This is a genomic window from Streptomyces sp. NPDC041940, assembly GCF_055589465.1.
Window position 1 is genome coordinate 1 of the sequence record NZ_JBVJBP010000021.1, and the last position, 57,671, is coordinate 57,671.

Annotated in this window: 46 protein-coding genes and 4 pseudogenes (1 of these 50 running past the window's edge); 35 read left to right on the forward strand and 15 right to left on the reverse strand. The window is 70.4% G+C overall.

Features of this window, described 5'->3' with window-relative positions:
- A partial coding sequence (locus ACZ6I3_RS29465) for an MFS transporter (RefSeq protein ID WP_469418700.1) occupies window positions 1-611 on the reverse strand: 611 nt, incomplete at its 3' end.
- A 185-nt stretch (window positions 612-796) separates the two neighbouring features.
- Between ACZ6I3_RS29465 and ACZ6I3_RS29470 the strand changes: the two genes are divergently transcribed.
- Both ACZ6I3_RS29470 and ACZ6I3_RS29475 read left to right on the forward strand, forming a co-directional pair.
- Entirely contained in the window at window positions 797-1,924 is a 1,128-nt protein-coding gene (locus ACZ6I3_RS29470; RefSeq protein ID WP_208882234.1) for a ferrochelatase, read from the forward strand.
- A gap of 8 nt (window positions 1,925-1,932) precedes the next feature.
- Window positions 1,933-2,748 carry an inositol monophosphatase family protein gene (locus tag ACZ6I3_RS29475; RefSeq protein WP_208882232.1) on the forward strand — a complete coding sequence of 272 codons (816 nt, stop codon included), beginning with the start codon at window positions 1,933-1,935 and terminating at the stop codon, window positions 2,746-2,748.
- A 361-nt stretch (window positions 2,749-3,109) separates the two neighbouring features.
- Here the strand turns inward: ACZ6I3_RS29475 and ACZ6I3_RS29480 are convergent, their stop codons facing one another.
- Window positions 3,110-3,283, reverse strand: a complete 174-nt coding sequence (locus ACZ6I3_RS29480) for a hypothetical protein (protein ID WP_199843157.1) — start codon at window positions 3,281-3,283, stop codon at window positions 3,110-3,112.
- A gap of 437 nt (window positions 3,284-3,720) precedes the next feature.
- Here ACZ6I3_RS29480 and ACZ6I3_RS29485 point away from each other — a divergent pair, with 437 nt between their 5' ends.
- From ACZ6I3_RS29485 to ACZ6I3_RS29500, 4 genes are all read left to right on the forward strand, one after another.
- On the forward strand, window positions 3,721-4,374 hold the full coding sequence (locus ACZ6I3_RS29485; RefSeq protein ID WP_016432179.1) for a response regulator transcription factor: 654 nt from the start codon (window positions 3,721-3,723) through the stop codon (window positions 4,372-4,374).
- Between the two features lie 6 nt (window positions 4,375-4,380).
- A complete protein-coding gene (locus tag ACZ6I3_RS29490) occupies window positions 4,381-5,613 on the forward strand; it encodes a sensor histidine kinase (protein ID WP_469418702.1) in 1,233 nt (410 codons plus the stop codon).
- Window positions 5,614-6,019: 406 nt separating this feature from the next.
- The gene (locus ACZ6I3_RS29495) at window positions 6,020-6,316 is read left to right on the forward strand and encodes a DUF4193 domain-containing protein (protein WP_003993510.1); all 297 of its coding nucleotides are present in this window, start codon (window positions 6,020-6,022) and stop codon (window positions 6,314-6,316) included.
- A 13-nt stretch (window positions 6,317-6,329) separates the two neighbouring features.
- The gene (locus tag ACZ6I3_RS29500) at window positions 6,330-7,298 is read left to right on the forward strand and encodes a hypothetical protein (protein ID WP_469418704.1); all 969 of its coding nucleotides are present in this window, start codon (window positions 6,330-6,332) and stop codon (window positions 7,296-7,298) included.
- Window positions 7,299-7,347: 49 nt separating this feature from the next.
- On the opposite strand, the gene ACZ6I3_RS29505 is transcribed toward ACZ6I3_RS29500, so the two are convergent.
- Window positions 7,348-7,806, reverse strand: a complete 459-nt coding sequence (locus tag ACZ6I3_RS29505; protein WP_469418706.1) for a DUF3093 domain-containing protein — start codon at window positions 7,804-7,806, stop codon at window positions 7,348-7,350.
- Window positions 7,807-7,864: 58 nt separating this feature from the next.
- On the opposite strand from ACZ6I3_RS29505, the gene ACZ6I3_RS29510 reads away from it, so the two are divergent.
- From ACZ6I3_RS29510 to ACZ6I3_RS29545, 8 genes are all read left to right on the forward strand, one after another.
- On the forward strand, window positions 7,865-8,449 hold the full coding sequence (locus ACZ6I3_RS29510; protein ID WP_469418708.1) for a PaaI family thioesterase: 585 nt from the start codon (window positions 7,865-7,867) through the stop codon (window positions 8,447-8,449).
- A 68-nt stretch (window positions 8,450-8,517) separates the two neighbouring features.
- A complete protein-coding gene (gene dut / locus ACZ6I3_RS29515) occupies window positions 8,518-9,087 on the forward strand; it encodes a dUTP diphosphatase (RefSeq protein WP_469418709.1) in 570 nt (189 codons plus the stop codon).
- A gap of 1 nt (window position 9,088) precedes the next feature.
- Window positions 9,089-9,838, forward strand: a complete 750-nt coding sequence (locus tag ACZ6I3_RS29520) for a DUF3710 domain-containing protein (RefSeq protein WP_469418710.1) — start codon at window positions 9,089-9,091, stop codon at window positions 9,836-9,838.
- Between the two features lie 179 nt (window positions 9,839-10,017).
- Entirely contained in the window at window positions 10,018-11,190 is a 1,173-nt protein-coding gene (locus ACZ6I3_RS29525) for an alginate lyase family protein (RefSeq protein WP_469418711.1), read from the forward strand.
- 130 nt (window positions 11,191-11,320) lie between these two features.
- Window positions 11,321-13,864 (forward strand): sensor histidine kinase, encoded by a 2,544-nt coding sequence (locus ACZ6I3_RS29530; protein WP_469418713.1) that lies wholly within the window; start codon window positions 11,321-11,323, stop codon window positions 13,862-13,864.
- Entirely contained in the window at window positions 13,861-14,544 is a 684-nt protein-coding gene (locus ACZ6I3_RS29535) for a response regulator (protein WP_469418714.1), read from the forward strand. The genes ACZ6I3_RS29530 and ACZ6I3_RS29535 overlap by 4 nt, the downstream gene beginning before the upstream one ends.
- A 53-nt stretch (window positions 14,545-14,597) precedes the next feature.
- Window positions 14,598-14,996 (forward strand): OB-fold nucleic acid binding domain-containing protein, encoded by a 399-nt coding sequence (locus ACZ6I3_RS29540; RefSeq protein ID WP_078602751.1) that lies wholly within the window; start codon window positions 14,598-14,600, stop codon window positions 14,994-14,996.
- 3 nt (window positions 14,997-14,999) lie between these two features.
- Window positions 15,000-15,731: a DUF3159 domain-containing protein gene (locus ACZ6I3_RS29545; RefSeq protein WP_469418716.1), complete on the forward strand. Its 732-nt coding sequence runs from the start codon at window positions 15,000-15,002 to the stop codon at window positions 15,729-15,731.
- Between the two features lie 127 nt (window positions 15,732-15,858).
- Here ACZ6I3_RS29545 and ACZ6I3_RS29550 read toward each other — a convergent pair whose 3' ends face one another.
- On the reverse strand, window positions 15,859-16,536 hold the full coding sequence (locus tag ACZ6I3_RS29550) for a potassium channel family protein (protein ID WP_215118080.1): 678 nt from the start codon (window positions 16,534-16,536) through the stop codon (window positions 15,859-15,861).
- Complete coding sequence (locus ACZ6I3_RS29555; RefSeq protein ID WP_215118079.1) at window positions 16,536-17,207, reverse strand: potassium channel family protein; 672 nt, start codon at window positions 17,205-17,207, stop codon at window positions 16,536-16,538. The genes ACZ6I3_RS29550 and ACZ6I3_RS29555 overlap by 1 nt, the downstream gene beginning before the upstream one ends.
- Before the next feature lie 282 nt (window positions 17,208-17,489).
- On the opposite strand from ACZ6I3_RS29555, the gene ACZ6I3_RS29560 reads away from it, so the two are divergent.
- The 4 genes and pseudogenes from ACZ6I3_RS29560 (at window position 17,490) to ACZ6I3_RS29575 (ending at window position 23,167) form a co-directional block, all read left to right on the forward strand.
- The gene (locus ACZ6I3_RS29560; RefSeq protein WP_469418718.1) at window positions 17,490-18,404 is read left to right on the forward strand and encodes a PfkB family carbohydrate kinase; all 915 of its coding nucleotides are present in this window, start codon (window positions 17,490-17,492) and stop codon (window positions 18,402-18,404) included.
- A gap of 265 nt (window positions 18,405-18,669) precedes the next feature.
- On the forward strand, window positions 18,670-20,721 hold the full coding sequence (locus tag ACZ6I3_RS29565) for an APC family permease (protein ID WP_469418720.1): 2,052 nt from the start codon (window positions 18,670-18,672) through the stop codon (window positions 20,719-20,721).
- Window positions 20,722-20,852: 131 nt separating this feature from the next.
- Window positions 20,853-22,181 carry a class I SAM-dependent RNA methyltransferase gene (locus tag ACZ6I3_RS29570; RefSeq protein ID WP_469418722.1) on the forward strand — a complete coding sequence of 443 codons (1,329 nt, stop codon included), beginning with the start codon at window positions 20,853-20,855 and terminating at the stop codon, window positions 22,179-22,181.
- A gap of 185 nt (window positions 22,182-22,366) precedes the next feature.
- Window positions 22,367-23,167, forward strand: a pseudogene (locus ACZ6I3_RS29575) (IS5 family transposase).
- Window positions 23,168-23,192: 25 nt separating this feature from the next.
- On the opposite strand, the gene ACZ6I3_RS29580 reads toward ACZ6I3_RS29575, so the two are convergent.
- The gene (locus ACZ6I3_RS29580) at window positions 23,193-24,314 is read right to left on the reverse strand and encodes a hypothetical protein (protein WP_469418896.1); all 1,122 of its coding nucleotides are present in this window, start codon (window positions 24,312-24,314) and stop codon (window positions 23,193-23,195) included.
- Between the two features lie 335 nt (window positions 24,315-24,649).
- Here ACZ6I3_RS29580 and ACZ6I3_RS29585 point away from each other — a divergent pair.
- A pseudogene (locus ACZ6I3_RS29585) lies at window positions 24,650-24,856 on the forward strand (DUF5655 domain-containing protein); the annotation flags it as partial.
- Here ACZ6I3_RS29585 and ACZ6I3_RS29590 read toward each other — a convergent pair.
- From ACZ6I3_RS29590 to ACZ6I3_RS29605, 4 genes and pseudogenes are all read right to left on the reverse strand, one after another.
- Window positions 24,851-25,759 carry a hypothetical protein gene (locus tag ACZ6I3_RS29590; RefSeq protein WP_469418723.1) on the reverse strand — a complete coding sequence of 303 codons (909 nt, stop codon included), beginning with the start codon at window positions 25,757-25,759 and terminating at the stop codon, window positions 24,851-24,853. The pseudogene ACZ6I3_RS29585 and the gene ACZ6I3_RS29590 overlap by 6 nt on opposite strands.
- Window positions 25,760-26,240: 481 nt before the next feature.
- On the reverse strand, window positions 26,241-26,501 hold the full coding sequence (locus ACZ6I3_RS29595) for a hypothetical protein (RefSeq protein ID WP_469418900.1): 261 nt from the start codon (window positions 26,499-26,501) through the stop codon (window positions 26,241-26,243).
- Between the two features lie 561 nt (window positions 26,502-27,062).
- Window positions 27,063-27,497: pseudogene (locus ACZ6I3_RS29600) on the reverse strand (ISL3 family transposase); the annotation flags it as partial.
- Window positions 27,404-27,814: pseudogene (locus tag ACZ6I3_RS29605) on the reverse strand (DNA helicase UvrD); the annotation flags it as partial. The pseudogenes ACZ6I3_RS29605 and ACZ6I3_RS29600, both read right to left, overlap by 94 nt.
- A gap of 292 nt (window positions 27,815-28,106) precedes the next feature.
- Here ACZ6I3_RS29605 and ACZ6I3_RS29610 point away from each other — a divergent pair.
- From ACZ6I3_RS29610 to ACZ6I3_RS29620, 3 genes are all read left to right on the forward strand, one after another.
- Window positions 28,107-30,308, forward strand: a complete 2,202-nt coding sequence (locus ACZ6I3_RS29610) for a hypothetical protein (protein ID WP_469418724.1) — start codon at window positions 28,107-28,109, stop codon at window positions 30,306-30,308.
- Between the two features lie 114 nt (window positions 30,309-30,422).
- Entirely contained in the window at window positions 30,423-36,500 is a 6,078-nt protein-coding gene (locus ACZ6I3_RS29615; RefSeq protein WP_469418726.1) for a hypothetical protein, read from the forward strand.
- A 477-nt stretch (window positions 36,501-36,977) separates the two neighbouring features.
- Complete coding sequence (locus ACZ6I3_RS29620; protein WP_469418727.1) at window positions 36,978-37,388, forward strand: DUF6924 domain-containing protein; 411 nt, start codon at window positions 36,978-36,980, stop codon at window positions 37,386-37,388.
- A 294-nt stretch (window positions 37,389-37,682) separates the two neighbouring features.
- Here ACZ6I3_RS29620 and ACZ6I3_RS29625 read toward each other — a convergent pair whose 3' ends face one another.
- The 5 genes from ACZ6I3_RS29625 to ACZ6I3_RS29645 form a co-directional block, all read right to left on the reverse strand.
- On the reverse strand, window positions 37,683-38,237 hold the full coding sequence (locus ACZ6I3_RS29625; RefSeq protein ID WP_469418728.1) for a hypothetical protein: 555 nt from the start codon (window positions 38,235-38,237) through the stop codon (window positions 37,683-37,685).
- Window positions 38,238-38,327: 90 nt separating this feature from the next.
- Window positions 38,328-39,413 carry an ABC transporter ATP-binding protein gene (locus ACZ6I3_RS29630; RefSeq protein WP_469418730.1) on the reverse strand — a complete coding sequence of 362 codons (1,086 nt, stop codon included), beginning with the start codon at window positions 39,411-39,413 and terminating at the stop codon, window positions 38,328-38,330.
- Window positions 39,410-40,273: a molybdate ABC transporter permease subunit gene (gene modB, locus ACZ6I3_RS29635; RefSeq protein WP_469418731.1), complete on the reverse strand. Its 864-nt coding sequence runs from the start codon at window positions 40,271-40,273 to the stop codon at window positions 39,410-39,412. The genes ACZ6I3_RS29630 and modB overlap by 4 nt, the downstream gene beginning before the upstream one ends.
- Window positions 40,270-41,109: a molybdate ABC transporter substrate-binding protein gene (gene modA / locus ACZ6I3_RS29640; protein WP_469418732.1), complete on the reverse strand. Its 840-nt coding sequence runs from the start codon at window positions 41,107-41,109 to the stop codon at window positions 40,270-40,272. The genes modB and modA overlap by 4 nt, the downstream gene beginning before the upstream one ends.
- A gap of 195 nt (window positions 41,110-41,304) precedes the next feature.
- On the reverse strand, window positions 41,305-41,700 hold the full coding sequence (locus tag ACZ6I3_RS29645; protein ID WP_468192257.1) for a TOBE domain-containing protein: 396 nt from the start codon (window positions 41,698-41,700) through the stop codon (window positions 41,305-41,307).
- A gap of 166 nt (window positions 41,701-41,866) precedes the next feature.
- On the opposite strand from ACZ6I3_RS29645, the gene ACZ6I3_RS29650 reads away from it, so the two are divergent.
- The 13 genes from ACZ6I3_RS29650 to ACZ6I3_RS29710 form a co-directional block, all read left to right on the forward strand.
- On the forward strand, window positions 41,867-42,040 hold the full coding sequence (locus ACZ6I3_RS29650) for a hypothetical protein (RefSeq protein WP_469418734.1): 174 nt from the start codon (window positions 41,867-41,869) through the stop codon (window positions 42,038-42,040).
- Window positions 42,041-42,230: 190 nt separating this feature from the next.
- The gene (locus ACZ6I3_RS29655; RefSeq protein WP_469418735.1) at window positions 42,231-44,729 is read left to right on the forward strand and encodes an ATP-binding protein; all 2,499 of its coding nucleotides are present in this window, start codon (window positions 42,231-42,233) and stop codon (window positions 44,727-44,729) included.
- Between the two features lie 273 nt (window positions 44,730-45,002).
- Complete coding sequence (locus ACZ6I3_RS29660; RefSeq protein WP_469418736.1) at window positions 45,003-46,844, forward strand: APC family permease; 1,842 nt, start codon at window positions 45,003-45,005, stop codon at window positions 46,842-46,844.
- Window positions 46,845-47,092: 248 nt separating this feature from the next.
- Window positions 47,093-47,182 (forward strand): K(+)-transporting ATPase subunit F, encoded by a 90-nt coding sequence (gene kdpF / locus ACZ6I3_RS29665; RefSeq protein WP_469418737.1) that lies wholly within the window; start codon window positions 47,093-47,095, stop codon window positions 47,180-47,182.
- Window positions 47,183-47,189: 7 nt separating this feature from the next.
- Window positions 47,190-48,869: a potassium-transporting ATPase subunit KdpA gene (kdpA, locus tag ACZ6I3_RS29670; RefSeq protein ID WP_469418739.1), complete on the forward strand. Its 1,680-nt coding sequence runs from the start codon at window positions 47,190-47,192 to the stop codon at window positions 48,867-48,869.
- Window positions 48,870-48,892: 23 nt separating this feature from the next.
- A complete protein-coding gene (gene kdpB, locus ACZ6I3_RS29675) occupies window positions 48,893-50,986 on the forward strand; it encodes a potassium-transporting ATPase subunit KdpB (RefSeq protein WP_469418741.1) in 2,094 nt (697 codons plus the stop codon).
- Window positions 50,987-50,991: 5 nt separating this feature from the next.
- Window positions 50,992-51,660 carry a potassium-transporting ATPase subunit C gene (locus tag ACZ6I3_RS29680; RefSeq protein WP_469418742.1) on the forward strand — a complete coding sequence of 223 codons (669 nt, stop codon included), beginning with the start codon at window positions 50,992-50,994 and terminating at the stop codon, window positions 51,658-51,660.
- Between the two features lie 133 nt (window positions 51,661-51,793).
- On the forward strand, window positions 51,794-52,477 hold the full coding sequence (locus ACZ6I3_RS29685; protein WP_469418744.1) for a response regulator: 684 nt from the start codon (window positions 51,794-51,796) through the stop codon (window positions 52,475-52,477).
- 2 nt (window positions 52,478-52,479) lie between these two features.
- Window positions 52,480-55,014: a DUF4118 domain-containing protein gene (locus ACZ6I3_RS29690; protein WP_469418745.1), complete on the forward strand. Its 2,535-nt coding sequence runs from the start codon at window positions 52,480-52,482 to the stop codon at window positions 55,012-55,014.
- Window positions 55,015-55,343: 329 nt separating this feature from the next.
- Window positions 55,344-55,679, forward strand: coding sequence for an SAV_915 family protein (locus tag ACZ6I3_RS29695; RefSeq protein ID WP_469418747.1), 336 nt, complete (start codon window positions 55,344-55,346; stop codon window positions 55,677-55,679).
- 15 nt (window positions 55,680-55,694) lie between these two features.
- A complete protein-coding gene (gene lysA / locus ACZ6I3_RS29700; protein ID WP_469418748.1) occupies window positions 55,695-57,029 on the forward strand; it encodes a diaminopimelate decarboxylase in 1,335 nt (444 codons plus the stop codon).
- Between the two features lie 119 nt (window positions 57,030-57,148).
- Window positions 57,149-57,484, forward strand: a complete 336-nt coding sequence (locus tag ACZ6I3_RS29705; protein WP_469418750.1) for an ArsR/SmtB family transcription factor — start codon at window positions 57,149-57,151, stop codon at window positions 57,482-57,484.
- A protein-coding gene (locus ACZ6I3_RS29710) for a cation efflux transmembrane domain-containing protein (RefSeq protein WP_469418752.1) crosses the window boundary here: on the forward strand, window positions 57,484-57,671 show its 5' end (the start). Its footprint extends 514 nt past the window's final position; the window shows 188 of its 702 coding nt (coding positions 1-188); the start codon lies at window positions 57,484-57,486; its stop codon lies off the right edge, out of view. The genes ACZ6I3_RS29705 and ACZ6I3_RS29710 overlap by 1 nt, the downstream gene beginning before the upstream one ends.

Below are 57,671 nucleotides of genomic sequence, written 5' to 3' on the forward strand. Positions count from 1 at the left end.
CCGTGCCGCTCGCGCGGGTGCGGCTCCGGCTCGGTGGCGCGCTGGGCGGTCAGCCAGAAGACACCGGCCGCGAGGAAGCAGGCGGCCAGCAGGGGACCCGCCTCGGGGAACCAGACCGTGGACAGGCCGATGGAGATGATCGGCCCGAAGATGAAGCAGACCTCGTCCACGACCGACTCGAACGAATAGGCGGTGTGCAGCTTCGGGGTGCCCCGGTACAGCGCCGCCCAGCGGGCCCGGATCATCGCGCCCAGGCTCGGCACGGAGCCGATCCCGGCCGAGCAGACGAACAGCACCCAGTCAGGCCACCGGAAGTGGGCGGCGAGCAGCAGTCCGGCCGCCGCGGTCAGGGCGACCAGGGTCGCCGGGCGCAGCACCCGGCGCTGTCCGTGCCGGTCCACCAGCCGGGAGATCTGCGGCCCCAGCACGGCGGCGGACAGCGCCATGGTCGCCGACAGGGCACCCGCGAGGCCGTAGCGGCCGGTGAGCTGGGAGACCATCGTGACCACGCCGATGCCCATCATGGACAACGGCATCCGGCCGAGGAATCCCGCGGCGGAGAACGCCTTGGTGCCGGGCTCGGCGAAGAGGGCTCTGTAAGGGCTGGGCACGTGGTTCTCCGGAGCGGCTCAGTAAGGCGCGAATGCGGCTGATACAGCTTACGAGTTAGGTGACCCTAATTGCACCCGGGTGACGCGGACGGAAAACGGGGGGACAAACCCGTCTCAATCAACTGGAACCAGACTCTTCGCCTCGCTGTTTCCCCGCTGTCAGTGCCGGGTGGCAGGATCGACTCATGCCAGACGCGCTCGATGCCACCCCGTACGACGCCCTGCTCCTGCTCTCCTTCGGCGGCCCCGAAGGCCCGGACGACGTGGTCCCGTTCCTGGAGAACGTCACGCGCGGGCGCGGCATCCCGAAGGAACGCCTCAAGGAAGTCGGGCAGCACTACTTCCTGTTCGGCGGGGTCAGCCCCATCAACGACCAGAACCGCGCCCTGCTGGAAGCCCTGCGCAAGGACTTCGCCGAGCACGGCCTGGACCTGCCGGTCTACTGGGGCAACCGCAACTGGGCGCCGTACCTGACGGACACCCTGCGCGAGATGGTGGCCGACGGCCGGCGCCGCATCCTCGTCCTCGCCACCAGCGCCTACGCCTCCTACTCGGGCTGCCGCCAGTACCGGGAGAACCTCGCGGACGCGCTGGCCGCCCTGGAGGCCGAGGGCCTGGAGCTGCCGAAGATCGACAAGCTGCGGCACTACTTCAACCACCCCGGCTTCGTCGAACCCATGATCGACGGTGTGCTGCGCTCCCTCGCGGACCTCCCCGAGGACGTCCGCGCGGGCGCCCACATCGCCTTCACCACCCACTCCATCCCCACCTCCGCCGCCGACAGCTCCGGCCCCGCCGAGGCCCACGGCGAGGGCGGCGCCTACGTCGAGCAGCACCTGGACGTCGCCCGGCTGATCGCCGACGCCGTCCGCGAGCGCACCGGCGTCGACCACCCCTGGCGACTCGTCTACCAGTCCCGCTCCGGCGCTCCGCACATCCCCTGGCTGGAGCCCGACATCTGCGACCACCTGGAGGAGCGGCACGCCGCCGGCGTCCCGGCCGTGGTCATGGCCCCCATCGGCTTCGTCTCCGACCACATGGAGGTCCTCTACGACCTCGACACCGAGGCGAAGGCCAAGGCCGAGGAGCTGGGCCTGCCGGTGCGCCGCTCGGCCACCGTGGGCGCCGACCCGCGGTTCGCGGCGGCCGTCCGCGAGCTGATCCTGGAGCGGGCCGCCGTGGAGCGCGGCCAGGAGGTCACCCCCTGCGCCCTCGGCGCGCTCGGCCCCAGCCACCACCTCTGCCCGGTCGGCTGCTGCCCGGCCCGTGCCCCCCGCCCCGCCGCCGCGGGCGCCGACAGCCCCTACGCCTGAGGAGACCCGTGACCGACGCCCTGCACCGGGACCTGCTCGAACTCGCCCAGGAGGCCGCCCGCCACGCCGGCGCGCTGCTGCGTGACGGCCGCCCCGCCGACCTGGCCGTGGCCAGGACGAAGTCCAGCCCGATCGACGTCGTCACCGAGATGGACATCGCGGCGGAGAAGCTGATCACCGATCTGATCTCCGGGCGGCGCCCCGACGACGGCTTCCTCGGCGAGGAGGGCGCCTCCGTCGAGGGCACGAGCGGGGTGCGCTGGGTGATCGACCCGCTCGACGGCACGGTCAACTACCTGTACGGCCTGCCGACCTGGGCGGTGTCCATCGCGGCCGAGCAGGACGGCGAGACCGTCGTCGGGGTCGTCGCCGCGCCCATGCGGGGCGAGACCTACCACGCCGTGCGCGGCGGCGGGGCGTGGGCCACCGGCGCGTGGGAGGGCGAGCGGGCGCTCGCCTGCCGTCCCGCGCCTCCGCTGGACCAGGCCCTGGTCTCCACCGGGTTCAACTACGTCACCGAGGTCCGCACCCACCAGGCCGAGGTGGCCGCCCGGCTCCTCCCGCTGCTGCGGGACATCCGGCGCAGCGGCTCGGCGGCGGTCGACCTGTGCGACGTGGCCTGCGGCCGGCTCGACGGGTACTACGAGCGGGGTCTGCACGCCTGGGACTTCGCGGCCGGGGACCTCATCGCCCGGGAGGCGGGCGCGCTGACGGGCGGGCGCCCCGGAGAGCGGCCGTCACGGGACCTGACCGTCGCGGGGACCCCGGGCGTGTTCGAACCCCTCCAGCGCCTGCTGGAGGACTTCGGAGCGTGGCACGACTGAGCCGGCGGTCCGCGGAAGGCCCGGCACCGCCGACCGCCGCCGAGCACCAGAGCGACGGAAAACCGCTGCCGCCGGGCTGAAAGGCGCCGACGGACGGGGTGGGCACCGGGAGGGGCAGGGTCACCGGCGTGCGGGGGGACGCCGCACGTGAAGGGACCTCGGCGTGCGAAGAGATCCCGGCGTGCGGGGAGACCCCGGCGTTGCGAAGGGGTCCCGGCGTGCGGGGAGACACCGGACGTGAAAGGGCCTCGGCGTGCGGAGGGACCCCGGCCGTGAAGGGATCCCGGCATGCGGGACCACGGCATGCGAAGGGACCCCGGCGCTGGATTCGCCGGGGTCCCTCGTCGCGCTTTCGGGCCGATCAGACGCGTGACGCGCCGACCTCCACACCGTGCTCGGCGGCGAGGCGGCGCAGGTCGTCGAGCTCGCCCTGCTCCACTTCGACGAGGAAGTCGTCGCCCTCGTCGCGAGCCCGGGACAGATCGGACTCGGTCGCCCTTATGCGCTGCAGAAGTCCTGCGGTGAATGCGTCCATGCTGCGCCCCCTCGTCCTGGGTCGTGGGTCGATGGCACGGGGGTGTGCCGTTCGGAAGGGACGATCACGTCTCCGTGGATGCCCAGCGCCGCTCTGCTGGGCGGCGGCGGTGCCGGACACCCACGCCCGCTCCGCGGAAAAGCGGATTGATGCGCACCGCATGGTGGTGCGGTGCCAGCAGAGTGTGATCGTGGGATGTAAAGCCGTCCTCCCCAAGCTCTCTTCCGTGGAAACCTAACCGGAGGAGAAAATCTCCTATTCCCCGCGCCCGCACCCGCGCTCACACCCGGGCCCGACCTCTCCCTCACCCGCCTTACCTCCGACTTATGGCCGAAAAGGGCAGGATGGAGGGCAACACACCAACAGACCGTCGAAGACCCCTGCCCGCACGCGCCCGTGAAGCGCTGTGCGGGTGGACATGAGGAAGGACCAGGGACGTGCGCGTACTCGTCGTCGAGGACGAGCAACTGCTCGCCGATGCGGTGGCCACCGGACTGCGCCGGGAGGCCATGGCCGTCGACGTCGTGTACGACGGCGCGGCCGCCCTCGAACGCATCGGTGTCAACGACTACGACGTGGTCGTCCTCGACCGCGACCTCCCGCTCGTGCACGGCGACGACGTCTGCCGCAAGATCGTCGAGCTGGGCATGCCCACACGCGTGCTGATGCTCACGGCCTCCGGCGACGTCAGCGACCGCGTGGAGGGCCTGGAGATCGGCGCCGACGACTATCTGCCCAAGCCCTTCGCGTTCAGCGAGCTCATCGCCCGCGTGCGGGCCCTCGGCCGGCGCACCAGCGTGCCCCTGCCGCCCGTCCTTGAGCGCTCCGGCATCAAGCTCGACCCCAACCGCCGCGAGGTCTTCCGCGACGGCAAGGAGGTCCAGCTCGCACCCAAGGAGTTCGCCGTCCTGGAGGTGCTGATGCGCAGCGAGGGCGCGGTCGTCTCCGCGGAGCAGCTGCTGGAGAAGGCCTGGGACGAGAACACCGACCCGTTCACCAACGTCGTGCGCGTGACCGTCATGACCCTGCGCCGCAAGCTCGGCGAGCCGCCCGTCATCGTCACCGTCCCCGGCTCCGGCTACCGGATCTGATACCCCGTGGCAGCGACTCCCGCGCCTCCGCAGGCGCCCCCGAAGCCCACCTGGGACCCCAGGAGGCCCGCGCCGCCCTTCCCGTGGCTGCGCCCGACCATCCGCATAAGGCTCACGCTGCTCTACGGCGGCATGTTCCTGATCGCCGGCATCCTGCTGCTGTCGATCATCTACCTGCTGGCCGCGCAGGCGCTGAACGTGGGCAGCGAGCTGCCGTTCAAGATCGTCGAGGGCAAGGTCACCAGCGACATCTGCAACCTGCCCAGCCAGGCCTCGCCCAGCGAGTTCAACCACGCCATGAACCAGTGCGTCAACGATCAGCGGCAGGCCGCCCTGGACAACCTGCTCAGCCGCTCGCTCCTGGCGCTGCTGGGCCTGGCGGTCATCGCCTTCGCGTTCGGCTACGCCATGGCCGGCCGGGTCCTGTCGCCGCTGGGCCGGATCACCCGTACCGCCCGCGCGGTGGCGGGCTCCGACCTGTCCCGCCGGATCGAGCTGGACGGCCCGGACGACGAGCTGAAGGAGCTCGCCGACACCTTCGACGACATGCTGGAGCGCCTTCAGCGTGCCTTCACCGCCCAGCAGCGCTTCGTCGGCAACGCCTCGCACGAGCTGAGGACGCCGCTGGCGATCAACCGCACGCTCCTGGAGGTGCATCTGTCCGACCCGGGCGCACCGATGGAGCTCCAGCAGCTCGGCAAGACGCTGCTGGCCACCAACGAGCGCAGCGAGCAGCTCGTCGAGGGGCTGCTGCTGCTCGCCCGCAGCGACAACCAGATCGTGGAGCGGGGCCCGGTGGACCTCGCCGAGGTCGCCTCGCAGGCCATCGACCAGGTGCACGGCGAGGCCGAGGACAAGGGCGTACGGATCCGTGGCGAACAGAAGCCGGCGGTCGTCCAGGGCAATGGCGTGCTGCTGGAGCGGATCGCGCTCAACCTGGTGCAGAACGCCGTGCGCTACAACGTCGCCGAGGACGGCTGGGTCGAGGTCACCACCGAGGTCCAGCACGGCCAGGCGCTCCTGGTCGTGTCGAACACGGGCCCGGTCGTGCCGGCGTACGAGATCGACAATCTCTTCGAGCCGTTCCGGCGGCTGCGCACGGAGCGCACGGGCAGCGACAAGGGCGTCGGGCTCGGTCTGTCCATCGTCCGGTCCGTGGCCCGGGCACACGGCGGCCACATCTACGCCCAGCCACGGGAGGGAGGTGGGCTCGTGATGCGAGTCACGCTGCCCATCTGAGATCATGTCGCCGATCAACTCGGCGGTGCACGGGGATGTTCGCTTTGCGCGGAATTTCTGAGGCCTCACCTCGCGCACCCCGTGTGTGATCGATCACAGGGGCGCCTTTCCGGCCATCTACTCTCCGTGATCATGAGCCCTGTCGGAAAGCCGGGAAAATCCCGGTTTTCGGGGGTCTTGATCACGGGAAGTACAGGGTGAGACGCCTTTGAGGTGCGGCATTCGGACCGTGTACGGTCCCCATCGCCATCCAAGCCGATCACTCGTCAGGAGTCCGGTTGGGTGTCGATTGAGTAACAGACCTTGATGTGAGGCAAAATCTCCGCCTCAGGTCGGGCACAAGTCCGGCCTCTCACGCGTTACGTGCGCTGGAGACACCGCAGACACCCAGAGGGGGAGAGCGACCATGGCAACCGATTACGACACTCCACGCAAGACCGATGACGACGTCGACTCGGACAGTCTCGAAGAACTGAAGGCCCGGCGGAACGACAAGTCGGCGTCCGCAGTGGACGTCGACGAATTCGAGGCCGCAGAAGGCCTCGAGCTGCCCGGAGCCGATCTCTCGAACGAGGAGCTGGCCGTCCGGGTGCTCCCGAAGCAGCAGGACGAGTTCACCTGCATGAGCTGCTTCCTGGTGCACCACCGCAGCCAGCTGGCCCGGGAGAAGAACGGCCAGCCGATCTGCCGCGACTGCGACTGAGGGCGGGTCGGCCGTGACTGGCTCGACCCCTCCCTGGAAGCGCCGCTTCTCCAAGCGGAAGGCGGACGAAGGGCCGACGGACGGCCCGCAGTACGGCGTGCGTGACGACGAGCGAGGCCCAACCGGCACGGGGGCGGCCTCGCTCGAACCGGCTTCGGACCGGGGTGACCTCCCGGCGTCCGTGGATGTCCCCGCGCCCGTCGCCCGACGGCGGGCGGGGACGATCCGGGAGAGGGCCAGGGAGAGCGCCCGCAAGGGCGGTGTCCGGGCCCGGGCGGGGCTCGCGTACCTCGCCGACAGGATCATCGAACTGGCGCCCCGGATCCCCGTACGGGACCTGGCGACGCTCCGCAGGCAGTTCCCGGGCCTCGGGCCCGAAGAGCTCGCGGACAAACTCGTCGCGGGCGCGGCGAGCGCGACGGCCACGGTCGGAGCGGGCATCGGCGCGGCCGCGATGCTTCCCGTGCCGCCGGCGCTGCCGACGGAACTGGCCGCCGAGGTCACCGGCGTCGCCGCGATCGAGCTGAAGCTGATCGCCGAACTCCACGAGGTCTACGGCGTCCGGCCGCCCGGCAACCTCAAGCAGCGCAGCACCGCGTATCTCGACTCGTGGTCGGGGGAGCGCGGGATCGACGCGACCAAGCCGTCGACGCTGAGCGTGGCGCTGAACAGCCGCATGAAGCGGGAGCTGCGACAGCGGATCATGAAGCGGATGGTCCGCAGCATGCCGAACCTGATCCCGTTCCTGGTGGGCGCGGCCGTGGGGGCGGCCATGAACCGCAGCGAGACGAGAAAGCTCGCCGCCCGGATCCGTGCGGACCTGCGCAAGCTCCAGGTGCCCTGGGATGCCCTCGATGCGCTTCCCGCCCTGGAACGTCCGGCGGACGCCCTGGAGATGGGCGAGATCACCAGCGACCCTCTGGGCCGCCGCGCTGACGCGGAACGCGACGACAGGCACGACAAGGACGACGACGGGCGCTGAAGCCCGCCGGTCCCGGACCGCCGTCGGTGTGAAGCCCCGCTCAGATGTACTACTCCGGCTTCGTGGCGCTCAGCGCCTCCGCCAGACGCTCCGGCTCGCGCGTGGACAGGTACAGGTACGGAGTCGGGTCCTCCGGGTCCGTGACCTCCACGCGCAGGGCCGTGGGGATGTAGGCGCGCAGCAGCAGGAAGGCGCGCGGGTCGGCCTTGTGCGTGCGCCAGGCGCGCGCCTCCTCCGCGTCCAGGATCTCCGCCTCGCCCAGCGCCGCCAGCGGGATCTTCGCCTCGCCCGCGATCAGTGAGTCGCCCACCACGCGGATGCGGACCGAGCCGTACGAACTCGCGGCGACGGCCGCGACCGCGGTGCCTCCGGCCAGGCCGCCGAGCATGGGCAGCGTGCCGAACGGAAGCAGGATCAGGGCCATCGAGACGCCGACGAGGAACGAGATCAGCCACCACGTCCGCGGGGCGGTGAGGCGTTCTTCGTACGGGGCGGCGGAGAGCTGCATGGAGCCAAGCTTGACACGGTGTCGGGAACGGGCCGACGCGCGGGTAAGGTCTCCGGCTGTGAGTCGTACTTCCGCAGCTCTTCAGCCTCCGGCCGACGCCGTGCGGCCGGTGCGCCATCCGGACGCTCCGGCGCCCGGTGAGCTTCTCGGCGCGCACTACGGCCAGTGTTTCGGCTGTGGCGGCGACCAGCCGCACGGGCTGCACCTGGAGGCGCGGGCGGGCGAGGGCGTGTCGCTCACCGCCGAGTTCACCGTGCGGCCCGCCCACCAGGGCGCCCCCGGTCTCGCGCACGGCGGGGTGCTCGCCACCGCCCTGGACGAGACCCTCGGCTCGCTGAACTGGCTGCTGCGCACGATCGCCGTGACCGGGCGGCTGGAGACCGACTTCGTGGGACCCGTGCCCGTCGGCACCACGCTGCACCTTCAGGCGGAGGTGACGGCGGTGGCCGGGCGGAAGATCTACTCGACCGCGACCGGACGCGTGGGAGGCCCCGACGGGCCCGTCGCCGTGCGTGCCGACGCGCTCTTCGTCGAGGTGAAGGTCGACCACTTCGTCGACCACGGCCGCCAGGAGGAGATCCAGGCGGCCATGAACGACCCGGACCAGGCCCGGCGCGCCCGCGCCTTCGAGGTGAACCCGTGAGCCTGGAAAGCCCCGTGAGCCCAGCCGGCCCCATGAGCCCCACCGACCCCGCGAGCACGGAAAGCCCCATGACTCCCACGAGCCCCGCGAGCCGTCAGCCCCTGGACGTGCTGATCCGGCGCGTCGACCCGGACGTACCCCTTCCGTCGTATGCGCAGCCCGGTGACGCGGGAGCCGATCTGCGCACCACCGAGGCGTGCCAACTGGAGCCGGGCGAGCGGGTCGTGCTGCCCACGGGAGTGTCTGTGGCGCTGCCGGAGGGGTACGCGGCCTTCGTGCACCCGCGATCCGGTCTGGCCGCCCGCTGCGGCGTCGCCCTGGTGAATGCCCCGGGGACGGTTGATGCCGGGTACCGTGGGGAGATCAAGGTGATCGTGGTGAATCTCGACCCGCGCGAGTGCGTGCGGTTCGAGCGCTTCGACCGGATTGCCCAACTGGTAGTCCAGCAGGTCGAGAGGGTTCGCTTCCAAGAGGTGGCAAAACTTCCCGACTCGGCGCGGGCCGAGGGGGGCTTCGGGTCCACCGGAGGCCATGCGGCGGTGGACGGGACGAGCGGCACAAGCGGTCAGGCCGCCCTGGGCGGTCGGACGGGTGGGAATCGATACGCTTCGGTCGTATCCGACCGGGAAGGACAGTGACGTGTTCGGACGTCGCAAGAATAGGGATGCCGCCGAGGACGCGGCCGGCGAGACCGAGCAGGTCGTCGACGGTGTCGACAGTGAGGCGGCCGAGGGTGAGCGCCTGAGGCTCGAGCCGGCGCCGCGGCCCGACGGGCCCTGGGACGACTCCGAGGTCCACGATCCGGCCGAGGGCCGGGTCGACCTGGGCGGTCTGTTCGTGCCGGGCGTCGAGGGCATGGAGCTCAGGGTCGAGGTCGCGGGTGACGCGATCGTGGCGGCGACGGTCGTGCTGCGCGACAGCGCCGTCCAGCTTCAGGGCTTCGCAGCGCCCAAGCGTGAGGGCATCTGGGGCGAGGTGCGCGAGGAGATCGGCTCGGGCATCACCCAGCAGGGCGGCATCGTAGACGAGGTCGAGGGTCCGCTGGGCTGGGAGCTGCGGGCCCAGGTGCCGGTGCAGCTGCCGGACGGTACCGGCGGCTTCCAGGTCGTGCGGTTCATCGGCGTGGACGGGCCCCGGTGGTTCCTGCGCGGGGTCATCTCGGGCCAGGGTGCGGTGCAGCCGCAGGCGGCCGGGCTGCTCGAGCAGATCTTCCGGGACACGGTCGTGGTCCGCGGCGAGGGCCCGATGGCGCCTCGCGACCCGATCGTCCTGAAGCTGCCGAACGACGCCCAGATGGTCCCCGAGGGCGTCCAGCAGGAGGAGGGCTCCCGCTTCGCCGGCGGAATGGGCCAGCTCCAGCGCGGACCGGAGATCACCGAGGTCCGCTGAGGCTCGAAGAGACAGCAGGGCCGCTCCCCTCAGGGGGTGCGGCCCTTTCTCATGCCTGCTCGTGCGTGCTCATGCCTGAAGCCTTGACGGGTCATTGGTCTGTACCTACCGTCTCCGTTCAACGCGTCTGTTCATAGAGGCGCTTCACGTTCACATACGAGAACGGAAGGCTCCTGCGCATGTACAGAACCGCTCTGTTGGCCGCCACGGCCTCCCTCGTCGCCGGCCTCCTCGCCTGGCCCGCGAACGCCGCACCCAGCAGCTTCGTCCACCCCGGAGTCACCGTCTCCAAGGGGCAGCTCGACTTCACCCGCTCCAAGGTCAACTCCGGTGCCCAGCCCTGGAAGAACGCCTTCGACCGGATGACGGCGAGCAAGTACGCCGACCTGAACCGCACGCCCGCGCCCCGGGCCGTCGTCGAGTGCGGTTCGTACTCCAACCCCAACCACGGCTGCACCGACGAGCGCGAGGACGCGATCGCCGCCTACACCCAGGCCCTCGCCTGGTACGTCACCCGCGACGAACGGCACGCGCGCAAGGCCATCGAGCTGATGGACGCCTGGTCGGCCGTGATCAGGGACCACACCAACAGCAACGCGCCCCTGCAGACCGGCTGGGCCGGCTCCTCCTGGCCCAAGGCCGCCGAGATCATCAAGTACACGTACACCGGGACCTGGGCGAACTCCGGCCGCTTCGCCACCATGCTGCGGAACGTCTACCTCCCCGAGGTGATCAACGGCTCGAACTCCAACGGGAACTGGGAGCTGTCGATGATGGAGGCCGCCGTCGGCATCTCCGTCTTCCTGGAGGACAAGGCGTCGTACGACAAGGCCATGGCGAAGTTCCGTACGCGTACGGCCGCCTACGTCTACCTGGCCTCCGACGGTGAGCTGCCGAAGACCGTGCCGAGCCAGAACCTGAACACCAGGGACAAGATCGTCAAGTACTGGCAGGGGCAGTCGGCCTTCGTCGACGGGCTCAGCCAGGAGACCTGCCGGGACTTCACCCACACCGGCTACGGCCTCTCCGCCATCTCGCACATCGCCGAGACCAGCCGGATCCAGGGCCAGGACCTCTACGGCACCGACGTGGGCGAGCGGCTGCGGCACGGGCTCGGCTTCCACGCCAAGTACCAGCTCGGCGCCGCCGCCCCGGGCTGGCTGTGCGGCGGCTCGCTCAAGCTCGGGCTCGGGCTCGGGCCGGTCCCCGAGGTCGGCCACAACGCGCTGGCCAACCGCCTCGGCCACGCCATGACCAACACGGAGACGCTGACCCTGCGGGGCCGCCCGGCCGGCAGCAACAACCTCTTCGTCGCCTGGGAGACTCTCAGCCACGGCGACAATCCCGCGTGAGGCCCTGACCCGCCGGGCGCGTCAGGGTTCCGTCAAAGACGGTCCGTGACCGCGCCCGGCACCCATATGCCGTATTTGCTGGCCGTAAGGTCGACGCTGCGCAATCAGCGGACCGGAAGACAATGAGGCCATGGCACGCGGCAAGTTTCGGATCTACCTCGGTGCGGCACCGGGCGTCGGCAAGACGTACGCGATGCTCTCCGAGGCGCATCGCCGTGTCGAGCGGGGCACCGACTGCGTGGTGGCCTTCGTCGAGCACTACGACCGGCCGCGCACCGAGGTGATGCTGCACGGCCTGGAGCAGGTGCCGCGCAGGCAGCTGGAGTACCGCGGCGGTGTCTTCCCCGAGACGGACCTCGACGCCGTTCTCGCCCGTCGCCCCCAGGTCGCACTGGTGGACGAACTGGCCCACACGAACGTCCCCGGCTCCCGCAACGCCAAGCGCTGGCAGGACGTGGAGGAACTGCTCGCGGCCGGAATCGACGTGATCTCGACCGTCAACATCCAGCACCTGGAATCCCTCGGCGACGTCGTCGAGTCGATCACCGGGGTGCGGCAGCAGGAGACCGTGCCGGACGAGGTGGTACGCCGGGCCGACCAGATCGAGCTGGTCGACATGTCGCCCGAGGCGCTGCGGCGGCGCATGGCGCACGGCAACATCTACAAGCCGGACAAGGTCGACGCGGCTCTGTCGAACTACTTCCGGCCGGGCAACCTGACCGCCCTGCGCGAACTGGCGCTGCTGTGGGTGGCCGACCGGGTCGACGCCTACCTCACCCAGTACCGAAGCGAGCACCGGGTGTCGAGGATCTGGGGCTCGCGCGAGCGGATCGTCGTCGGCCTGACCGGAGGTCCGGAGGGCCGGACGCTGATCCGCCGAGCCGCGCGGCTGGCCGAGAAGGGCGCCGGCGGTGAGGTGCTCGCCGTCTACATAGCCCGCAGCGACGGGCTGACCTCGGCCTCGCCCAAGGAACTGGCGATGCAGCGGACCCTGGCCGAGGACCTCGGCGGCACCTTCCACCACGTCGTGGGCGACGACATACCGGCCGCCCTGCTCGACTTCGCCCGCGGTGTGAACGCCACCCAGATCGTGCTGGGCTCCTCACGCCGCAAGACCTGGCAGTACGTCTTCGGGCCCGGCGTCGGCGCGACGGTCGCCCGGGAGTCCGGCCCCGACCTCGACGTGCACATCGTCACCCACGACGAGGTCGCCAAGGGCCGCGGACTGCCGGTGGCCCGGGACGCGCGCCTCGGGCGCTCCCGCCGGGTGTGGGGCTGGATCGTCGGCGTCGCGGGCCCGCCGGCCCTGGCGGCGCTGCTCAACACCGTCGACCTCGGTCTCGCCAACGACATGCTGCTGTTCCTGGCGCTGACGGTCGCGGCGGCCCTGCTCGGCGGGCTGCTCCCCGCGCTGGCCTCGGCGGCGGTGGGATCGCTGCTGCTGAACTACTTCTACACACCGCCGCTGCACCGGTGGACCATCGCGGACCCGAAGAACATCGTCGCCATCGTGATCTTCGTGGCCGTCGGTGTGGCGGTGGCCTCCGTGGTCGACCTCGCGGCCCGCCGCACCCACCAGGCGGCCAGGCTGCGGGCCGAGTCCGAGATCCTGTCCTTCCTCGCGGGCAACGTGCTGCGCGGCGAGACCGGCCTGGAAGACCTGCTGGAACGGGTCCGGGAGACCTTCGGCATGGAGTCGGCGGCCCTGCTGGAACGGGCGAGCGACGTCGAGCCGTGGACCTGCGCGGGCCGCGTCGGGCAGGGACATCCCGTGGAGCGGCCCGAGCAGGCGGACGTGGACATGCCCGTCGGGGACCACATGGCGCTCGCGCTGACCGGCCGCGTCCTGCCCGCCGAGGACCGCCGGGTGCTGGCCGCCTTCGCCGCCCAGGCCGCCGTCGTACTGGACCGCCGCCGGCTCCAGGAGGAGGCCGACCGGGCCCGCGCGCTCGCCGAGGGCAACCGCATCCGTACGGCGCTGCTGGCCGCCGTCAGCCACGATCTGCGCACCCCGCTCGCCGGGATCAAGGCGGCCGTGACGTCCCTGCGCTCCGAGGACGTCGAGTGGTCCGAGGAGGACACCGCGGAACTGCTGGAGGGCATCGAGGAGGGCGCGGACCGCCTCGACCACCTCGTCGGCAACCTGCTCGACATGTCCCGCCTCCAGACCGGCACCGTCACCCCGCTGATCCGCGAGATCGACCTCGACGAGGTGGTGCCGATGGCGCTCGGCGGGGTGCCCGAGGGCAGCGCCGACCTGGACGTGCCGGAGACCCTGCCGATGGTCGCCGTGGACCCGGGGCTGCTGGAGCGGGCGATGGCCAACCTGGTCGAGAACGCCGTCAAGTACAGTCCGTCCGGCTCGCCCGTGCTGGTCGCCGCCAGCGCGCTCGCCGACCGGGTGGAGGTGCGGGTGGTCGACCGGGGGCCGGGCGTCCCCGACGAGGCCAAGGACCGCATATTCGAACCCTTCCAGCGCTACGGTGACGCCCCGCGCGGCGCCGGCGTGGGTCTGGGGCTCGCGGTGGCGCGCGGCTTCGCCGAGGCCATGAGCGGCACCCTGAACGCCGAGGACACGCCCGGCGGCGGGCTCACCATGGTCCTCACCCTCCGCGCGGCGGGAACCCGCCCGGAGCCGCTCCACGCGGCAGAACCCGAAAGGCAGGCCTCATGACCCGCGTCCTGGTGGTCGACGACGAGCCCCAGATCGTGCGCGCTCTCGTGATCAACCTCAAGGCACGCAAGTACGAGGTCGACGCGGCCCACGACGGCGCCACCGCCCTCCAGCTCGCCGCCGCCCGCCACCCCGACGTGGTCGTCCTCGACCTCGGGCTGCCCGACATGGACGGCGTCGAGGTGATCAGGGGCCTGCGCGGCTGGACGCGGGTGCCGATCCTGGTGCTGTCCGCCCGGCACTCCTCCGACGAGAAGGTCGAGGCGCTGGACGCGGGTGCCGACGACTACGTCACCAAGCCGTTCGGCATGGACGAGCTGCTGGCCCGGCTGCGGGCCGCGGTACGCCGGGCCGAGCCGGCCGGAGGTGGTGAGGACGACATGATCGTGGAGACCGACGAGTTCACCGTCGACCTGGCCGCGAAGAAGGTCAACCGCGCCGGGAAGGACGTACGCCTGACGCCGACGGAGTGGCATCTGCTGGAGGTCCTGGTGCGCCACAGCGGCCGCCTGGTCGGGCAGAAGCAGCTGCTCCAGGAGGTGTGGGGGCCGTCGTACGGGACGGAGACGAACTATCTGCGCGTGTACATGGCACAGCTGCGGCGGAAGCTGGAGGCGGACCCCTCGCATCCGAAGCACTTCATCACGGAGCCGGGGATGGGCTACCGCTTCGAGAAGTAAGGCCTGTGCCACAGGGCTGCGTAGCTGTCGGCGGGCCCCGGTACGCTCTAGTCATGAGTGCTGTTCCTCGTTCGCAGAAGCCGGCGGGCCGGTTCCGGCGCATGCTCGACCGGCTCTCCTCGTCGCAGGAGGACCTGGAGTCCGAGGAGCTGCGGGAGGACACCGAGACGACCGGCTGTATCCGGATCGGAGACTGTCAGGACCGGCAGATAGTGACGGTTACTGGTACCTTGCGCACGGTCACCCTGCGGCCGCGCGCGGGAGTCCCGGCCCTGGAGGCCGAGCTGTTCGACGGCTCCGCCGCGCTGGACGTGGTGTGGCTCGGCAGGCGCTCCATCGTGGGCATAGAACCGGGGCGCAAGCTGATCGCATCGGGCCGGATCTCGATGAGCCGAGGCCGCCGGGTGCTGTTCAACCCCAAGTACGAACTGAGACCCCTCGGACGGGAGTAGCCGGTGACGTCGCTCGACAAGCCGACCGAAGAGACATCTGCGGACGACGCCCGGGCGGTGACCGAGGCCGCCCTGTTCGAGGCGTTCGGCGGCGTCCGGGGCATGGTCGAGACGGTGCTGCCCGGCCTGCTCTTCGTCACCATCTACACGATCAACAAGGACCTGCATCTGTCGGCGATCGCGGCACTGGCCGTGTCGCTGGTGCTGGTCGTGGTCCGGCTGGTGATGAAGGACACCGTCAAGCACGCCTTCAGCGGTGTCTTCGGCGTCGCCTTCGGTGTCGTCTTCGCGATGATGACCGGCAACGCCAAGGACTTCTACCTGCCCGGCATGCTCTACACGCTGGGCCTCGGACTCGCGTACATCGTCACCACGCTGTGCGGTGTCCCGCTGATCGGCCTGATCCTCGGCCCGGTCTTCAAGGAGAACCTCTCCTGGCGCACGCGGAACCCCGGCCGTAAGAAGGCCTACGCCAAGGCCAGTTACGCGTGGGGTGCGATCCTGCTCGCCAAGTGCGCGATCCTCTTCCCGCTCTACCTGTGGGCCGACACCACGCAGCTGGGCTGGGTCCTGATCGCCCTGAAGATCCCGCCGTTCCTGCTCGCCGTGTGGCTGACGTGGGTCTTCCTGGCCAAGGCGCCCGCGCCGATCGACGTGTTCGCGGAGATGGAGGCCGAGGAGAAGGCCGCCGAGGAGAGGGAGCGGGAGGCCGCCGCCCGGTCCGCCGAGCAGTGAACTCCGAGAGCTGACCTCGAGACCTCGAGACCTCGAGACCTCGAGAAACGGGGGAGGGGGCGTCCTGGAAGTCCAGGGCGCCCCCTCCCGCTTGCCCCGAAGGGCACCGGCCCCGAAGGGCACCGCCTCAGCTCTTCGCGCTGTCCTTGCGCACCGACAGCAGGTCCTCCAGCTGCTCCTCACGCGCCTGCGCGGCCACGAAGAGGAGTTCGTCGCCCGCCTCCAGGGAGTCCTCCCGGGAGGGGGTCAGGACGCGGGTGCCGCGGATGATCGTGACCAGGGACGTGTCCTCGGGCCACTCGACGTCGCCGACCTGCGTGCCGGCCAGGGCCGACTCCTCCGGCAGGGTCAGCTCGACCAGGTTGGCGTCGCCGTGGCTGAAGCGGAGCAGGCGGACCAGATCGCCCACGCTCACCGCCTCCTCGACCAGGGCGGACATCAGACGCGGGGTGGAGACGGCGACGTCCACGCCCCAGGACTCGTTGAAGAGCCACTCGTTCTTCGGGTTGTTCACCCGCGCGACCACTCGCGGAACGCCGTACTCCGTCTTGGCGAGGAGTGAGACGACCAGGTTCACCTTGTCGTCGCCGGTCGCGGCGATGACGACGTTGCAGCGCTGGAGCGCCGCCTCGTCCAGGGAGGTGATCTCGCAGGCGTCGGCGAGCAGCCATTCGGCCTGCGGGACGCGTTCGACCGAGATGGCCGTCGGCGCCTTGTCGATGAGCAGGACCTCGTGGCCGTTCTCCAGCAGCTCGCCCGCGATCGAGCGGCCGACCGCGCCGGCTCCGGCAATGGCGACCCTCATCAGTGACCGCCCTCCTCTTCGGGACCCTTGGCGAACGCCGCCTCGACCGTGTCGACCTCGTCGGTGCGCATCATCACGTGCACCAGGTCGCCCTCCTGCAACACCGTCTGCGAGGTGGGCAGGACCGCCTCGCCGAGCCGGGTCAGGAACGCCACGCGCACGCCGGTCTCCTCCTGGAGCCGGCTGATCTTGTGGCCGACCCAGGCGGTGGAGGCGTGCACCTCGGCGAGCTGGACGCCGCCGGTGGGGTCGCGCCACAGCGGCTCGGCGCCGGAGGGCAGCAGCCGGCGCAGCATCTGGTCGGCCGTCCAGCGGACGGTCGCGACGGTGGGGATGCCCAGGCGCTGGTAGACCTCGGCGCGGCGGGGGTCGTAGATGCGGGCGGCGACGTTCTCGATGCCGAACATCTCACGGGCCACGCGGGCGGCGATGATGTTGGAGTTGTCACCGCTGGAGACGGCGGCGAAGGCGCCGGCCTCCTCGATGCCGGCCTCCCGCAGGGTGTCCTGGTCGAAGCCGACGCCGGTGACCCGGCGGCCGCCGAAGGAGGATCCCAGGCGGCGGAAGGCGGTGGGGTCCTGGTCGACCACGGCGACCGTGTGGCCCTGTTGCTCCAGGTTCTGGGCCAGGGCGGAGCCCACCCGCCCGCAACCCATGATGACAATATGCATCGCGTCACACCGCGCTTCCTGCAGGCCCTCTGACCTTCATGAATGTCGTGATCATGTCTCTCTTTCGGCTCGCCGGGCATCACGCCGCGGCCTGCGTGCGGGCCGCCGGGCAACATCATGCCGGTGGAATCAGGCCATGATGCCCTGCGGGGGCGGTGCCGCGTTCGACTGCCCGACTCCAACGTATCGGCAAAGTCGAGGGGGTTGCCGACGGCCCTGCCCGGGCCGGAGCCGGCTTCGACCGGGGTCCGGGCAACAGCCCTCGACGGGGGAGGAGACACCATGAGTACCGAGATCGACGTGCTGGTCCTGGGTGGCGCGGGCGTGGACACGATCGTGCACGTGCCCGAACTGCCCGTGCCGCTCGCCGACAGCCACATGATCCGGCCCGGGATCGTGACACGCGCGGGCCAGAGCGGGGACTTCGTCGCCCTCGGGACGAGCGCGCTGGGCCTGCGCACCCACCACCTCGACATGCTGGGCGACGACCCCGAGGGCGACCTCGTCCGGGCCCTGCACCGCGACCGCGGCATCGCGCTCACCGCAGTCCCCCAGCCGCTCGGCACCAAGCGCGCGGTCAACCTCGTCGGCCCGGACGGCAGACGGCTCTCCCTCTACGACGCCACGCGCGCGGCGGAGACGGACCGGCTGCCCGAGGCCACGGTGCGGGAGCTGGCCGCCGTCAGCCGGCACGCCCATGTCGTCATCACCCAGCCGTGCGGCCACGCGCTGCCCGCCCTGCGCGAGTCCGGCGTGACCGTCTCGACCGACCTGCACGACTGGGACGGGTCCAACCCCTACCACGAGACCTTCGCCCACCAGGCCGACCTGGTCTTCCTGTCCAGCGCGGCGCTGGCCGACCCGGAGCGCACCATGCGGCGGATCACCGAACGGGGCCGGGCCCGGGCGGTCGTCGCCACCGCCGGGGCCGACGGGGCCTACCTGCTGGCCGACGGCGAGCTGACTCACGTACCCGCCGCCGCGCCCCCGGCGCCGGTGGTCGACTCCAACGGCGCGGGCGACGCCTTCGCCGCCGCGTTCCTCTACGCCTGGCTGAACGCCGAGCCGCCCCGCCGGTGCGCCCTGTACGGCACGGTGGCGGGGGCGTACGCCTGCACGGTGCCGTCGACCCGGGCCGACAGCATCGGGCGGACGGAACTGTGCGCCCGTGTCACCGACCTGATCAGCGGCGGTTGATGCTGCGCAGACTCGCGAGAGTCAGGAATCCGAGGGCGATGGCGGTGGCCGCGGCGCCGATCAGTTCTGCGGGCGGGTGCATGGGACCTCCGGGGGCGACAACGGCCGGGAAACGGACGGAGCTTAGTCATATAGGCATGGGAATCGGCTGACCTGCGGAATCCGCAGCCGCAGGGGCCTCTGAATTCACTCGGAGGGCAGAGTGGAGGCCGATGAGGGGTGGCGGGTGGGCGAGCCCGCAATCGAACGCTTACGATCCTCTGTTGTGTCCAAACTGACCGACGTGCCCAAGCGGATCCTGATCGGGCGCGCACTGCGCAGTGACCGGCTCGGGGAAACGCTCCTGCCGAAGCGCATCGCACTACCCGTTTTCGCCTCCGACCCGCTGTCCTCCGTGGCGTATGCGCCCGGGGAGGTGCTGCTGGTCCTGTCCATCGCGGGCGTGACGGCGTACCACTTCAGTCCGTGGATCGCCGTCGCGGTCGTCGTACTGATGTTCACCGTGGTGGCCTCGTACCGGCAGAACGTGCACGCCTACCCCAGTGGTGGCGGCGACTACGAGGTGGCCAACACCAACCTCGGCCCCAAGGCCGGCCTCACCGTCGCCAGCGCGCTGCTCGTCGACTACGTCCTCACCGTCGCGGTGTCGATCTCCTCCGGCATCGAGAACCTCGGCTCGGCGATCCCGTTCGTGGTCGAGCACAAGGTGCTGTGCGCGATAGGCGTGATCGTGCTGCTGACGCTGATGAACCTGCGCGGGGTGAAGGAGTCCGGCTCGCTCTTCGCGATCCCGACGTACATCTTCGTCGCGGGCGTCTTCACCATGATTGCCTGGGGCGCCTTCCGCGGAATCGTCCTGGACGACACCATGCGGGCCCCGACGGCGGACTACGTCATCAAACCCGAGCACCAGGGCCTCGCGGGCTTCGCCCTCGTCTTCCTCCTCCTGCGCGCCTTCTCCTCGGGCTGTGCCGCCCTCACCGGCGTCGAGGCGATCTCCAACGGCGTCCCGGCCTTCCGCAAGCCCAAGTCCAAGAACGCCGCGACCACCCTCGCGGCGATGGGCCTGCTGGCCGTCACCATGTTCTGCGGCATCATCGCGCTGGCCGCCGCGACCGACGTCCGCATGGCCGAGAACCCGGCCAAGGACCTCATCCACAACGGCGTCCCGCTCGGCGCGGACTACGTCCAGAACCCGGTGATCTCCCAGGTCGCCGAGGCCGTCTTCGGCAAGGGCAGCTTCCTCTTCATCATCCTGGCCGCGGCCACCGCGCTGGTGCTGTTCCTCGCCGCGAACACCGCCTACAACGGCTTCCCGCTGCTCGGCTCGATCCTCGCCCAGGACCGCTACCTGCCCCGCCAGCTGCACACCCGCGGCGACCGCCTGGCCTTCTCCAACGGCATCGTGCTCCTCGCCGGGGCCGCCGGACTCCTGGTCGGGATCTACGGCGCCGACTCCACACGCCTGATCCAGCTGTACATCGTCGGCGTGTTCGTGTCCTTCACGCTCAGCCAGACCGGCATGGTCCGCCACTGGAACCGCCACCTGGCCACCGAGAAGGACCCGGCCAAGCGCCGCCACATGATCCGCTCCCGCGCGATCAACGCCTTCGGCGCCTTCTTCACCGGCCTCGTGCTGGTCGTCGTCCTCGTCACCAAGTTCACGCACGGCGCGTGGGTCGCCCTGCTCGGCATGGTGATCTTCTACGCCACGATGACGGCCATCCGTAAGCACTACGACCGGGTCGCCGAGGAGATCGCCGCCCCCGAGGGCCCGAGCGACGACAGCGTGCGGCCCTCCCGCATCCACTCCGTCGTCCTGATCTCCAAGATCCACCGCCCGACGCTGCGCGCCCTGGCCTACGCCAAGCTGATGCGCTCGGACAGCCTGGAGGCGCTGAGCGTCAACGTCGACCCGGCGGAGACCAAGGCGCTGCGGGACGAGTGGGAGCGGCGCGGCATCGACGTACCGCTGAAGGTCCTGGACTCGCCCTACCGCGAGATCACGCGGCCGATCATCGAGTACGTCAAGGGGCTGCGCAAGGAATCGCCGCGCGACGCGGTGTCCGTGATCATCCCCGAGTACGTCGTCGGCCACTGGTACGAGCACCTGCTGCACAACCAGAGCGCACTGCGGCTCAAGGGCAGGCTGCTGTTCACTCCAGGCATCATGGTGACCTCGGTCCCGTACCAGCTCCAGTCCTCCGAGGCAGCCAAGAAGCGGGCCCGCAGGCAGCAGGACTGGAACGCGCCGGGTTCGGTGCGGCGGGGGCCGGCGCAGGTGCGGTCGAAGGAGTCCTCGGAGCACAAGTCCTGAGCGGGCTGTTCGGGCAGCGGGGGTGATTCGGCCGGGCGGCAGCCACGTAGACTGGTGGGCTGTTGTCCGGCCGTTTCCGTGCGGCCGCACCCCTTTGATCGTTCCCCTCACGCTTTTGGAGTCACCCCGCCATGCAGGCAGAACCGAGGAAGTCGCTGGTGGGGGAGGAGTACGAGGTCGAGGTCGGCCCCGTCGCCCACGGCGGCCACTGCATCGCCCGTACGTCCGAGGGCCAGGTGCTGTTCGTCCGGCACGCGCTGCCCGGTGAGCGGGTCGTGGCGCGGGTGACGGACGGCGAGGAGGGCGCCCGTTTCCTGCGCGCGGACGCGGTCGAGATCCTGGACGCCTCCAAGGACCGCATCGACGTGCCCTGTCCGTTCGCCGGCCCCGGCCGCTGCGGCGGCTGCGACTGGCAGCACGCCAAGCCGGGCGCGCAGCGGCGCCTGAAGGCCGACGTCATCGCCGAACAGCTCCAGCGGCTCGCCGGGCTCACGCCCGAGGAGGCCGGCTGGGACGGCACGGTGCTGCCCGCCGAGGGCGACAAGCTGCCCGCGGGCCTGGTACCCGCCTGGCGCACCCGCGTCCAGTACGCCGTCACCGCCGACGGCCGGGCGGGCCTGCGCCGGCACCGCTCCCACGAGGTCGAGCCGATCGACCACTGCATGATCGCCGCCGAGGAGGTCAGCGAGCTGGGCATCGAGAAGCGCGACTGGACCGGCATGGACTCCGTCGAGGCGATCGCGGCGACGGGTTCCCAGGACCGCCAGGTGATCCTGACGCCGAAGCCGGGCGCGCGCCTGCCGCTGGTCGAGCTGGACCGCCCCGTGTCCGTCCTGCGGGTGGACGAACGCGACGGCGGTGTCCACCGTGTCCACGGCCGCCCCTTCGTCCGCGAACGCGCCGACGGCCGGACCCACCGGGTCGGCAACGGCGGCTTCTGGCAGGTCCACCCGAAGTCGGCCGACACCCTGGTGACGGCGGTCATGCAGGGCCTGCTCCCGCGCAAGGGCGACATGGCCCTCGACCTCTACTGCGGCGTCGGCCTCTTCGCGGGCGCCCTCGCCGACCGGGTCGGAGACGGCGGGGCGGTCCTCGGGATCGAGTCCGGCAAGCGGGCGGTGGAGGACGCGCGGCACAATCTCGCCGAGTTCGACCGCGTCCGTATCGAACAGGGCAAGGTCGAGAGCGTGTTGCCGCGTACGGGCATCACGGACGTCGACCTGATCGTGCTCGACCCGCCGCGGGCCGGGGCGGGACGGAAGACGGTGGAGCATATGGCTTCGCTGGGGGCTCGGCGGATCGCGTATGTGGCTTGCGATCCGGCTGCGTTGGCGCGGGACTTGGGGTATTTCCGGGATGGGGGGTATCGGGTGCGGACGCTTCGGGCGTTTGATCTGTTTCCGATGACTCATCATGTGGAGTGTGTGGCGATTCTGGAACCGGCCGCGAAGGGGTCCTGACCTGCGGTTTTGTGGGCGCGGACTATGTGCGGTGTGGGTGTTACGGGCGATGTCTTGACGCTGAAATGACGCCCGTGACGCTCATTTGACGCTCGTTCTGATGGGATGTCAGGCGGCGTGTTGTGCAGGTCAAGCCCTTCTAAGACCTCATTTCAGTTGGTGTGATCTTGCGGCAGTCTGGAGTGATGACTGCTGCGCTTGTCGAACGGTTGGCGCCTGAGACCTGTGGGAGTTGTTCCAGCGAGTGGTCCCGCCGGCGCCGGAATGCCCGCAGGGCGGAGGGCATCGTCGGCCAGGAGACCGCGAAGTACTGGCCGCGATCATCTTCGTGGCCACCTCGGGTTGTACCTGAACCAGCTGCCACCGGGATTTGGGCTGTCGGGCGTGACCGCCTTCCGCCGTTTCACTGAGTGGACCAAGGTCAGGGTGCGGGCCAAGCTCCACCGTTTGGTCCTGGGCGAACTCGGCTCCCAGGGCGGGCTGGACCGGTCGCGCTGCGCGATCGACTCCGTCAGCGTCCGGGCCCTCAAAGGGGGCAGCTGACGGGACCGAATCCGACCGACCGAGGCAAAAATGATCGAAAATCCATCTCCTCGTCGACCGTAGTGGCCTGCCGCTGTCGATCGGCATCTCCGCCGCGAATTTCCACGACAGCCAGGCCCTCGTCCCGCTGGTCTGCGGCATCCCGCCTGTCGGTGCCCGCCGCGACGCCGACGGCCCGGAAAACTGCACGGAGACAAGGGCTACGACTACCGGCACTTGCGGCGATGGCTGTCCTCCCGCGGGATCCGGCACCGCATCGCCCGCAAGGGCGTCGAACCGTCCCAATGCCTGGGTAAACACCGCTGGGTGGTGGAACGAACCGTCTCCTGGCTGTCCGGTTGCCGACGCCTCCACCGCCGCTACGAGCGAAAGAGCCGGAACACTTCCTCGCCTTCACTGCCATCGCTGCAACCCTCATATGCCACCGCAGACTCACCAACTGAAATGGCGTCTAAAATGCCATCAGCTTCAGGCAGGGTTCCGCGCCGCGATCAGCCGGTTGGTCAGCTCCACCGTGGCGAGGTACCACCAGAAGATCCAGTCCAGGAACGCCTCGTCGTAGTCCCCACGCTGGTCGGCCCGGCGGTGACGCAGGTCGTAGCGGTTGGCGATCTCGAACAGCGCCCCTTCGTCGGGTTTGCCTACCTCATCTTTGATCAAGGCGCGGCGTTCTTCGAGGATGCCCGCGAGGGTGACGATCGCGGACCGCTTGCTCTCGGCTGATGTATCCCGTCCCCGGAAGAGGGCGATGCCGTGGCGGATACGGGTGGTGATGTTCGGGGCGCTGTCGTTGAGGGCACGGTGTACCAGCGCGCTGCGGGCGTCGTCGGTAACGGCGACCAGGCGCCCGACGTCCTCGCCTTCGGCGGCCAGTTCGTACTCGATGCCTGCATCGCGCAGCAACTGGTTGGCCTTCCACCGGTACAGGACGCGCGCCGGGCCGTTGTGAAACTCCGAGTAGTGCCATCCGCAGCCGCTGTAGGAGTGGAAGCGCCGAATACGGGGACGGCTGACCAGATCGTGGAATACCTCGATCAGGCCGTAGAAGGTGTCCTGGTCCCACGTCTCCGGTGCCAGGGGCCACAGATGAGGGATGCCGAGACGCCGGTCGATCACCTCGGAGGCGTCCGGGAGCTCGCTGTGGTCGTCGACGCATACCTCGCCGAACACTTCGACCAGGTAGCCGTTGTTGACGAACTCGCTGATAAGCCGTGCGAAGTCGCGTCGGGCATCCCGTGGCATCCTGAGATCGTGCGAGAGCCCGTTGCCGCGACGCTGCGGCCAGTAGGGTCGCGGCGCGGACGCGTGAGAGAGCTCGGCTGCCCGGCTGACCAACTCGGTGAACCACGTCCGCTTGTCCACCCCGGCCCGCTGTCCCCAGCTGGGGGTCGTCGATGCCCACGGGTCATCCGTGTACTTGGGCAGATCATCGAAGTCAGCGACCGCAGTGGTGCCGGACATGGCCTCCGTCAGGAGCCAGTTCGCCCGGTCCTCCCAGGAGGTGTTCGAGGCCCGAAGCACACGTTCGCCCTCGGCCGCGAACAGAGAAGCGGGCCAAAGGAGTTCGTAGTTGCTCAAGTCCAGACTCACGCAGCCATCATCACCCATCAGCCCCAATCCCGTTCCTGGACTCCGATCACGGCACGACGGGTGAGGACTACCGCTGAGGCGGACTCCCCAAGGGCCGGGCGCGCGCCGTGGCCTTCCGGAGTGTGTCGTCGGGGAGGCGCCGGAACCCTGGTGCGGGCCTTCCCGCCCCCGCGTACGCTGGCCGTGCCGTAGGCGTGATCACCTTCCCCGCCCGGCGCAACCCTGAAGGACTTCATGTGAGCACCTCGTTCCCGTTCCTGCAGGACTGGATGGGCAAGGCCCCGCAGGAGCACCCGCTGCGCGACTACTTCGCTCTGGCCAGCGGCGCCCGTACCCCGCAGCAGGCCAAGCTGCTCGTCTACCTCAAAGTGGATCCCGGGCAAGTGGACCTCGTGCCGGGGTGCACCCGTGATGTGACGGGACTCGGTCACCACGGCACGGAGGACTTGGAGTTGCAGCTGTGCACGGACCGGGATCTTGATCGGGCCGAGGATCTGTTCCGCCTTGGCGTGAGCAGCGCATGCAAACGCCAGGCGTCATAGCGACTTGAGGTACTCCTCCCCCTGCTCCGTGATGCGCATCCCGTGATCGGTCATGGATCGGTTGGCGAATCCACGACGCTGGAGGCCTGTGAAATGACCGTTCATGTCACGGTTCGACAATGCATCTCCGAGTTTGTCGGTGAGCCACGCGGCCTCCGAGCTTTGCAAGGACTCGATGCCGAGGACTTTGGCCTGATTGATCGCCCAGAGGAGCTTGTCCCGCTTCAGCCTGACCTGGTGGTACGGAATAACATCGTCGAGCGTTGTGGGTATGTGATCGAGACCGGCGAACGTATCCGGTATGGCGATGACACGTGGCTTTTTTCTCGCGCTTCCGATGGGGGTGGAACGTGAGCTGTCCGGCTTGCGGCTCTGCCTGGCGCGAAGGCTGTCGAAGCGATTGTCGATCACGTTCTCGGCATCCTGCGAAAGGTAGAACTGGCCCTTCGCTGCCCCCTCGTGAATCCAACCGGCTTGCACGGCTTTGTCGAATTCGCGGGTGAAGTGGCTCGGGATGCGCTCGCGTGCTCGCTGGAAAAGTCCCCGCACATCATGTTGGGTGAAAGTTTCGTGACCCTCTTCTCGCATCAAGTACGCGGCAAACGCGGTGATCTTCTCCGGGATGGTCCTCGCGCCTGAGAACTCCAGTGATTGACGAGGGCCCTCGACAGGCCTCCTGTCGCGAGCCTCGTCGGGCGCTGGGAGCGCACGGGGAGCCTCTTCTGCCACCAGGGCGCCGGATGGGGGGAGAGCCGGCAGCTCGGGGCTTGTGGTCTCGCGGATGAGTTCTGGAGGGGCTTGCAGGAAGCTGATCACCTGCGCGCCCTGGGCCACACTGATGTCCTGCTCGAACGTGATGCGGCCACTGAGCTCCAATCGGACTTCTATGGGCATTTCATTCATATGTTCACGGTAGCTCTCGTGCTGGTCTGGGCAAAGAGCTGGACGAGAGTCAATCTCTCGTGGATGAATTCCTTACCCTTGGGCTGTATAGGCGTCCCGCGTGCGGATGTTGGCATCCGCGCCAATTCTTGGCTGCCGACCTCCCGCTCGGCGCCCCCTTGAGGCATAGTTATGCATCCGTTTCTGCCATCAGGCTGGCTTCAGCCGGTCTTGTCGGATTGCAGCCATTCGCGGCTGGCCCTCGCGCAGCACCGGTCCTCAGGCGTAGCAGGCAGAACGAGGGGCTGGGTGCGCTGGTCACCCTCAGGCCTGTTCCGTATCGGAACAAGTCGTGGCCGGCGGTGGCGTGGCTCGCATGCTGGAGGCGCTACCGGTATGAAGTGGTCGGAATTGTGGTCTGTCGGAGGTAGGCGCAGGTCATCGGCTGGCGCGGATCATCACCTTGAGGACTGGCGAGGCTGTGGCGCTCGAGTCGTGCGCGTCACTCGGTCTCAGCGACTGGAAAGCCGAAGCCGTCGGTGTGCAGCGCGTTGAGGGAGGCGTTGTCGTAGTCGCCCCGCCACCCGCTTGCGGTGCAATTGGAATCCCGCGCGGCCGAATTCCAGGCGGTGGAGAGACCTGCGGACACCGCGTCCAGGTCGCGTTCGAGGCCGTTGGTGGAGGTGTGGAGGCTGGGAAGGCCATCGGCGCGGACGGCCGCGATCCATTCGGTGATCTGCTTGCCTTCGCGCTGGGTGAGCACCCGGGCGAAGGAGCGGATGTGACCGGGGGAGGGCTTCTGGCTCGGGGCAGTTGGTGAGCGCAGCCTTGAGCCGCAGCCGGTTGCCCTCCCGGAGAGCGTCGGGGTGTGAGAGCAGCCAGCCGGAGACCGTCCTGACCGAGGGGCCGGACGTCCGGGGGGGGGGGGGTGGTGTTGTTCGCAGGGGGCGAAGGTAGGCGCGCTCTGTGCTCTCCTCTCACAGCTGCCAGACGTTGGTGCAGCCTTCCTCCCACCTCTGGTGGAGGCACGGTTGAACGCATCGAGCTTTGTCGGCCGGTTCTGCCACTGACCGCGGAACAGTTCCTCCGGCGCGTTCGAGTCTGCGAGTTGTTTGACGGTGCGGTAGGTCATACAGAGCTGACTTTGGATTGAGCGGCGGCTGTTGCCGGCTTCCATGAGTGCGTGGACCTGGGCATGGCGGGCACGGATACGGTCGGCGAAGCGATGGCCGGTGGCCGGTGAGGCAGGGCGATCCTCGGTTGGCGGCTCCTTCTCAGTTTCTGCCGTCGGCGGGGCCGCGCGCAGGCAGGGGCGGTGCTGGGAGACACACCGTTCGGCTGCTTTGCCGAGGTTGTGCCACAGGTGCCAGCGATCGGCGACCTGAAGGGCCTGCGGGGCGCCGAGTGCGGCGCCTTCAGCGTAGAAGGGGGCGCGGTCGCGGCAGCCGACCCTGATCTGCGGGTGCTGGGCGAGCCAGGCGGCGAGTGTCTCCGGCTCCCGATCGGCCAGCAGCTCCACCGGGCGACGGGTCTCCACGTCCACCAGCACAGTTCCGTAGACGCGGCCCTTACGCATGGCGTACTCGTCGACGCCGACTGCCGTCGGAGGCGGCGGGAGCAAGGAGGCTGCCGCCTTGGCCCGGAGCGGGCTGAGCAGTGGCGCCCTCACACCTCCACCCGAGTGACGTACGCCCGCGGAAGGCAGGGGCTGGGCTCGCCGCTCCACGACACCGCCGGCGCCTCGCGTGCCCGGGTGCACGCGACGAACGGCAGGCAGTTTTCACGCAGCAGATCCGATGCGTGCTGCAGGGTGTCCACCGAGGCAGGGGTGACCTCACGCGCGAAGGCCACCGCACCCGCCGTCACACCGGGGACGGCCACGCAGCGGAACTCCAGCCGGCCGCGGACAGCTTGTCGGACACCTTGTCCAGCAGCGTTGAAGCGGGTGCACACATCGATCCCATAGGGACGGATGCCCTGAGAGAGCCGGCCCTGCGCACGCTCGACCAGCGCGGCGACCTCGGCCTGTTCCGTCCCGTGCCAGTCGACGTGCAGTCTGCGTCTGTGCAGGAGCGAGCATGCCCGGGTCATGTCTGTTGAGGTCGTTAACGAGGTATGCCGACTCGATGTGAGCGTAGATCTCGCGCCGGTGCCGAAGGTCGCTGCCAGTCATGGCAAAGTGATGAAAGTGCCACAGGAACCCCAAGTGCGGGCATAGTCTGCGGGATTACCGCAGGCGGGCCGGGGGGTCCTGCAGCGCGGCGGAGGTGTCATGGGTGGGGACCCGTATGTGTCCGCAACAATCGGCGAACGCGGGGGGACGGGGGTGCCCGATCCCTACGGTGACTGTGCCCTGCTGACTTCCGCGATGACGAAGGGCTACGACGCGGTACCCGAACGTGACCGAGACGGGCTGCGCCGCTATCTCGAAGCGGTTGTCGCGGTCCGCCCGGCGCCGGTACACACCACTGTCGCGTTCAACGCCGTGTACTTCGGGTACGACCTCGGCGGTGACGGCTACGCCGGCAGCCCGCTGCGACTCGACGGCTTTCCCCTGATCACCTTCGGCGAGTGCGCTCCCGTGCTGCCGGTCGGTGCCATGGTGTGTGTCGCCACCGGGTCGGACCCGCTGTATGCCGAGGTCGTCTACCGGGAGGGTGCCCACCCTGAGACGGACGCCCTCGGAGACGTACCGGCCTGGGTGTCGGGGGCGCCTTCGGGTGCCGAGGGTCCGGGCAGGCCTGGGAACGACTCCGAGCCCCGGCGACGGGAGCTCCTGGTCCCGGATCTCCATGCCTTCGGCCCGGCCCTGAGCCTGTCACCGGCCCAGCTCCACCGCTTACGTACACGCCGACGCTGGATCAATGAGGACGGGCATGTCGTCGTCGACGTGTGCTATCCGTCCCCGGAAGCGGCCCGGCGCGACGATCTGACGGCCTATGCGGATCACCTCCTGACGACGGCACGGGAGCAACTGCTCAGCCCCTTCGTGCCCGTGTCCCTCGCCGCGCTGGTGGGTGGTACGCACGACGACGACCTGCGGGCGGGCCTGCTCGGTCTCCTCGACACGGTGCGGTGTGTCCTAAACTCCACCGCCCTGTTGCGCACATGGGGGCACTACGCCATGACCCGGGCCTCCCTCGCGGATTGTTGGCGGGACACCGGACCGCTGGGCGGCGATGACCTCAGGTCCCTCGCGGCAGCGGTGGAACACGCATCCACCCCGGCGAAGCGGCGCTACGGCCTCACCGCTCCGCTCACCGTGTACACAGCGGTCGGACCGCGGCTTCGCGCGTTCCCGGGGGCGACGGAAAGGCTTAGGGGACTGGGCTACGCCGCTGCGGTGTGCCGGGCGAATGTGGCGCTCGCCGACGTCGTCCAAGGAGACAGCGACCAGGGCCTGTTCGAGAACGGATCCCGGATCACCCTCGACGACGCCTTCGAGGGCGGAGGCGTGTGGCGGTCCCACCATCCCGGTGACGCGGAGGCACTCGGAGACCCTCTGACCCCGGCCGGACGCGGCTGGACGTCCACGTTGCCCGCGACGCCCGTGCCGGAGCCGGAAACAGAGCGGGGCCCCGTCGATCTTCCCCTCGCCGACGACGCCTCCCTGGGCACCGGCGATCTCCTGCGGAACGACCTGCAGGAGATCGTCTGGCGGGCACCCCTGCGACTGGCCCACCTCATCGACGGCTGGTTCCCCTTGCACCCGGACGTCGCGGAGGACCTTCGCCGGTCTCACGGCGCGCGCCCCGCGGTGCGCCTCGAACTCCACCATGCCGACGAGAGGCTGGACGAGAAGAAGTCGGTACAGGTCGTCACCGCCGAACTCGGTGAACCGCCAGGGCGATTGACCGGAATCGTCTGGCCTCACGACTTCTTCCCCGGGCTGATGCTTGAACTGCGTCGGTCCCGAGGCGGCACCACGGTCCGCCTGGCGACGACGCGACTCGAGGAACGAGTGCAAGTCGGCGACCGTGAGACCGGGCACTGCTACGACCCTCGTGTCCTCACCAGGGAGGATGTTCCGGGCAGTGACCGCCAGGGTGACAGCGCGGTCGGGCTCGGCCCCCGGCAGCTGGTGATGCGCACCGTGCGCCGTTGCGGGCTGCTCACCCTGGACGGCCACGCTCTGATGGACCGTTCGGTCCTGCCTAGTGCGGTCTACGGGCGCCCACCGGCCCGGACGCAGACCGCCGCCCTGGAAACGGCGGTCGCGCAATTGCTCGCGGAGCGACTCCTGGAGCCGGCCCTGGGCAGCCGGGATGCCTGGGGCCAGCCGCACTTCCCGGCGCGCGACGGGGAGCCGACCATCCCTCTCATCGGCTACCGCCCGGCACGACGGCGGGTGATATGCCCATGGGGCGGTGCGGATACGGAACCGGGCGGTGTGGGTCTGTTGGCCGCCCAGTCCGTCTCCGGTCACCTCCGTCGCCTGCGGCCAGGTTGCTCGCCCAGCGAAGGTCAGCGATCGGCCTTTCGGGAGCACTGCCGCAGGCTCGGCAAGGCGGACGGCTGGGAACTGCCCTACGGCTACACCTTCGTCACCGAGCACACGCGCGGCCGCTGATCCGCCAACCCCAGGCTTTTGCCGCTTCCCTCCCGTCCCGTTCCTCACTTCAGGCTCCTCGGCACCGGGCGAGCCGACCTCGCCGACCCAGCCACAGAAACGGAGTACGCGTACATGCATGACCGCTACCGCGTCGTCACGGGGCCGCCGTTGTCCCCGCCGAGCGTCTCGGACGAGGACCTCGAAGGCTTGGCAGCCGCGCTCAACGCCTTGGAGCACCCGGCGGCCGCCGCCCTGAACGACCTCACGGTCGACATGGTGGAACTCGCCTTCAACTCGCTGCCGCCCAAGAGCCGGCAGAAGCTGCTCGGCAACCTGGGCATTCGTATGGCGGCTCCTCGACGCGCCGGTCATGCCCTGTGTCAGGACGTACTCGCCCGGCTGCGGCGCGACGCCCGGCAGAGCGCCTGTAATTGTGGCCTCAGGTACCTCACGCAGACCGTGATGGACCAGGTGGTCGCGTACGTCATCGCATCGGACGGCGTGTCCGCTTCCGTCCCCGTTCCCCGGTGGGGTGCCACGCTGGTCCGGGCCACGGTGTTCGCTTGGTGCAACGCCTCCGTCGCCGACGCCCGCATCCTCGCCTGGGCCGCGGACCAGGACTGGTTCGCGGTAACGAGGGACGAGGACGAGACGGCACGACTTGCCGCTGTCGGTGACGCGGCACGGTCGGTCGTGGCGGCGCACCCGGGCTTCCTGCCCGGCGCGGTGGCGGAGCAGGAGCCGCCGCTCGCGGCCGGTGCGGACGGCGGGTCCGCGACGGCGGCTGGCGGTGACCGAACCACGGAGGCGAGGGTGCCGTACGAGGCCTGCCGGGAGCTGGAGTCGGCTCTCGCCCGAGCCCGGTCCGCCGTGGAGAAGGTGACGGACTCGGTCTTGGACGGCCGTCCTCCGCAGGACGAGGACCTGGCACCGCTGACCGCGCTGAGTGCCGTGTTCGACAGCGCCGAGGCGGTGCTCCGTACGGTGGGGATCGAGGGGGTACCGCGTCGGCTGGAGGACATGAGGCGCGCTGTGGACGCGCACCAAGCGGCGCACGAACAGGACCTCCGAGCACGGGAGCTCGTGCGAGAACTGCTGGATGTCGGCTGCCGTCCGGGCAGCCCCGCCGTCTCCGCCGCCGACGCCGTACGAAGCGCGGCCCGCCGTCTTCTGGACACCCCGGTGTGGGAGCAGTCGCAACGGGAGGAGAGCGCCGCGCTCACCGCCTTGGCACGGCTCATCCGGTTGGGCCGGGACGCGGATACCGCGGCGGAGATCCTGGCTCTGCAGGAGCAGGTCGTGCGGGTGCTGCCCGCGTGCGCCATGGCGGCGGTCATGGCTCCCGAACTGACGTTGACGCAACCGGAGGGCGTAGGTCACGAACCCGACGGCGCGGAGGTGGGTGCCACCCAGCCTGCCGCCGGTACGGCGAACGCAGGACAAGCGGCCGCGCAGGAGGCAGAGCAGGCGGACGGGAAACCGGCTGACATGATCTCCGACCACTCCATGCCGGAATCCGCGCCCGACCCCGACCCCGACCCCGACGGCGCACCGGAAGCCGTCGCGCCCGTGGCGACGGCCCTCGGCCCGGTCGACACCGACGACGTGCAGACCGAGACACGCGTCGACAGCGAGCAGACACCGCTGACGGCCGCAGACACCGACGCCGCGCCCCTGCCCACGGCCGCCGGCCCGCGCGACCCGCAGGCACCCACTCCGGAGTCGGCGCCTGCCCCGGTCAGCTCCCTGACCGAAGACAAGGGAGACGAGAACGAGGACGAGACCGACGCCGAGCGGGCTCTGGCGCGGCTTGTCGTCGAACGGCGCTTCGGACTCGCCCACCGTGTGGCGGGAGCCGCCGGCCACCCCGAGCCGCAGGTGACGGCGCTCCGCCTCGCCGGTGCCGCCGCCCTGCTCACCTCCGGCGACAGCCAGGGTGCCCGGCTGACCACGGGCATGCTCCAGCGGTATGGCGGACACGCGGGCCGCGACGCGGAGGGCAGCGAGCTCCTGCTGGTGCCCGCTCTGCTGCGTACGGCACTGATCACCGGCGACCACGTGGCGGGCGCCCAGCTCAAGGCGCTCGTACCCCGGCTCCCGGACCGGCTTGCCGAAGCCGCGACCGCGGTCGCCGACCGTGCCCTCAGCGGTGCCCTCATGATCGCCTCACCGTTGGTCGTCATCGCCGATGTCTCCGAGACGGAGGCCAGGCTGCGGGAGCTCGGTGAGCAGTGCCGTGTGCTGCTCGTGCCGCCGAGGCTGCGCTTCGCGCGGGCGACGGACATCGCCAAACGCTGGCTGGCTCCCGACGGCGGAATGCTCGGATCGCTGCTGACGACCGTCATCCGCGACCAGCGGGACACCGTGCCGCAGGTGCAGGAGCAGGCCGAACGTCTGTCGAAGCTGGCCGAGATCAACCACGAAATCGACCGCATGGACCGCAAGCACCGCTCGGCCAGCGGCAAAGCGCTCCAGGGCTCCGGGCGTCAGGACCTGGTGCATCTCGTGGAGCGAGCCGTCGCCTTGGTCAAGGAGTGGTGTCTGGCGGTCGACGGCATCCGCCGCGCCGACCGCTCCGACGGCAACCGGGCGGTCAAGGAGATCTCCTCCCTGCGCCGGTCGCTGCTGGACGGCAAGGAGGCGCTGCTCGCGGAGCTGGAGCAGCTGGCATGCCGCTCGGGTGCCGTCGCCGCCGCAACCGCCTGGGCGGCACGCGCCTCGATGGAGGAGCTGTTCGCCCTGCTGGCCGGTGACTCTGCGACCGCACGTCCCAGCGGTCCGATCACCCCCGAGAAGGTGTTGGACGCCGAAGTGCTGAAGGTTTGCGACACCACCGCCGAGCGGCCGTCGCTCGACCGGCTCCTCACCGCAGTCGATCGCACCTGGCAGGACGCCCTCGACGAGCGGCTCTCCCGCGATGCCTTCACCGCGGCCCGCACCATCGTCGAGCTGGCCGGACGCGGACTGCTGCCCGCCGCGCAGAGCGGCGACTTCACCCCGCCCGCCCTGGACGAGATCGCCGAGCGGGAGTCCGCCCGGTGTACGGAACTGCGTGGGGAACACGACGAACTCGTCGCCGAGCTGCACCGTGCGCAGGCCGACGGCGCCGTGACCGACGACCAGGACCTGCGCCTTCAGGAGCTGCTGGCCGACGCCCGCGACCGGCTCGACGGCACCGGCACGCACGACCTGAGGGACGTACGCCGGGCCCTCGACACGGTGAGGAACGACCTGCCCGAGTTCCGGCAGCAGGCGGCCGACCGGATCCGGGCCCGGCTCGATGCCCTGGACCTCACCGCCGACGGGCGCGCTCAGGTCCTGCGCCACCTGGAAACCGGCGGCCTGGCCACCGCGGCCGACCTCGTCTACTTCCTGGAGATCGGCGAACCCGTCCCGGAGATCGAGGGCAGCGAACCCCACCTGACCGAGTTCTTCCCGACGGTGCCCGACGGCCTGCCCCGCGGCATCGACCGCGAGCTCGTGGACCTCGTCCGGTCCGGCGCCAAGCATCCGGCCATCCCCGTCCTGGACTACAGCGCGCTGTCCACCGACGAGGCGTCACTGACCGCCGACCTCCTCGAAGAGTGGCGGGAGCTGGGCCGGCTAGAGCCGAAAGAGCGGCTCCAGGTGGCCGAGACGCGGCGCGTGCCGCCGCTGCTCAAACTCCTCGGCTACGACGCGAAGAGTGCCCGCAAGCTCGACGAGCGGTCCCAGCACCGGCGTGAGTTCCGCCTCTTCGAAGCGACCGAAGTGAAGATCAATGGCAGGGCGAAGGTGCCTGCTTTCGGCTCGCAGATCAAGGAGCAGGGTGGCGACCTGCGGGTGCTCATGGTCTGGGGTCGGCCACCTGCCAAGCTCGTCATGAGCTGGGCGGAGCGCGACACCAGCGGGGCGAGTCTCCTCGTCCTCTACTTCGGCACGCTGAGCCGCGATGACCGCGTCGAACTCGCCGTCGGCGCCGGACAGCTGTCGCAGCCCGTGCTGGTCGTGGACGACGCCGCCCTCGCCTACCTCGCGGCCTGGGGAAACCGGCAGATCAGCACAGCCACGCAGACGCTGCTGCCGTTCTCCGGGGTCAACCCGTACATCAGGGAGAAGCGCGGCCGGATCGGCGGCGAGATGTTCTACGGCCGTGACGCCGAACGCAAGAGCATCATCGACCCGCGCGGCACCCAGGTCATCTACGGCGGCCGGGGACTCGGCAAGTCGGCACTGCTCGCCGACGCCGGAGACAAGTTCACGGAACTGAGCCCCGGATACCACCAGGCGGTGTACGTGAACCTCGACCAGGAGAACATCGGCAAGGGCAGTTCGCTCGGCCCGGAGGCGCTGTGGAGCGTCCTGGACCGGAAGCTGACCGAGGCGCGGGTGCTGGACCCGCCGCATGGCCGCAAGCCCTCCGCGAAGGGCGCCTGCGACATCTCTGAGCGCGTACGCGCGGGCATCCGGGCCTGGACCGACCTGGACTCGCGTCGACGGCTGCTGATCCTGCTCGACGAGTGCGACCAGTTCTTCGAGGCGGACGCACCCCGCTTCAACCAGACGAAGAAGCTCAAGGGCCTCGGGGACGACACCAAGGACCGGGCCAAGGTCGTCTTCGCCGGGCTGCACTCGGTGCAGCGGTTCGCCAAGCTCGCGAGCAACGGGCCGTTCGGTCACCTCGCACAGACTCCGAAGGTCATCGGCCCGCTGGCTCCCCAGTACGCCGCCGAACTGCTCGTCGAGCCGATGCGGGCGCTCGGCTTCGAGTTCCAGGACCTGGATCTCGTCAACCGGGTGCTCGGCTACTGTTCCTACCAGCCGTTCCTGCTCCAGATGTTCGGCCACCGGCTGGTGGAGCTGATGCACCGCAAGCGGGCGCGACGCGGCGCTGACGGCCCTCCGTACCGGGTGGAACTCGCCGATATCGAAGTCGTGGAGCAGGACGCCGGACTCAGGGACAGCATCTCGGCGGCCTTCAAGGACACCCTCAGCCTCGACCACCGGTACGACGTGATCGCCAATGTGCTGGCCTACCACGCCCGCCACCGCGGACTGGAAGTGCGGCTGAGCGACACCGAACTGCGCGAGGAGTGCGAGACGTACTGGCGCAAGGGGTTCGAACAGCTCGATACCGAGGGCTTCCGCGCCTACCTCTCCGAGATGGTCGGCCTCGGCATCCTCGCGCCCAACCACGACGGCCTGGGCTGGCATCTGCGCGGTCCCAACGCCCTGCGCATGATCGGCACCTCCCACGAGGTGGAGGCCCGCCTGCTCAGGGCCGAGGAGGACTGCAAGCTCCAGGAGAGCATCGTGCAGGAAGGCCGTCCCGAACTGCCCGACGGCCGGCCCGCACCGCTCACCAATATCCAGCTGGACGACCTGCTCGGTCGGCGGTCCAGCCAGACGCGAGTCGTCCTCGGCAGCCCCGCCACGGGTGTCGGCGACGTCGCCGACGCCCTGCGGACGCTCACCGCCGGCATTGCCGGCTGGACGTTGCCGCCCGTCGGCAGGCCAAGCATCTACAAGCAGGCGCTCACCGGCGGACTGCCCCGCGAACGACGCGTCGTCATCAGCGACTTCGTCAACTACCGGGACCCGGTCCGTCCCGAGACCTGCCGCGAAGCCGCCGACCTCGCCGAGACGCTGCTGCCCCTCACCCCCGGCGTGACCCGCGCGGTCGTCCTCGTCACCGACACCACCCAGCTGGCCCTGTGGCGCCCCCTGCTGACGGGCACCGAAGCCACCTCGGCCGTCCCGGTGGTGCTGCGCCGTCACGACCTTCGCAGCCTGCGCGGCTGGGCGCAGCGGGTCGACATGTTCCAGCGTGAGGACCGCCTGGACCGGCTCCATGAGCTGACAGGTGGCTGGCCGCGGCTGGTCGGTGACGCCCACCGGCTGCACAGCGAACTGGACGACCCCGACGAGGCGCTGCGTCGCCTGGCCGACCTGCGCACCGACCGGGCCCGCGCCCACGCCTTCGCCACGGACACGGGCCTGTACGCGGACCCGCTGCTCGCCGCCGGATACCGGGCCCTGGCAGAGGAGTACAGGGACGGCTCGTTCGACTGGGAGAGTGCGCTGACCGCCGTGGCGGTCAGGGGTGAGGTCGACGAGGACGAGGCCCGGTGGATCGTGACCTGCCTCGACGCCCTCCAGGTCTTCGATCGTGGGGGTTCCCAGCTGCGGTTGGAGCCGCTGTTGCGGGAGTGTGCGGCGCTTCGCGGGTGAGACCAAGGCACAGTACGTGGACCGTGATCGGCCACCGCGATCGCGGGCGGGCCGGTTACGGTCCACGTTCGGGCCGGCGTACGCTCGGCCGGCGCGGCGACGCCACCGTGGCGTGGGTCGTCGGGCGAGGCGACAGCGGCGCACCCGTCGGCGACGTGGCTGCTGCGATTTTCGAAACAGCCGAGCAGGGCGTCTGTCACGGCATCAGCGACAGGCCCTGCCCGATCGACGTCAGTCGGGCGGCATGCAGGTCCCGCGTGGCACCGCGCAACGCCTCCTCACCAGCGATCACTGCTTGCAGGTCGTAACCCATCCCAGCGCACCCTCCAGATCGGTGGCCTCAACCTGTCCCACGCGGCGAAGCGGAACCGCACAGTATGCCTGTCCGCTACGAACGACTCGTGCGCCCCACCTTCCTCTGAGGCCACATCGATCTGCCTGCCCTGCCTCGCCGGGGTTGGCGGTATTGTCCGCGCAATGAGCCAGTTCCCCTGCGCGCTGGAAGCCCTCGTCGTGCGCACCGACTTCTCGTCGGACGGTGCTTGGGACGCTCTTCGGGCTGCACTGTTCTCGCCCAGCGAGGACGGCTTCCTGGCCAACGTCGCCCTCGTTGATGACCGCCGGCACGAGGGGCTGTCGCCTGACCAGGCCCTTGAGCTGATCCCTGTGGAGTACCAGCACCCACTTCTTGTCTTGGTGGACTCCGTGGCTGTCGCCTCGGCTGAACTGCCGCTGCTCGTGGTGGACAGGTCGAGTGAACATGCGCGTTGCGTCCGCGTTGTGGCGGCCGAGCTGTGGAGCATCGAGAACAACCTCTCGGGCGCGAACATGGACTTCGAAGAGTTCGCCGGCGCCGTGGACGACGATGGCGTGTTCCGCGGCTTCTGAATCACTGGCAGCGTGCTCAGGCACACCGGAAGCTCATGAGCTGGCTTTCCGGTTGGGTGCGTCGCCGAACCGTAACGACGACGAGCTGTCAGGGTTAGCCGTCGGAAGAGCGGGAGGTGGGTCGGAGATGGTCGTCGATAGCGCCGTCGGGCAGCACATGATGGGTGGGCTGGTATCTGACTCGGTGGGCGTCTCCGGCTACTCCGTGGCTGCTGTGCAGGCACGGACACAGATTTACGGGTTCCTGGCCGCTGTGGGGCTGGCCGAGGAGGAGCCGGACAGTGGGGGCGTTCCTCACGCGTCGCCAGAGCCCTCAGTCCTCGCCCCCTGCCCGGCGGTGGATGCCGCCCCTGCGACTGTCCAGGTCGCCATGCCCCACAGGGAGAGCGCGGCGATGAGGCCCACCACGAGGCGAACGGACTCGTCCGGGCCGTCCGTGAGCCAGACGGTCGTGCCCGCCGCCCCGGAGGCGATCAACAGGCCCGCCGGGATGCGCAGCCGGGGCTGCTCGAACACCGCCGCCAACGGCAGGAAGTGGAGCCCGACGACAACCGCGATCAGCGGGGGAACGAGCACCGGCACCCCGACCTGACGGCAGACCGCGGCGATGACGATGATCAGCAGCCACTGGAGCCCGTTGATCTGGTTGAACCGCCGGCGTCGGCCGGCGGGGAAGGGGCCCCCTGCCGACGGGGGCAGCAAACGGCGTGCGGCGAGCATCAGCCCCACCGTGACGGCACAGCCGGCTACGACCAGGACCTGCCGCGTCAAACCGTCGAATGCGCTCGAGCCCAGCAGCCACCAGCCGAGCCCGAACAGCGCGAAGAACCCCACCCCTGACCTGAACATGATCGAGACTCTAGGCGGAAGACCAGCCCGGCGGTCCAGGAATTCTCAACGTGGCGCGGGCCTCGTCGGCCGACGGCCCGTGCTGACTCTTCAGGCCGGATACGCGTGCGTCTGAGCCGCCTTGACCGTTGCCCAGACCGTGGCTCCGGGGCGCAGGTCGAGTTCGGCCGCGGCGACCGTGGTGAGATCGGCGGCCAGGGGGAGCTCGCCGGCGAGTGCGACGCGGATCTGGTCGCCGTGTGTTTCCATGCCGGCCACCTCGCAGCACCACACGTTGCGGGCGCTGGCGCCGCTGGGGCGGTCCTGGTAGAGGGTCACCGCGCTCGGGGGGAAGGCGACGAAGACCGGGCCGGTGAGGTCCTCGGTGGTGGTGACCGCCGATCCGTGGTCGACGTGGACGGTGTGTCCTTCGGCCTCGCCCCGGTAGAGGTTGAGGCCGACCAGGTGGGCGATGTAGTCGGTGCGCGGGCGGCGGGCGATGTCGGCGGGGGTGCCCCGCTGGACGATGTGGCCGTCCTCGATGACGACGAGATGGTCGGCGAGCACCATGGCGTCGAGCGGGTCGTGCGTGACGAGGACGGCGACGGCCTCGAACTCGGCCAGATGGTGGCGGAGCTGGGCGCGGACATCGAGGCGCGTGCGGGCGTCGAGGGCGGCGAGCGGCTCGTCGAGGAGGAGCAGGCGGGGGTGGGTGGCCAGGGCGCGCGCGAGGGCGACACGCTGGGCCTGTCCGCCGGAGAGGCGGCGGGGCTTCACGGAGCCGTGCTCGGTCAGCCCCAGGCGTTCCAGCCATGCGGCGGCCTGGGCGCGGGCCTCCGCCTTCGTCGCCCCGTGGCAGCGCGGCCCGAAGGCCACGTTGTCCAGGGCGGACAGATGAGGGAAGAGCAGGTAGTCCTGGAAGACGACCCCGACCGGCCGGGATTCCGGAGGCATACGGTCCAAGTCCGCGCCGTCCAGATGGAGATGGCCGCCGGTGAGAGGAACGAGGCCGGCCAGCGCACGGAGGGCCGTGGTCTTGCCCGCGCCGTTGGGGCCGAGCAGGGCGACGACGTCTCCGGGGGCCGCGGTCAGCGTGATGTCGAGACGGAAGGAGCCGCGCTCGACCACGAGCCGGCCGTCGAGTCCTTCGCCGGTCCGGTCGGGAGCGGCGACGGCGGTCTTCTCGGGGTCGGTCATGAGGCGGTCATCCAGCGGTCGCGCAGGCCGGCGAGTACGGCGATGGACACGGCCAGCAGGACCAGGCTGAGGGCGATCGCCGCCGCCGGGTCGTTCTGCAGGGCCAGGTAGACCGCGAGGGGCATGGTCTGGGTGCGGCCGGGGAAGTTGCCGGCGAAGGTGATGGTCGCGCCGAACTCGCCCAGTGCCCTGGCCCAGGCCAGGACGGCGCCCGCCGCGATACCCGGAGCGATGAGCGGCAGGGTGACGCGGCGGAACGCGGTGAAGCGGGAGGCACCCAGCGTCGTGGCGGCCTCCTCGTAGCGCGGGTCGGCGGCGCGCAGCGTGCCCTCCACGCTGATGACGAGGAACGGCATCGCCACGAAGGCTTCCGCGATCACGACTCCCGTGGTGGTGAAGGGCAGGGTGACCCCGAACCAGGTGTCCAGCCACTTGCCGACGACTCCGTTGCGGCCCAGCGCCATCAACAGCGCCACACCCCCGACCACGGGGGGCAGGACCAGTGGGAGGGTCACCAGGGCGCGCACGAGCCCGCGGCCCAGGAAGTCGACCCGGGCCAGCAGCCAGGCCAGCGGCACCCCGATCACCAGGCTCACAGCGGTCGCCGCCGTCGCGCAGACCAGGGACAGCTGGAGGGCCTGCCACACCTCCGTGCTGGTCAGCAGGTCGGGCATGCTGCGCCAGGGGGCCCTGACCAGCAGGGCGACGAGCGGCAGGACCAGGAAGGCCAGGCCGATCAGCGCCGGCAGGAGGAGGGGCAGCGGTGCGCCCCCGCGACCGCCCCTGACGACGCGGCGGCGCCGCGAGCCACCGGTGAGGGTGTCCGCGGCGTCGGCCTTGTCCGGGGAGGGAGAGGTCACGGCTTGAGGAATCCGGCTTCGTTCAGGACCTTCTGGCCCTCGGCGGACTGAACCAGCTCCATGAACGCCTTGGCGGTCCCGGTGTTCTCCGAGCTCTTGAGGAGGGTGATGGGGTAGTCGTTGATGGCGTCGGCCGACTCGGGGAAGTCCACGCCCTCCACCTTGTCACCGGCCGCCTTCACGTCGGTCTTGTACACGACCGCGGCGTCGGCCTCCTTCAGGACCACCTTGTTGAGGGCGGACTTGACGTCTTCCTCGTAGGAGACCGGGGTGAGCTTCAGCTTGCTCGCGTCCAGGGCCTTCTGGGCGGCGGCGCCGCACGGCACCGTCCTGTCGCACAGCACGACCTTCAGGTCCGCGCCGGTGAGGTCCTTCAGGGAGGCGACCTTGTCGGGGTTGCCCGGCAGGGTGGCGATCTCCAGCTGGTTGCGTACGAAGGTGGCGGGCGTGCCGGAGGCGTCTCCGGCGTCCGTGACAATTTTCATCGTCTTGGGGCTGGCGGAGGCGAACACGTCGGCCGGGGCGCCGCCGGTGATGCTCGCGGCCAGCGCGTCGCTGCCGCCGAAGCTGAAGGTGACCTTGGTGCCGGGGTGGGCCTTCTCGAACTCCTTGCCCAGCGTCGTGAAGCTCTCCTTCAGCGAGGCGGCGGCGAAGACGGTCACCTCTCCGGACAGCTCCGGCGAGCCGGAGGCCGACGCCGAGGAGTCCGAGGCCGAGGAGTCCGACGCCGACGAGGAGTCGCCGGAGGACGAGCAGGCGCTCAGGGCCAGCAGCGCGGCGGCACCTGCGCCGGTCACCTGCAGCATCCGGCGGGTCCGGCGCACGGTACGGGTCATCACGGGTCCACTCCCTCTGCTCTTGACGGACACAACTATACTTCCGCAGATGCGAGGTGAAAGTCCCCTGTCGTATCGCATGAGCTGGACTCTTCGGATATCAGCATGGCATGTGCGTTTGTACGGGACGGTGGATCGAGGATGGTCCCCGGAGCGAACTCCCCGGCCAGGGCCACGGGCACCACCGCCTCTCGCTCAGACGCGGTCGATGTGCACGTTCGTCGACTTCACCCGGGCGGTGGCCTCCATACCGACCTCCAGGCCCAGCTCCTCCACGGCCTCCCGCGTCAGCAGGGACACCAGGCGGTGCGGTCCTGCCTGGATCTCCACCTGGGCTGCCACGTCGCCGAGCTTGATCGCGGTGACGATGCCGGGGAACGCGTTGCGCACCGAGGTGTAGGAGGCGTCCTCCTCACCGTTCCCGCCCTTGGCCAGCTCCACGGAGAACGCGGCCAGGTCCTTCCCGTCGATGAGCCGCTTCCCGCCCTCGTCGCGATGGGTCGCCATTCGCCCCGCGTCCGCCCACCGTCGCGCGGTGTCCGGACTCACGCCGAGCAGCCGGGCTGCCTGGCCGATCGTGTATGACTGCATGCGGGCCAAGATAGGCCCATCTGCGGGGCGGCCCTTCCCCATGCACCGCCCAGGCGAGGGCCGGACAGCCCTCCCGGCCGGCCGCGGCTTCCCCGCCGCGTCAAGAACTCGACAGTATTCAGGGCATCGCTTGCGCTGGACGACCGGCCTTCCAGACGCTGACGGCGTGGCTATTGACTGGTTCCCCGACCGCGGTGTCCGTCGACTGGTGATCGTGCTGGGCACCGCTGGGCTCGCCGTGCTCGCCGGCGGCATCGCCGGTGATCTGCTCTGGGTCATCGGTCTGGGAGCGTGGATGTTCATGATCGCCGTCATCATCGAGCTGGTCTACCGCCCTTGACCGCGCACCTGGCCGCACCCTGCCCGGCCAGGTCACGTCAAGGTGGCGTCAAGGTCCCGGGGACCGGCGCCAAGGAACCGCTAACAACCGCGCCGTCCGCCCCGCGAAGCGGCTTCCTTGGGAGGAAGAGCCCTGGAGGAACCCTTCCGCACAGGGGAGTTGAGCCAGTGAGCGGAGTGCGCGGGCAGCGATGAGTGACGTACGGCCCGGACGGCTGAAGGTCTACCTCGGGGCGGCACCGGGGGTCGGCAAGACCTACCGGATGCTCGACGAGGGGCGGCGTCGCGCCGCACGCGGGGCGGATGTGGTGGTGGGGTTCGCGGAGTGCCACGGGCGCCCGCACACGGAGGCGATGCTCGCCGGCCTGGAAACCGTCCCCCGGGTGTCCTGCGGCCACCGCGGCGGACGACGGTTCGAGGAGATGGACCTGGGCGCGATCCTCGCCCGCCGCCCGCAGGTCGTGATCGTCGACGAGTTCGCCCACAGCAACATCCCCGGCGACGGCCGCAATCCCAAACGCTGGCAGGACATCGAGACCCTGCTCGACGCCGGTGTCGACGTCACCACCGCGCTGAACATCCAGCACCTGGAGTCCCTCAACGACGTGGTCGAGAAGATCACCGGTGTCCCCCAGCACGAGACCGTGCCGGACGAGGTCGTACGGCGCGCCTGGCAGATCGAGCTGGTGGACATGGAGCCGGAGGGCCTGCGCCGGCGCATGGCGCACGGCAACGTCTACGCCCCCGAGAAGGTCGACGCGGCCCTCGCGAAGTACTTCCGTCCGGGCAACCTGGCCGCGCTGCGGCAGCTGGCGCTCCTGTGGGTGGCCGACCGGGTCGACGAGGCGCTCCAGGAGTACCGCTTGCAGCACGGCATCGGCCGGGTATGGGAGACCCGCGAGCGGGTGGTCGTCGCACTGACCGGCGGCCCCGAGGGGGACACCCTGGTCCGGAGGGCCGCCCGGATCGCCGACCGGTCCGTCGGCGGTGAACTGCTCGCCGTGCACGTGGCGCGCAGCGACGGCCTCGCCGCCGGTGTCTCGCACGCCTCGCTCGCCCGGCAGCGCCGCCTGGCCGAGGACCTGGGCGGCAGCTACCACTCGGTCGTCGGTGACGACATCGCCACGACACTGGTGGAGTTCGCCCGCACCGAGAACGCCACCCAGCTCGTGCTGGGCACGAGCCGTCGCGGCCGGCTGGCGCGATTCCTCACCGGCCCCGGCACGGGGGAGACCGTGACCGAGCTGTCCGGCGACATCGACGTCCACCGGGTCACCCACGAGCGGGCCGGACGCGGCACGCTCCCGCCGTCGCGCCGGCGCACGCTGTCGACGGCCCGGCTGATCGCCGGCCCGGTGGCCGGGCTGGTCCTGCCGGTCCTCCTCACGGCCGTCCTCGCGCAGCTGCGGGGCGCGTTGAACCTGACCAGCGAGGCGTTGCTGTTCCTGCTCGCCGTGGTGGGGGTGGCCTGCATAGGCGGGGTCGTCTCGGCGGTGATCGCGTCGGTGACGGCGTCCCTGCTGCTCAACTACTGGTTCATTCCGCCCATCGGGCAGTTCACGCTGGAGGACCCGAACGCGCTGATCGCGCTCGGGGTGTTCGCGGTCGTGGCCGCCGTCGTGGCCGCGGTCGTGGACCGTTCCCTGCGCCTGTCGCGTCGCTCCGCCCGCGCGACGGCCGAGGCGGAGACCATGTCGTCCCTGGCCGGCAGCATCGTGCGGGGCGAGGCCACGATTCCGGCCCTGCTGGAGCGGACCCGCGAGACCTTCGGCATGGAGTCGGCCGACTTGGTGGACGAGTCCCTCGACACGGCCGGCGTGACGGTCGTGCCCGCGGGTCCCGGCGCCTTCCTCGCGCTGCGGGGCCGCACGTTGTCGTCGTCCGAGCGGCGGGTGCTGGCCGCGTTCGCCGCGCACGTGGGGTCGGCCGTCGAGCGGGCCCGGCTCGCCGAGGCCGCCGCCGAGGTCGAGCCGGTGAAGGCCGCCGACCGACTGCGTACGGCGCTGCTGCGGGCCGTCGGCCACGACCTGCGCACCCCGCTCGCCGCCGGCTGGGCCGCCGTCGCCTCCCTGCGGAGCCGCGACGTCGAGTTCTCCCCCGAGGACCGTGACGAACTCCTCGCCACCGCCGACGAGTCCATGGCCCGGCTCAACCGCCTGGTGGAGAACCTCCTCGACCTCAGCCGGCTGGAGGCGGGGGCCCTCACCCTGAACCTGCGCCCCACCTCGGTGGAGGAGGTGCTGCCCATGGCGCTGACGGACGTCCCGGACGTGAACGTGGCCGACGTGGAGGAGATCCCGGCGGTGCTGGCCGACCCGCCGCTGCTGGAACGGGTGATCGCCAACCTGGTCGGCAACGCCGCCCGCCACACCCCGCCCGGCGAGAAGGTGATGGTCACCGCCAGCGCTCTGGCGGGGCGGGTCGAGCTGCGGGTCGTGGACCGCGGGCCCGGTCTGCCCGCCGACGGCCGGGAGCGGCTCTTCGAGCCCTTCCAGCGGCTGGGAGACACCGACAACACCACCGGCCTCGGTCTCGGACTCGCTCTGGCCCGGGGCCTGACCGAGGCCATGAACGGCACGCTCACCCCCGAGGACACCCCGGGCGGCGGCCTCACGATGGTCGTGTCGCTGCCGTGCGCCACGGAAGCGGCGAAAGCGGTGGGAGCTGGGCCGAGCGTGGGAGGCGCGTGAGCAGCGGACCGACACCAGCAGGTCCGCCCCCACGCGATGCTTGCGTCGCACCAGCCGACGCGAAGGCCCCGTCCACTCGGCCACGGCGCACAGGACACCGGTATCCGGCAGTCGCCCACGTCACACGCGCGTCAAGGCCGCGTCAGGGTCGGCCGGTTGAGCGCGAAGATGCCGCAAGGAACCGTCGGAGGCGGCCGGATACGGACCCAACCTGGATGCGACCGCGCACACGCCAGCCCTCGTGCGCGGCCGAGGAAGAAGGAGCCCGCATCCATGTCCGTCCTGACCACCGAGTCCGATGCCGTCCCCGCCGGCGAGGAACCGCCCGATACCGGTGAACGCCACCGGCTGACCTCCGTCACCGGACTCGCCGCCCTCTCGCTGGACGCGATGGCGTCGGTGGCGTACGGGCCCGAGGCGATCGTTCTCGTCCTGGCCGCCGCGGGTGCCCACGGCCTGGGCTTCACGATGCCGGTGACGCTGGCCATCGCCGCCCTGCTGGCGGTACTGGTCGCTTCGTACCGGCAGGTGATCGCCGCCTTCCCGGACGGCGGCGGCTCCTACGCGGTCGCGAGGACCCACCTGGGCGCCCGCACGAGTCTGGTGGCCGCGGCCTCGCTGGTCCTGGACTACGTCCTGAACGTGGCCGTGGCGGTCACGGCCGGGGTGGCGGCGCTGACCTCGGCCTTCCCGGCCCTCTACGACGACCGGCTGTGGCTGTGCCTGGCGGTGCTCGCCCTGATCACGGGGGTCAACCTGCGGGGGATCGTGGAGTCCGCCAGGGCGTTCATCGTGCCGACGGTCGTCTTCGTCGGCTCGGTCCTCGTCCTCATCGCCGTCGGGTTGTTCCGCTCCGAACCCGTGAGCACGATGACCGCGGCCGGGCACGCCTCGGTCGTCTCGGACAACGCGACCACCGTGGGGGCACTGCTCCTGCTGAAAGCCTTCGCCTCCGGCTGTGCCGCGCTGACGGGGGTCGAGGCCATCGCCAACGCCGTCCCGTCCTTCCGGGTCCCGCGCGTCAAGCGGGCGCAGCGCGCGGAGGTCGCCCTCGGGGCCGTCCTCGGCGTGATGCTCATCGGTCTGTCGGTGCTGATCGGCCGCTTCCATCTGCAGCCGGTCGAGGGCGTCACGGTCCTCGCCCAGCTCGCGGACGCTTCGCTCGGCCACAACTGGGCCTTCTACGTCATCCAGTTCGCGACCATGATCCTGCTGGCCCTGTCGGCGAACACCTCCTTCGGTGGCCTGCCCGTGCTGCTGAAGCTGCTGGCCCGCGACAACTACGCGCCACACGTCTTCGCCCTCAAGGCCGACCGGCAGGTCCACCGCCACGGTGTCCTGGCCCTCGCCCTCGTCTCGGCCGCGCTGCTCGTCTTCTCCGGCGGCGACACCAACACCCTCGTGCCGCTCTTCGCGATCGGTGTCTTCGTCGGCTTCACCATCGCGCAGGTCGGCATGGTCCGGCACTGGCGACTGGAGCGGGGGAGGGGATGGCGCGGCAAGGCGCTGCTCAACGGCTTCGGCGCGCTGCTCACCGGTGTCGCCACCGTCGTCGTCACCGTGGAGAAGTTCCGGGAGGGCGCCTGGCTGATCGTGATCGCCCTGCCGCTGCTCGTGGTCGCCTTCGAGACCGTGCACCGCGCCTACGGCCGGATCGGCGAGCGGCTCGGCCTCGGCCGCATACCGGAACCCCCGCACCGCGAGCGCTCCCTGGTGATCGTCCCCGTCTCGTCCCTGTCCAGGCTGACCTCGCAGGCCCTCACGGCCGCGGCCTCCCTCGGCGACGAGGTGCACGCGGTCACCGTGTGCTACCCGGACGCCGAGGACCGGGCCCAGCTGCACGCCCTGGAGCGCTCCTGGGCGGGATGGGACCCCGGGGTGCCCCTGGTCCGGCTGACCAGCGAGCGGCGCAGCCTGGGCCGTCCGATCGCCGCGTACGTCCGTGAGGTGGCCGCCGCCGAGCCGGGCACACAGGTCACCGTGCTGATCCCGGAGACCGAGCCGGAGCGGTTGTGGCAGCGGCTGCTGCAGAACCAGCGCGGCGCGGTCGTCGCACACGCCGTGCGGCGCGAGACCGACGCGGTGATCTGCCGGCTCCGCTTCCGGCTCCTGTGACCCCACGACAAGGCGCCCGCTCACGGCCCGGGGCCCGGGCGGCGTAAGAGACCCGTCAAGGCCCTGGGTCCCGCCGTAAGAGAGCCGTCAACGGACGACCGGATCCGGCCACAGACGCGCTTTCCTCGATACGTCCGTACTTCCCGAACCTCACTCCAGGAGTTCGCGATGGCCGATCTGGCCTTCGTTATCGTCACGATCGCGGGATTCGCGCTGGTGGCTCTCGTCGCCAAGGGGGTGACGAAGCTGTGACCGTCGAGAACGTCGTCGGCCTGGTCGTGGCCGTCACACTGCTGGGTTATCTCGTCCTCGCCCTGATCTTCCCGGAGAGGTTCTGAGACACAGATGGGTCCCGTACTCGCGGGTGTGCTCCAGCTGCTCGCCCTCATAGCGGCGCTGGCGCTCGCCTACATCCCCCTCGGCAACTACATGGCCAAGGTCTACTCCTCGAAGAAGCACCTGCGTGCCGAGAAGTGGATCTACAAGGGCATCGGTGCCGACCCCGACACCGAGATGACCTGGCCCGCGTATCTGCGCGGGATCCTCGCCTTCTCGGCCGTCGGTGTCCTCTTCCTGTTTCTGCTCCAGCGGCTCCAGGGCATCCTGCCGGGTTCGCTCGGCTTCGACTCGGTCAATCCGGCGCAGTCGTTCAACACGGCCGTGTCGTTCGTGACCAACACCAACTGGCAGTCGTACTACGGCGAGCAGACCATGGGGCACGTCGTGCAGACCGCCGGTCTGGCCGTGCAGAACTTCGTCTCGGCCGCCGTCGGCATGGCCGTCGCGGTGGCGCTCGTCCGGGGCTTCGCCCGCTCGCGGACCGGTGAGCTGGGCAACTTCTGGTCCGACCTGGTGCGTGGTGTCGTACGCGTCCTGGTGCCGCTCGCCGCGGTCGCCGCCATCGTGCTGGTGGCGTGCGGCGCGCTCCAGAACTTCTCCGGGATCCACGAGGTCGGACAATTCTTTAATGGGCACGGCATGGGCGGGACGCAGCAGTGGAACGGCGGCGCGGTCGCCTCGCAGGAGGCCATCAAGGAGCTCGGCACCAACGGTGGCGGCTACTTCAACGCCAACTCCGCCCACCCCTTCGAGAACCCGACGCCCTTCTCGAACCTGTTCGAGATCTTCCTGATCCTGGTGATCCCGTTCGCGCTGACCCGCACGTTCGGTGTCATGGTCGGCTCGGTGAAGCAGGGCTACGCGATCCTCGCCACGATGTTCACGATCTGGCTGGGCTTCGTCGCCCTGATGATGTGGACCGAGTTCGCCCACCACGGCCCGGCGCTCCAGGCCGCGGGCGGGGCGTACGAGGGCAAGGAGGTCCGCTTCGGCGTCGGAGCGTCCTCGATCTTCGCGGTGTCGACCACGCTCACCTCGACCGGCGCGGTGGACTCCTTCCACTCGTCCTTCACCGGCCTGGGCGGCGGCATCACCATGCTGGGCATGATGCTGGGCGAGATCGCGCCCGGCGGTACCGGCTCCGGCCTGTACGGCATGCTGATCATGGCGGTCATCGCGGTGTTCATCGCCGGCCTGATGGTCGGCCGTACGCCCGAGTACCTGGGCAAGAAGATCGGCACCCGCGAGATCAAGCTGGCGGCCTGCTACATCCTCATCACCCCGGCCCTGGTGCTCGTCTTCACGGCCGTCTCCCTGGCCCTGCCGACCCCGCCGAACTCGATGCTGAACTCCGGCGCGCACGGCTTCTCCGAGGTGCTCTACGCCTTCACCTCCGCCGCCAACAACAACGGCTCGGCCTTCGCCGGCCTGAACGCGAACACCGACTGGTACAACACCATGACCGGACTCGCGATGCTCCTCGGCCGCTTCCTGCCGATGGTGTTCGTCCTGGCGCTGGCCGGCTCGCTCGCCGGGCAGAAGCCGGTGCCCGAGACCGCGGGCACCCTGCGCACCGAGAAGCCGCTGTTCACCGGCCTGCTCGTGGGCGCGATCCTCATCATCACCGGTCTCACGTACTTCCCCGCCCTCGCGCTGGGGCCGCTCGCCGAGGGGCTGGCGTCATGACCACCCGTACGGAAAGTGAAAAGATGTCCACAGCCACTCCGACCCGGGCGCCGCACGACGACGTACCCACCGGGCACAAGGAGGGCCGGGTCGGCGCCGGCCTGTTCGACCCCAAGCAGCTGGTCAGATCCCTGCCGGACGCCTTCCGCAAGCTCGACCCGCGGGTGATGGTCAAGTCCCCCGTGATGTTCGTGGTGTGGATCGGCTCGGTCCTGACCACCCTCTTCTCCTTCAAGGACCCCGGCGACTGGTTCGGCTGGACCATCAGCGCCTGGCTCTGGCTGACGGTCGTCTTCGCCAACCTGGCGGAGGCGGTCGCCGAGGGCCGGGGCAAGGCCCAGGCCGACACCCTGCGCAAGGCCAAGACCGACACGGTCGCCCGCCGGCTCACCGGCGACTCCGAAGAGCGGGTACCCGGCACCGAGTTGAAGATCGGTGACCTGGTCGTCTGCGAGGCCGGCGACACCATCCCCGGCGACGGTGACGTCGTCGAGGGCGTCGCCTCGGTCGACGAGTCGGCGATCACCGGTGAATCGGCCCCGGTCATCCGGGAGTCCGGCGGCGACCGTTGCGCGGTCACCGGCGGTACGAAGGTGCTCTCGGACCGGATCGTCATCAAGATCACGACGAAGCCGGGCGAGACCTTCATCGACCGGATGATCAACCTGGTCGAGGGCGCGGCACGGCAGAAGACGCCCAACGAGATCGCGCTGAACATCCTGCTCGCCTCGCTGACGATCGTCTTCCTGCTGGCCTGCGCCACGCTGCCGCCGTTCGCGGACTACGCGGGCACCGATCTGACGATGATCGTGCTGGTGGCACTGCTGGTCTGTCTCATCCCGACGACCATCGGCGCACTGCTGTCGGCGATCGGCATCGCCGGCATGGACCGGCTGGTGCAGCGCAACGTGCTCGCCATGTCGGGCCGGGCGGTCGAGGCCGCCGGTGACGTCTCCACCCTGCTGCTCGACAAGACCGGCACCATCACGCTCGGCAATCGGCAGGCCGCCGAGTTCGTGCCGGTCAGCGGCACCACCGAGGCCGAGCTGGCCGACGCCGCGCAGTTGTCGTCGCTGGCCGACGAGACGCCCGAGGGGCGCTCCATCGTCGTCCTGGCGAAGGCGAGGTACGGACTGCGCGAGCGCCACCAGGGCGAGCTGGCCGGGGCCGAGTGGATCGCCTTCACCGCACAGACCCGGATGTCGGGCGTGGACGTCGACGGGCGCAAGATCCGCAAGGGCGCGGCCGGTTCGGTCGTCGCCTGGGTGACGGAACAGGGCGGTGAAGTCGCCGAGGACGCACAGGTGCTGACCGACCGGATCTCCGAGGCCGGCGGCACCCCGCTGCTGGTCGCGGTCGAGGACGTCGACGGCGCCCGGGTGCTCGGCGTGATCCACCTCAAGGACGTCGTCAAGGACGGCATGCGCGAGCGGTTCGAGGAGCTGCGCCGCATGGGCATCAAGACCGTCATGATCACGGGTGACAACCCGCTGACGGCCAGGGCGATCGCCGAGGAGGCCGGGGTCGACGACTTCCTCGCCGAGGCCACCCCCGAGGACAAGATGGCCCTCATCAAGCGCGAGCAGGCGGGCGGCAAGCTCGTCGCGATGACCGGCGACGGCACCAACGACGCCCCCGCGCTGGCCCAGGCGGATGTCGGCGTGGCCATGAACACCGGTACGTCGGCCGCCAAGGAGGCCGGCAACATGGTCGACCTCGACTCCAACCCGACCAAGCTCATCGAGATCGTCGAGATCGGCAAGCAACTCCTCATCACCCGGGGCGCGTTGACCACGTTCTCCATCGCCAACGACGTCGCGAAGTACTTCGCGATCATCCCGGCGCTGTTCGCGGCGGTCTACCCGGGCCTGGACAGGCTCAACATCATGGGCCTGTCCTCACCGGACTCCGCGATCCTGTCGGCCGTGATCTTCAACGCGCTGATCATCATCGCCCTGGTGCCGCTCTCGCTGAAGGGCGTGCGCTACCGGCCGGTCAGCGCCGACAAGCTGCTGCGCCGCAACCTGACCATCTACGGCATCGGCGGGCTGATCGCGCCGTTCATCGGCATCAAGATCATCGACCTGCTCATCTCCCTCATCCCCGGGATCGGCTGAAGGCCATGAACAACTCCCTCGCGAACACCGCCCGGTTGCTCGGGGCGGGCCTGCGGGCCCTGCTCGTACTGACCGTGCTCACCGGCATCCTCTATCCGCTGGCCGTCACGGGTGTGGCGCAGGCGCTCTTCAACGGCAACGCGAACGGCTCCGAGATCAAGGCGGACGGCAGGGTCGTCGGGTCGTCCCTCATCGGGCAGTCGTACGACCTGCCGCTGAAGAAGGGCCAGGAGACCCCGGATCCGGACCTGAAGTGGTTCCAGGGCCGGCCGGCGAACGGGCTCGGCACCAACAGCATCAACACGCGGTACGAGCTGCTGCTGTCCGGTGCCACCAACCTGTCCGCCGACAACAAGGACCTGGTCGGGCAGGTGGCGGACGCCAAGGCAGCGGTCGTGAAGGACAACTCCGTGTCCGGCTACACCGTCAAGCCGTCGGACATCCCCGCCGACGCGGTCACCTCCTCCGGATCCGGGCTTGACCCGAACATCTCCCCGGCCTACGCCGACCTCCAGGTCCACCGGGTCGCCGCGCGCAACGGGCTGGGCGTCGCCCAGGTCCAGAAGCTGGTCGACGAGCACACCGAGGGCCGCACGCTGGGCTTCATGGGCGAACCCCGGGTGAACGTCCTCGAACTCAACATCGCGCTCAAGGACCTCGCAGCGACGAAGTGACGGCCTTGCGCGAACCGGAGGGGAGCCGGCGGCCCGGGAGACATCCCGGACCCGCCGGCTCCCGCCGCCATGAAGTCGGCCGCCCCGCCTCCGGCGCGCACGGCCCGACGCACGACAGGAGAGGCACACACCCATGACCCGGGTGCTCGTGGTGGAGGACGACCCGCAGCTCGTGCGAGCCCTCGTCATCAACCTGCAGGCACGCAAGTACGGAGTGGACGCCGCCCCCGACGGCGCCACCGCCCTCCGGCTCGCCGCCGCGGGTCAGCCCGACGTGGTCCTGCTCGACCTCGGCCTGCCCGACATGGACGGCGTCGACATCATCAAGGGCCTGCGGGGCTGGAGCCGTATGCCCATCCTGGTCCTGTCCGCCCGCCAGGGGTCGGAGGAGAAGGTGGCGGCACTCGACGCGGGCGCCGACGACTACATCACCAAGCCGTTCAGCATGGACGAACTGCTGGCCCGGCTGCGGGCCGCCGTCCGCCGTACCGAGGACGCGCCGCTCGTCCCCGAGACGACGCTCGTCGAGACGGCGGACTTCAGCATCGACCTGCTGGCCAAGAAGGTCGTCCGGGACGGGCGGGACGTGCGGCTCACGCCGACCGAGTGGCATCTGCTGGAGATCCTGGTCGTCAGTCCGGGCCGGCTGATCACCCAGCAGCACCTCCTCCAGGAGGTCTGGGGCGTCTCGCACAGCAGCAAGACCAACTACCTGCGCGTCTACATGGCCCAGCTGCGCCGCAAGTTGGAGACGGACCCCTCCCACCCCCGCTATCTCATCACCGAGCCCGGCATGGGCTACCGCTTCGAAGGGTGAACATGGCACGCGGCAAGCTGCGGATCTACCTCGGCGCGGCACCGGGCGTCGGCAAGACGTACGCGATGCTCTCCGAGGCGCACCGGCGCGTCGAGCGGGGCACCGACTGCGTGATCGCGTTCGTGGAGCACCACGGCCGGCCGCGCACCGAGGTGATGCTGCACGGTCTGGAGGAGGTTCCGCGCAGGGAGCTGGAGTACCGGGGCACCACCTTCACCGAGATGGACATCGACGCCGTCCTGGCCCGCCGCCCCCAGGTGGCGATGGTCGACGAGCTGCCCCACACCAACATTCCCGGCTCCCGCAACACCAAGCGCTGGCAGGACGTCGAGGAACTGCTCGCGGCCGGGATCGACGTCGTATCCACCGTCAACATCCAGCATCTCGAGTCGCTCGGCGACGTCGTCGAGTCGATCACCGGGGTGCGGCAGCAGGAGACCGTGCCGGACGAGGTGGTACGCCGGGCCGACCAGATCGAGCTGGTCGACATGTCGCCCGAGGCGCTGCGGCGGCGCATGGCGCACGGCAACATCTACAAGCCCGACAAGGTCGACGCGGCCCTCTCCAACTACTTCCGGCCGGGCAACCTGACCGCCCTGCGCGAACTGGCGCTGCTGTGGGTGGCCGACCGGGTCGACGCGTATCTCACCGAGTACCGCAGCGAGCACAAGGTCTCGGCCATCTGGGGCTCGCGCGAGCGCATCGTCGTCGGCCTGACCGGCGGCCCCGAGGGACGCACCCTGATCCGGCGTGCCGCGCGGCTCGCCGAGAAGGGCGCCGGCGGCGAGGTGATGGCCGTCTACATCTCCCGCAGCGACGGTCTCACCGCCGCCTCACCGAAGGAACTGGCCGTCCAGCGCACGCTGGTCGAGGACCTCGGCGGCACCTTCCACCAGGTCGTCGGCGAGGACATACCGGTGGCCCTGCTGGACTTCGCACGCGGGGTCAACGCCACGCAGATCGTCCTCGGTGTCTCCCGGCGCAAGGGATGGCAGTACGTCTTCGGGCCGGGCGTCGGCGCGACGGTGGCCCGGGACTCCGGCCCGGACCTCGACGTCCACCTCATCACCCACGACGAGGCGGGCAAGGGGCGCGGCCTCCCGGTGGCGCGCGGGGCACGCCTGGGACGGTCCCGGGTCATCTGGGGCTGGCTCGTCGGCGTCCTGGGCCCCGCGGTCCTCACCTGGCTCCTCACCAGCGCCGCTCCGGACGTCGGCCTCGCCAACGACATGCTGCTGTTCCTCACCCTGACCGTGGCGTCGGCCCTGCTGGGCGGGCTCTTCCCGGCACTGGCATCGGCGGTGGTGGGCTCCCTGCTGCTCAACTGGTACTTCACCCCGCCCGTTCACACCCTGACGATCGCCGACCCGAAGAACATCGTCGCCATCGCGATCTTCGTCGGGGTCGCCGTGTCCGTGGCCTCGGTGGTGGACCTCGCCGCCCGCCGCACCCACCAGGCGGCCAGGCTGCGGGCCGAGTCGGAGATCCTTTCCTTCCTCGCGGGCAACGTCCTGCGCGGCGAGACCTCGCTTGAGGAGCTGCTGGAACGGGTCCGGGAGACCTTCGGCATGGAGTCGGTGGCCCTGCTGGAGCGGACCGACGAGACGGAGCCCTGGACCTGCGCCGGCAGTGTCGGACCCCGGCCCGCCGGGCAACCGGAGGACGCGGACGTCGACGTACCGGTCGGCGACCACATGGCCCTGTCCCTGCGCGGCCGGGTACTGCCGGCCGCCGACCGCCGGGTGCTGGCCGCGTTCGCCGCGCAGGCCGCCGTCGTCCTGGACCGCCAGCGCCTGCGGCGCGAGGCCGACCGCGCCGAGGAACTGGCTGAGGGCAACCGCATACGGACCGCGCTGCTCGCCGCCGTCAGCCACGACCTGCGCACCCCGCTCGCCGGCATCAAGGCCGCGGTCACCTCCCTGCGCTCGGACGACGTCGAGTGGTCGCCGGAGGACCAGGCGGAGCTTCTGGAGGCCATCGAGGGGGGCGCCGACCGGCTCGACCTCCTGGTCGGCAACCTGCTCGACATGTCCCGCCTGCAGACCGGCACGGTCACCCCGATCATCCGCGAGACCGACGTCGACGAGGTCGTGCCGATGGCGCTGGGCGGAGTCCCCGAGGACAGCGTGGAACTCGACGTGCCCGAGACCCTGCCCATGGTCCACGTCGACCGGGGACTGCTGGAGCGGGCCGTCGCCAACGTCGTCGAGAACGCCGTCAAGTACAGCCCCCCGGGCGAGAAGGTCCTGGTCTCGGCGAGCGCCCTCGCCGACCGCGTCGAAGTGCGGGTCGTCGACCGCGGGCCCGGCGTACCGGACGACGCCAAGGGCCGCATCTTCGAACCCTTCCAGCGCTACGGCGACTCGCCCCGCGGTGCCGGAGTCGGCCTCGGCCTGGCGGTCGCCCGCGGCTTCGCCGAGGCCGTCGGCGGCGCGCTCCACGCGGAGGACACCCCTGGCGGCGGCCTCACCATGGTGCTCACCGTACGGACGGCACCCGAGCGGCGGCCGCTGCCGGAGCTGCCGGCCGCGTCCTGACGGCGCCCAGGCGCCGGGCGGTACGGCGTCGAACTCCCGCACGCGGTATCCGGTGTCCAGCCGCAGCCCCAGGAAGTTCCTGCGGTGCGCGGCCTCCAGCGCGGCCTGAAGCGGGGACGGCGGAGACGGCCCGGCGAACGGAACCACTCCCGCCCTCTCACCAGCCGTGTCAACACTTCGTCAAGGTCGCCCGGATCACCGTCAGCGTCCCGTCAGGGGATGTCCGGAGCCGGGGGCACCGGGCATAACGTCGGTGGCGAGCCCCGGCCCGCCTCCCCGCGTCCGGGGCCTTTCGGACCACTCACACCCCGTCTCTCAGGAGGCACCCCATGGCAGAACCTCTCCTCGGCGACGACCCCGAACCTCCTGATCGGTTCCCGGCCGGACCCCTCTACGTCCCGGTCCGGCCGGGACCCTGCGGGTACGCGGCCCGCCTCTTCCGCACCCCGCTCGGGCACCGCACCGCCGTCGGCTTCACCTCCGCACGGCGACTGACCGCCACGCTCGGCCCCGACCAGGTGTGGATCCGCCTCGCCGAGCCGGCCCTGCGGGCGCTGACCGTCCCGCTCGGCGTCACCACCGTCACGGTGGACCCGCTGTTCTCGGCGCAGGCTCCCGCTCCGGTCGAGCCCGCCGCTCCCGTTCCCGCACTGCGGACCGCCTGAGAAGGGGCAGACACGATGACAACGGTTCACGAACCCGCCGCCACCGCCGCTTCGGCCGAGTTGTCGGTGTGGCCCGCCTCGACCACTGAGCCCCGGGGCGGCGATCTCGCCGTGGGCGGCGTGTCGCTCGCCGAGGTCGCCGACCGCTTCGGTACCCCCGCCTACGTCCTCGACGAGGCCGAGGTCCGCGACCGCTGCCGCACCTACCGGGACGCCTTCCCGGACGCCGAAATCCTCTACGCGGCCAAGGCGTTCCTGTGCCGGGCCATGGCCCACTGGGTCGACGAGGAGGGCCTCGGCCTCGACGTCTGCTCCGCCGGTGAGCTGGAACTCGCCGTCACCACCGGCTTCCCGCCCGAGCGGATCGTGCTGCACGGCAACGCCAAGTCCCCGCGCGACCTGGACACCGCCCTGCGCCTGGGCGTGGGCCGGATCGTCATCGACAGCCCCTCCGAGATCGCGCGGCTGGCCGCCGCCGTCGGGCCGGACGGGCGCCAGAAAGTGATGGTCCGGGTGGTGCCGGGCATCAGCGCCGGAGGCCACCGGAAGATCCGGACCGGCACGGGGGACCAGAAGTTCGGCCTCTCCATCGCCGACGGCTACGCCCAGCACGCCATCGCCCGGATCCTGGACCAGCCGCAGCTCGAACTCACCGGCCTCCACTGCCACTTGGGCTCCCAGATCACCAGCGTCAAGCCGTACCTCGTCGCCGTACGCCGCATCGTCGGCCTCATGGCCCGCCTGTACGAGCAGCACGGCCTGCTCCTGCCCGAACTCGACCTCGGCGGCGGCCACGGCATCGCCTACCGCCCCGGCGAGGAGGGCCTGGACCTGACGTCACTGGCCCGCAAGGTCCGCGCCGGACTCACCGAGGCCTGCGCCGCGGCCGGACTTCCCGTTCCCCGCCTGATCATCGAACCGGGACGGGCGATCGCGGGCCCGGCGGGCATCGCCCTGTACCGCGTCCTGTCCGTGAAGCACACCGGCGGGAACGTCTTCGTGGCCGTGGACGGCGGCATGAGCGACAACCCGCGCCCGGCCCTGTACGGCGTCCGCTACGCACCTCGCCTGATCGGCAGGCACAGCACCGCGGCCCCGGCCCGGGCGACCGTGGTCGGCCGGCACTGCGAGGCGGGCGATGTCCTGGCACCGCACGCGGAACTCCCGGCCGACATACGCCCAGGGGACCTGCTCGCCGTCCCCGTCGCGGGCGCGTACCACCTGTCCATGGCCTCCGGCTACAACCTGGTCGGCCGTCCTCCCGTCGTCGCCGTACGGGACGGACTCGCCCGCCTCCTGGTGCGTCGCGAGTCCCTGGAAGACATCCGCAGCCGGGACGTGGGCCTGTAGCGAACCGGAACCCCTCGACCCCCGGGCGGGCCGGTCTTCCTTCACCCACGCCGACCGGCCCGCCCGGGCCCGCATCGTTCAGGTTTTCTTGAATTCAGGATTGTGTGTACTGTCGCCTGGTGCTGACCGTTGCCTCAGATATCGACGTCCTGGCCCGTTTCGGGCGCGCGCTCGCCGACCCGATCCGCTGCCGCGTCCTGCTCGCTCTGCGTGCGGCGCCGGCCTACCCCGCCGACCTCGCCGACGCACTCGCCGTCTCCCGCACCCGGCTCTCCAACCACCTCGCCTGCCTGCGCGACTGCGGCCTCGTCGTCACCGTGCCCGACGGCCGCCGCACCCGCTACGAACTGGCCGACGAACGCCTCGGCCACGCGCTGGACGACCTGCGCACCGCCGTGGTCGCCGTCGCCACGGACCGTACCTGTGTGGACGCCGACGAGCAGGGGTGCTGCTGATGACCGCGATATCCCTCGGCCCCACCCCGGCCCGCCGCGACGCGCTCGCCCGCCGGATACGCCTGCTGGTCGCCGCGACCATCGCGTACAACGCCATCGAGGCGATCGTCGCCATCACCGCCGGCGCCCTCGCCTCCTCCACCGCTCTGATCGGCTTCGGCCTGGACTCGATCATCGAGGTCTCCTC

Coding starts and splice junctions, on each gene's coding strand:
- ACZ6I3_RS29525 (WP_469418711.1), top strand. CDS start 10,018: ATGTACAGAACCGCTCTGTTGGCCGCCACGGCCTCCCTCGTCGCCGGC.
- ACZ6I3_RS29610 (WP_469418724.1), top strand. CDS start 28,107: ATGACGAAGGGCTACGACGCGGTACCCGAACGTGACCGAGACGGGCTG.
- ACZ6I3_RS29555 (WP_215118079.1), bottom strand. CDS start 17,207: ATGCATATTGTCATCATGGGTTGCGGGCGGGTGGGCTCCGCCCTGGCC.
- ACZ6I3_RS29495 (WP_003993510.1), top strand. CDS start 6,020: ATGGCAACCGATTACGACACTCCACGCAAGACCGATGACGACGTCGAC.
- ACZ6I3_RS29470 (WP_208882234.1), top strand. CDS start 797: ATGCCAGACGCGCTCGATGCCACCCCGTACGACGCCCTGCTCCTGCTC.
- ACZ6I3_RS29535 (WP_469418714.1), top strand. CDS start 13,861: ATGACCCGCGTCCTGGTGGTCGACGACGAGCCCCAGATCGTGCGCGCT.
- ACZ6I3_RS29540 (WP_078602751.1), top strand. CDS start 14,598: ATGAGTGCTGTTCCTCGTTCGCAGAAGCCGGCGGGCCGGTTCCGGCGC.
- ACZ6I3_RS29530 (WP_469418713.1), top strand. CDS start 11,321: ATGGCACGCGGCAAGTTTCGGATCTACCTCGGTGCGGCACCGGGCGTC.
- ACZ6I3_RS29480 (WP_199843157.1), bottom strand. CDS start 3,283: ATGGACGCATTCACCGCAGGACTTCTGCAGCGCATAAGGGCGACCGAG.
- ACZ6I3_RS29590 (WP_469418723.1), bottom strand. CDS start 25,759: ATGAATGAAATGCCCATAGAAGTCCGATTGGAGCTCAGTGGCCGCATC.
- ACZ6I3_RS29560 (WP_469418718.1), top strand. CDS start 17,490: ATGAGTACCGAGATCGACGTGCTGGTCCTGGGTGGCGCGGGCGTGGAC.
- dut (WP_469418709.1), top strand. CDS start 8,518: ATGACTCCCACGAGCCCCGCGAGCCGTCAGCCCCTGGACGTGCTGATC.
- modA (WP_469418732.1), bottom strand. CDS start 41,109: ATGACCCGTACCGTGCGCCGGACCCGCCGGATGCTGCAGGTGACCGGC.
- ACZ6I3_RS29660 (WP_469418736.1), top strand. CDS start 45,003: ATGTCCGTCCTGACCACCGAGTCCGATGCCGTCCCCGCCGGCGAGGAA.
- ACZ6I3_RS29625 (WP_469418728.1), bottom strand. CDS start 38,237: ATGTTCAGGTCAGGGGTGGGGTTCTTCGCGCTGTTCGGGCTCGGCTGG.
- ACZ6I3_RS29685 (WP_469418744.1), top strand. CDS start 51,794: ATGACCCGGGTGCTCGTGGTGGAGGACGACCCGCAGCTCGTGCGAGCC.
- kdpB (WP_469418741.1), top strand. CDS start 48,893: ATGTCCACAGCCACTCCGACCCGGGCGCCGCACGACGACGTACCCACC.
- ACZ6I3_RS29690 (WP_469418745.1), top strand. CDS start 52,480: ATGGCACGCGGCAAGCTGCGGATCTACCTCGGCGCGGCACCGGGCGTC.
- ACZ6I3_RS29505 (WP_469418706.1), bottom strand. CDS start 7,806: ATGCAGCTCTCCGCCGCCCCGTACGAAGAACGCCTCACCGCCCCGCGG.
- ACZ6I3_RS29695 (WP_469418747.1), top strand. CDS start 55,344: ATGGCAGAACCTCTCCTCGGCGACGACCCCGAACCTCCTGATCGGTTC.
- ACZ6I3_RS29630 (WP_469418730.1), bottom strand. CDS start 39,413: ATGACCGACCCCGAGAAGACCGCCGTCGCCGCTCCCGACCGGACCGGC.
- ACZ6I3_RS29655 (WP_469418735.1), top strand. CDS start 42,231: ATGAGTGACGTACGGCCCGGACGGCTGAAGGTCTACCTCGGGGCGGCA.
- ACZ6I3_RS29680 (WP_469418742.1), top strand. CDS start 50,992: ATGAACAACTCCCTCGCGAACACCGCCCGGTTGCTCGGGGCGGGCCTG.
- ACZ6I3_RS29570 (WP_469418722.1), top strand. CDS start 20,853: ATGCAGGCAGAACCGAGGAAGTCGCTGGTGGGGGAGGAGTACGAGGTC.
- ACZ6I3_RS29550 (WP_215118080.1), bottom strand. CDS start 16,536: ATGAGGGTCGCCATTGCCGGAGCCGGCGCGGTCGGCCGCTCGATCGCG.
- ACZ6I3_RS29615 (WP_469418726.1), top strand. CDS start 30,423: ATGCATGACCGCTACCGCGTCGTCACGGGGCCGCCGTTGTCCCCGCCG.
- ACZ6I3_RS29620 (WP_469418727.1), top strand. CDS start 36,978: ATGAGCCAGTTCCCCTGCGCGCTGGAAGCCCTCGTCGTGCGCACCGAC.
- kdpA (WP_469418739.1), top strand. CDS start 47,190: ATGGGTCCCGTACTCGCGGGTGTGCTCCAGCTGCTCGCCCTCATAGCG.
- ACZ6I3_RS29645 (WP_468192257.1), bottom strand. CDS start 41,700: ATGCAGTCATACACGATCGGCCAGGCAGCCCGGCTGCTCGGCGTGAGT.
- lysA (WP_469418748.1), top strand. CDS start 55,695: ATGACAACGGTTCACGAACCCGCCGCCACCGCCGCTTCGGCCGAGTTG.